Source organism: Novosphingobium sp. FKTRR1, assembly GCF_020404405.1.
Taxonomy (GTDB): domain Bacteria; phylum Pseudomonadota; class Alphaproteobacteria; order Sphingomonadales; family Sphingomonadaceae; genus Novosphingobium.
This window is the reverse complement of record NZ_JAIZDA010000016.1, coordinates 57023-110740: the sequence shown is the minus strand read 5'-3', so window position 1 is coordinate 110740 and position 53718 is coordinate 57023. Positions and strand designations below refer to the sequence as shown.

64 protein-coding genes and 3 tRNA genes (2 of these 67 only partly in view) are annotated in these 53718 nt (G+C 64.6%); 33 read left to right on the top strand and 34 right to left on the bottom strand.

The window, feature by feature from the left end:
* On the bottom strand, positions 1-479 hold the beginning of the coding sequence (carA, locus tag LDN95_RS15515) for a glutamine-hydrolyzing carbamoyl-phosphate synthase small subunit (RefSeq protein ID WP_226018504.1). 703 nt of this gene lie to the left of the window's left edge; 479 of the gene's 1182 nt are visible here — the first part of the coding sequence; the start codon lies at positions 477-479; its stop codon lies beyond the left edge, outside the window.
* A gap of 156 nt (positions 480-635) precedes the next feature.
* Here carA and LDN95_RS15510 point away from each other — a divergent pair, with 156 nt between their 5' ends.
* The 4 genes from LDN95_RS15510 (at position 636) to LDN95_RS15495 (ending at position 5798) form a co-directional block, all read left to right on the top strand.
* Entirely contained in the window at positions 636-1091 is a 456-nt protein-coding gene (locus tag LDN95_RS15510; RefSeq protein WP_226018503.1) for a GatB/YqeY domain-containing protein, read from the top strand.
* 131 nt (positions 1092-1222) lie between these two features.
* Positions 1223-3127 (top strand): DNA primase, encoded by a 1905-nt coding sequence (gene dnaG / locus LDN95_RS15505; protein ID WP_226018502.1) that lies wholly within the window; start codon positions 1223-1225, stop codon positions 3125-3127.
* A 53-nt stretch (positions 3128-3180) separates the two neighbouring features.
* Positions 3181-5190 carry an RNA polymerase sigma factor RpoD gene (rpoD, locus tag LDN95_RS15500; protein ID WP_226018501.1) on the top strand — a complete coding sequence of 670 codons (2010 nt, stop codon included), beginning with the start codon at positions 3181-3183 and terminating at the stop codon, positions 5188-5190.
* Positions 5191-5255: 65 nt separating this feature from the next.
* The gene (locus LDN95_RS15495; RefSeq protein WP_226018500.1) at positions 5256-5798 is read left to right on the top strand and encodes a hypothetical protein; all 543 of its coding nucleotides are present in this window, start codon (positions 5256-5258) and stop codon (positions 5796-5798) included.
* Positions 5799-5822: 24 nt separating this feature from the next.
* On the opposite strand, the gene LDN95_RS15490 is transcribed toward LDN95_RS15495, so the two are convergent.
* Positions 5823-7577 (bottom strand): M28 family peptidase, encoded by a 1755-nt coding sequence (locus LDN95_RS15490; RefSeq protein ID WP_226018499.1) that lies wholly within the window; start codon positions 7575-7577, stop codon positions 5823-5825.
* Between the two features lie 264 nt (positions 7578-7841).
* On the opposite strand from LDN95_RS15490, the gene rpiB reads away from it, so the two are divergent.
* From rpiB to rpsD, 6 genes are all read left to right on the top strand, one after another.
* Entirely contained in the window at positions 7842-8279 is a 438-nt protein-coding gene (rpiB, locus tag LDN95_RS15485) for a ribose 5-phosphate isomerase B (RefSeq protein WP_226018498.1), read from the top strand.
* A 16-nt stretch (positions 8280-8295) separates the two neighbouring features.
* Positions 8296-9609, top strand: a complete 1314-nt coding sequence (gene glyA / locus LDN95_RS15480; protein WP_226018497.1) for a serine hydroxymethyltransferase — start codon at positions 8296-8298, stop codon at positions 9607-9609.
* Between the two features lie 5 nt (positions 9610-9614).
* Positions 9615-9824 carry a hypothetical protein gene (locus LDN95_RS15475; RefSeq protein WP_226018496.1) on the top strand — a complete coding sequence of 70 codons (210 nt, stop codon included), beginning with the start codon at positions 9615-9617 and terminating at the stop codon, positions 9822-9824.
* 4 nt (positions 9825-9828) lie between these two features.
* Positions 9829-10305 (top strand): transcriptional regulator NrdR, encoded by a 477-nt coding sequence (nrdR, locus tag LDN95_RS15470; protein ID WP_226018495.1) that lies wholly within the window; start codon positions 9829-9831, stop codon positions 10303-10305.
* Positions 10302-11135: an RNA methyltransferase gene (locus LDN95_RS15465; RefSeq protein WP_226018494.1), complete on the top strand. Its 834-nt coding sequence runs from the start codon at positions 10302-10304 to the stop codon at positions 11133-11135. The genes nrdR and LDN95_RS15465 overlap by 4 nt, the downstream gene beginning before the upstream one ends.
* 212 nt (positions 11136-11347) lie before the next feature.
* Positions 11348-11962 carry a 30S ribosomal protein S4 gene (gene rpsD, locus LDN95_RS15460; RefSeq protein ID WP_226018493.1) on the top strand — a complete coding sequence of 205 codons (615 nt, stop codon included), beginning with the start codon at positions 11348-11350 and terminating at the stop codon, positions 11960-11962.
* A 90-nt stretch (positions 11963-12052) separates the two neighbouring features.
* Here rpsD and LDN95_RS15455 read toward each other — a convergent pair whose 3' ends face one another.
* Both LDN95_RS15455 and tgt read right to left on the bottom strand, forming a co-directional pair.
* Positions 12053-14062, bottom strand: coding sequence for a S9 family peptidase (locus tag LDN95_RS15455; protein WP_226018492.1), 2010 nt, complete (start codon positions 14060-14062; stop codon positions 12053-12055).
* Positions 14063-14156: 94 nt separating this feature from the next.
* On the bottom strand, positions 14157-15281 hold the full coding sequence (tgt, locus tag LDN95_RS15450) for a tRNA guanosine(34) transglycosylase Tgt (protein WP_226018491.1): 1125 nt from the start codon (positions 15279-15281) through the stop codon (positions 14157-14159).
* A 56-nt stretch (positions 15282-15337) separates the two neighbouring features.
* Between tgt and LDN95_RS15445 the strand changes: the two genes are divergently transcribed.
* A complete protein-coding gene (locus LDN95_RS15445; RefSeq protein ID WP_226018490.1) occupies positions 15338-16168 on the top strand; it encodes a TSUP family transporter in 831 nt (276 codons plus the stop codon).
* Position 16169: 1 nt separating this feature from the next.
* Here LDN95_RS15445 and queA read toward each other — a convergent pair whose 3' ends face one another.
* The 5 genes from queA to LDN95_RS15420 all read right to left on the bottom strand — a co-directional run bounded on the left by queA (position 16170) and on the right by LDN95_RS15420 (position 19788).
* Positions 16170-17207, bottom strand: a complete 1038-nt coding sequence (queA, locus tag LDN95_RS15440) for a tRNA preQ1(34) S-adenosylmethionine ribosyltransferase-isomerase QueA (protein WP_226018489.1) — start codon at positions 17205-17207, stop codon at positions 16170-16172.
* A 93-nt stretch (positions 17208-17300) separates the two neighbouring features.
* Complete coding sequence (locus tag LDN95_RS15435; protein WP_226018488.1) at positions 17301-18005, bottom strand: peptidylprolyl isomerase; 705 nt, start codon at positions 18003-18005, stop codon at positions 17301-17303.
* 103 nt (positions 18006-18108) lie between these two features.
* Positions 18109-18621: a pantetheine-phosphate adenylyltransferase gene (coaD, locus tag LDN95_RS15430; RefSeq protein ID WP_226018487.1), complete on the bottom strand. Its 513-nt coding sequence runs from the start codon at positions 18619-18621 to the stop codon at positions 18109-18111.
* 1 nt (position 18622) lies between these two features.
* Positions 18623-19531 carry a polyprenyl synthetase family protein gene (locus LDN95_RS15425; RefSeq protein ID WP_226018486.1) on the bottom strand — a complete coding sequence of 303 codons (909 nt, stop codon included), beginning with the start codon at positions 19529-19531 and terminating at the stop codon, positions 18623-18625.
* Between the two features lie 5 nt (positions 19532-19536).
* A complete protein-coding gene (locus LDN95_RS15420) occupies positions 19537-19788 on the bottom strand; it encodes an exodeoxyribonuclease VII small subunit (RefSeq protein WP_226018485.1) in 252 nt (83 codons plus the stop codon).
* A 181-nt stretch (positions 19789-19969) separates the two neighbouring features.
* Here LDN95_RS15420 and purL point away from each other — a divergent pair, with 181 nt between their 5' ends.
* On the top strand, positions 19970-22153 hold the full coding sequence (purL, locus tag LDN95_RS15415) for a phosphoribosylformylglycinamidine synthase subunit PurL (protein WP_226018484.1): 2184 nt from the start codon (positions 19970-19972) through the stop codon (positions 22151-22153).
* 134 nt (positions 22154-22287) lie between these two features.
* Here the strand turns inward: purL and LDN95_RS15410 are convergent, their stop codons facing one another.
* Both LDN95_RS15410 and serB read right to left on the bottom strand, forming a co-directional pair.
* Complete coding sequence (locus LDN95_RS15410; RefSeq protein ID WP_226018483.1) at positions 22288-23124, bottom strand: Coq4 family protein; 837 nt, start codon at positions 23122-23124, stop codon at positions 22288-22290.
* A gap of 97 nt (positions 23125-23221) precedes the next feature.
* The gene (gene serB / locus LDN95_RS15405) at positions 23222-24106 is read right to left on the bottom strand and encodes a phosphoserine phosphatase SerB (protein WP_226018507.1); all 885 of its coding nucleotides are present in this window, start codon (positions 24104-24106) and stop codon (positions 23222-23224) included.
* 16 nt (positions 24107-24122) lie between these two features.
* On the opposite strand from serB, the gene miaA reads away from it, so the two are divergent.
* From miaA to LDN95_RS15380, 5 genes are all read left to right on the top strand, one after another.
* Positions 24123-25049 carry a tRNA (adenosine(37)-N6)-dimethylallyltransferase MiaA gene (miaA, locus tag LDN95_RS15400; protein ID WP_226018482.1) on the top strand — a complete coding sequence of 309 codons (927 nt, stop codon included), beginning with the start codon at positions 24123-24125 and terminating at the stop codon, positions 25047-25049.
* A 279-nt stretch (positions 25050-25328) separates the two neighbouring features.
* The gene (gene ilvB, locus LDN95_RS15395) at positions 25329-27077 is read left to right on the top strand and encodes a biosynthetic-type acetolactate synthase large subunit (RefSeq protein WP_226018481.1); all 1749 of its coding nucleotides are present in this window, start codon (positions 25329-25331) and stop codon (positions 27075-27077) included.
* Positions 27078-27088: 11 nt separating this feature from the next.
* Positions 27089-27610, top strand: a complete 522-nt coding sequence (ilvN, locus tag LDN95_RS15390) for an acetolactate synthase small subunit (RefSeq protein WP_226018480.1) — start codon at positions 27089-27091, stop codon at positions 27608-27610.
* 178 nt (positions 27611-27788) lie between these two features.
* Positions 27789-28808, top strand: coding sequence for a ketol-acid reductoisomerase (ilvC, locus tag LDN95_RS15385; protein WP_226018479.1), 1020 nt, complete (start codon positions 27789-27791; stop codon positions 28806-28808).
* A 217-nt stretch (positions 28809-29025) separates the two neighbouring features.
* Positions 29026-29694 carry a YceI family protein gene (locus LDN95_RS15380; RefSeq protein WP_226018478.1) on the top strand — a complete coding sequence of 223 codons (669 nt, stop codon included), beginning with the start codon at positions 29026-29028 and terminating at the stop codon, positions 29692-29694.
* Positions 29695-29744: 50 nt separating this feature from the next.
* On the opposite strand, the gene LDN95_RS15375 is transcribed toward LDN95_RS15380, so the two are convergent.
* Positions 29745-30884 (bottom strand): epoxide hydrolase family protein, encoded by a 1140-nt coding sequence (locus tag LDN95_RS15375; RefSeq protein WP_226018477.1) that lies wholly within the window; start codon positions 30882-30884, stop codon positions 29745-29747.
* 305 nt (positions 30885-31189) lie between these two features.
* Here LDN95_RS15375 and leuA point away from each other — a divergent pair, with 305 nt between their 5' ends.
* From leuA to LDN95_RS15360, 3 genes are all read left to right on the top strand, one after another.
* The gene (leuA, locus tag LDN95_RS15370; protein ID WP_226018476.1) at positions 31190-32863 is read left to right on the top strand and encodes a 2-isopropylmalate synthase; all 1674 of its coding nucleotides are present in this window, start codon (positions 31190-31192) and stop codon (positions 32861-32863) included.
* Between the two features lie 148 nt (positions 32864-33011).
* Positions 33012-34061 (top strand): amidohydrolase, encoded by a 1050-nt coding sequence (locus tag LDN95_RS15365; RefSeq protein ID WP_226018475.1) that lies wholly within the window; start codon positions 33012-33014, stop codon positions 34059-34061.
* 130 nt (positions 34062-34191) lie between these two features.
* Positions 34192-35172: a nitronate monooxygenase family protein gene (locus LDN95_RS15360; protein ID WP_226018474.1), complete on the top strand. Its 981-nt coding sequence runs from the start codon at positions 34192-34194 to the stop codon at positions 35170-35172.
* 34 nt (positions 35173-35206) lie between these two features.
* On the opposite strand, the gene LDN95_RS15355 is transcribed toward LDN95_RS15360, so the two are convergent.
* The 3 genes from LDN95_RS15355 to LDN95_RS15345 all read right to left on the bottom strand — a co-directional run bounded on the left by LDN95_RS15355 (position 35207) and on the right by LDN95_RS15345 (position 37309).
* Positions 35207-35731 carry an AHH domain-containing protein gene (locus tag LDN95_RS15355; RefSeq protein ID WP_226018473.1) on the bottom strand — a complete coding sequence of 175 codons (525 nt, stop codon included), beginning with the start codon at positions 35729-35731 and terminating at the stop codon, positions 35207-35209.
* Between the two features lie 135 nt (positions 35732-35866).
* Positions 35867-36673, bottom strand: coding sequence for a hypothetical protein (locus LDN95_RS15350; RefSeq protein ID WP_226018472.1), 807 nt, complete (start codon positions 36671-36673; stop codon positions 35867-35869).
* Between the two features lie 102 nt (positions 36674-36775).
* Positions 36776-37309, bottom strand: coding sequence for a flavodoxin family protein (locus tag LDN95_RS15345; RefSeq protein WP_226018471.1), 534 nt, complete (start codon positions 37307-37309; stop codon positions 36776-36778).
* 143 nt (positions 37310-37452) lie between these two features.
* On the opposite strand from LDN95_RS15345, the gene recJ reads away from it, so the two are divergent.
* The 4 genes from recJ to LDN95_RS15325 all read left to right on the top strand — a co-directional run bounded on the left by recJ (position 37453) and on the right by LDN95_RS15325 (position 40016).
* Complete coding sequence (recJ, locus tag LDN95_RS15340; RefSeq protein ID WP_370631696.1) at positions 37453-39267, top strand: single-stranded-DNA-specific exonuclease RecJ; 1815 nt, start codon at positions 37453-37455, stop codon at positions 39265-39267.
* Between the two features lie 79 nt (positions 39268-39346).
* Positions 39347-39421 (top strand) — tRNA-Glu (locus LDN95_RS15335).
* 60 nt (positions 39422-39481) lie between these two features.
* Positions 39482-39556 (top strand) — tRNA-Glu (locus tag LDN95_RS15330).
* Positions 39557-39939: 383 nt separating this feature from the next.
* Positions 39940-40016: transfer RNA gene (locus tag LDN95_RS15325), tRNA-Pro, on the top strand.
* A 38-nt stretch (positions 40017-40054) separates the two neighbouring features.
* On the opposite strand, the gene LDN95_RS15320 is transcribed toward LDN95_RS15325, so the two are convergent.
* The 19 genes from LDN95_RS15320 to LDN95_RS15230 form a co-directional block, all read right to left on the bottom strand.
* Entirely contained in the window at positions 40055-41140 is a 1086-nt protein-coding gene (locus LDN95_RS15320) for a site-specific integrase (RefSeq protein WP_226018470.1), read from the bottom strand.
* Positions 41140-41331: a hypothetical protein gene (locus LDN95_RS15315; RefSeq protein WP_226018469.1), complete on the bottom strand. Its 192-nt coding sequence runs from the start codon at positions 41329-41331 to the stop codon at positions 41140-41142. Before LDN95_RS15315 ends, LDN95_RS15320 begins: the two co-directional genes overlap by 1 nt.
* Positions 41331-41708, bottom strand: coding sequence for a hypothetical protein (locus tag LDN95_RS15310; protein ID WP_226018468.1), 378 nt, complete (start codon positions 41706-41708; stop codon positions 41331-41333). Before LDN95_RS15310 ends, LDN95_RS15315 begins: the two co-directional genes overlap by 1 nt.
* Complete coding sequence (locus LDN95_RS15305; RefSeq protein WP_226018467.1) at positions 41705-41887, bottom strand: hypothetical protein; 183 nt, start codon at positions 41885-41887, stop codon at positions 41705-41707. Before LDN95_RS15305 ends, LDN95_RS15310 begins: the two co-directional genes overlap by 4 nt.
* Positions 41880-42200 carry a hypothetical protein gene (locus LDN95_RS15300; RefSeq protein ID WP_226018466.1) on the bottom strand — a complete coding sequence of 107 codons (321 nt, stop codon included), beginning with the start codon at positions 42198-42200 and terminating at the stop codon, positions 41880-41882. Before LDN95_RS15300 ends, LDN95_RS15305 begins: the two co-directional genes overlap by 8 nt.
* On the bottom strand, positions 42190-42705 hold the full coding sequence (locus tag LDN95_RS15295; protein ID WP_226018465.1) for a hypothetical protein: 516 nt from the start codon (positions 42703-42705) through the stop codon (positions 42190-42192). Before LDN95_RS15295 ends, LDN95_RS15300 begins: the two co-directional genes overlap by 11 nt.
* 163 nt (positions 42706-42868) lie before the next feature.
* On the bottom strand, positions 42869-43885 hold the full coding sequence (locus LDN95_RS15290) for a phage Gp37/Gp68 family protein (protein WP_226018464.1): 1017 nt from the start codon (positions 43883-43885) through the stop codon (positions 42869-42871).
* A complete protein-coding gene (locus LDN95_RS15285; protein ID WP_226018463.1) occupies positions 43878-44123 on the bottom strand; it encodes a hypothetical protein in 246 nt (81 codons plus the stop codon). The genes LDN95_RS15290 and LDN95_RS15285 overlap by 8 nt, the downstream gene beginning before the upstream one ends.
* Positions 44120-44485, bottom strand: coding sequence for a hypothetical protein (locus LDN95_RS15280; RefSeq protein WP_226018462.1), 366 nt, complete (start codon positions 44483-44485; stop codon positions 44120-44122). Before LDN95_RS15280 ends, LDN95_RS15285 begins: the two co-directional genes overlap by 4 nt.
* A 103-nt stretch (positions 44486-44588) precedes the next feature.
* Positions 44589-45128: a hypothetical protein gene (locus LDN95_RS15275; protein WP_226018461.1), complete on the bottom strand. Its 540-nt coding sequence runs from the start codon at positions 45126-45128 to the stop codon at positions 44589-44591.
* A gap of 12 nt (positions 45129-45140) precedes the next feature.
* Positions 45141-46388: a recombinase RecT gene (locus LDN95_RS15270; protein ID WP_226018460.1), complete on the bottom strand. Its 1248-nt coding sequence runs from the start codon at positions 46386-46388 to the stop codon at positions 45141-45143.
* Positions 46389-46409: 21 nt separating this feature from the next.
* Positions 46410-47195: a hypothetical protein gene (locus LDN95_RS15265; protein ID WP_226018459.1), complete on the bottom strand. Its 786-nt coding sequence runs from the start codon at positions 47193-47195 to the stop codon at positions 46410-46412.
* A gap of 16 nt (positions 47196-47211) precedes the next feature.
* A complete protein-coding gene (locus LDN95_RS15260; RefSeq protein ID WP_226018458.1) occupies positions 47212-47604 on the bottom strand; it encodes a hypothetical protein in 393 nt (130 codons plus the stop codon).
* Positions 47601-47810 carry a hypothetical protein gene (locus LDN95_RS15255; protein WP_226018457.1) on the bottom strand — a complete coding sequence of 70 codons (210 nt, stop codon included), beginning with the start codon at positions 47808-47810 and terminating at the stop codon, positions 47601-47603. The genes LDN95_RS15260 and LDN95_RS15255 overlap by 4 nt, the downstream gene beginning before the upstream one ends.
* Entirely contained in the window at positions 47810-47968 is a 159-nt protein-coding gene (locus LDN95_RS15250; RefSeq protein ID WP_226018456.1) for a hypothetical protein, read from the bottom strand. The genes LDN95_RS15255 and LDN95_RS15250 overlap by 1 nt, the downstream gene beginning before the upstream one ends.
* 2 nt (positions 47969-47970) lie before the next feature.
* Positions 47971-48114 carry a hypothetical protein gene (locus tag LDN95_RS15245; RefSeq protein ID WP_226018455.1) on the bottom strand — a complete coding sequence of 48 codons (144 nt, stop codon included), beginning with the start codon at positions 48112-48114 and terminating at the stop codon, positions 47971-47973.
* Positions 48111-48521 carry a hypothetical protein gene (locus LDN95_RS15240; RefSeq protein WP_226018454.1) on the bottom strand — a complete coding sequence of 137 codons (411 nt, stop codon included), beginning with the start codon at positions 48519-48521 and terminating at the stop codon, positions 48111-48113. Before LDN95_RS15240 ends, LDN95_RS15245 begins: the two co-directional genes overlap by 4 nt.
* Before the next feature lie 83 nt (positions 48522-48604).
* Complete coding sequence (locus LDN95_RS15235; RefSeq protein ID WP_226018453.1) at positions 48605-48832, bottom strand: hypothetical protein; 228 nt, start codon at positions 48830-48832, stop codon at positions 48605-48607.
* A gap of 2 nt (positions 48833-48834) precedes the next feature.
* Complete coding sequence (locus LDN95_RS15230; RefSeq protein WP_226018452.1) at positions 48835-49434, bottom strand: LexA family transcriptional regulator; 600 nt, start codon at positions 49432-49434, stop codon at positions 48835-48837.
* Positions 49435-49532: 98 nt separating this feature from the next.
* Between LDN95_RS15230 and LDN95_RS15225 the strand changes: the two genes are divergently transcribed.
* The 9 genes from LDN95_RS15225 to LDN95_RS15190 form a co-directional block, all read left to right on the top strand.
* Complete coding sequence (locus LDN95_RS15225; RefSeq protein ID WP_226018451.1) at positions 49533-49790, top strand: helix-turn-helix transcriptional regulator; 258 nt, start codon at positions 49533-49535, stop codon at positions 49788-49790.
* Entirely contained in the window at positions 49777-50193 is a 417-nt protein-coding gene (locus LDN95_RS15220) for a hypothetical protein (RefSeq protein WP_226018450.1), read from the top strand. The genes LDN95_RS15225 and LDN95_RS15220 overlap by 14 nt, the downstream gene beginning before the upstream one ends.
* A 27-nt stretch (positions 50194-50220) precedes the next feature.
* Positions 50221-51333, top strand: coding sequence for a DUF2303 family protein (locus LDN95_RS15215; RefSeq protein WP_226018449.1), 1113 nt, complete (start codon positions 50221-50223; stop codon positions 51331-51333).
* Between the two features lie 179 nt (positions 51334-51512).
* A complete protein-coding gene (locus LDN95_RS15210) occupies positions 51513-51833 on the top strand; it encodes a hypothetical protein (RefSeq protein ID WP_226018448.1) in 321 nt (106 codons plus the stop codon).
* A complete protein-coding gene (locus tag LDN95_RS15205) occupies positions 51833-52252 on the top strand; it encodes a hypothetical protein (protein ID WP_226018447.1) in 420 nt (139 codons plus the stop codon). Before LDN95_RS15210 ends, LDN95_RS15205 begins: the two co-directional genes overlap by 1 nt.
* Positions 52249-52533, top strand: a complete 285-nt coding sequence (locus LDN95_RS15200) for a hypothetical protein (RefSeq protein ID WP_226018446.1) — start codon at positions 52249-52251, stop codon at positions 52531-52533. Before LDN95_RS15205 ends, LDN95_RS15200 begins: the two co-directional genes overlap by 4 nt.
* Positions 52530-52652 carry a hypothetical protein gene (locus tag LDN95_RS23185; protein WP_255630925.1) on the top strand — a complete coding sequence of 41 codons (123 nt, stop codon included), beginning with the start codon at positions 52530-52532 and terminating at the stop codon, positions 52650-52652. The genes LDN95_RS15200 and LDN95_RS23185 overlap by 4 nt, the downstream gene beginning before the upstream one ends.
* Positions 52652-53338: a DNA methyltransferase gene (locus tag LDN95_RS15195; protein ID WP_226018445.1), complete on the top strand. Its 687-nt coding sequence runs from the start codon at positions 52652-52654 to the stop codon at positions 53336-53338. Before LDN95_RS23185 ends, LDN95_RS15195 begins: the two co-directional genes overlap by 1 nt.
* Positions 53335-53718, top strand: partial view of a Nin-like protein gene (locus tag LDN95_RS15190; RefSeq protein WP_226018444.1) — the 5' portion only. 468 nt of this gene lie beyond the right edge of the window; only the first 384 of its 852 coding nucleotides appear in the window; it begins with the start codon at positions 53335-53337; its stop codon lies beyond the right edge, outside the window. Before LDN95_RS15195 ends, LDN95_RS15190 begins: the two co-directional genes overlap by 4 nt.

Genomic DNA, 53718 nt, shown 5'->3' with positions numbered 1-53718 from the left:
TCCAGCAGCGCCGGGATATCGAATTCGCCGGTAGGGCTGTGCGCGATGACCGCGTTGGGCGCGCCCGACAGGCGGATGCGGCGAGTCAGCGCGCGGGTGTCGATCCCGGCGATGCCGATCTTGCCCTTACTCGCCAGCCAGTGGCCGAACGTGTCTTCGGCGCGGAAGCTGGCGGGCGCGGTCACGTCCTCGCGCACAACGCAACCCACAGCGCCGGGCACGTCGTGGCTTTCGTCGTCCTCATGATTGGTGCCGACGTTGCCGATGTGCGGGAACGTGAAGGTGACGATCTGCCCGGCATAGCTGGGGTCGGTCATCACTTCCTGATATCCGGTCATCGCGGTGTTGAAGCAGACCTCGCCCACCGCATCGCCGATGGCGCCGAAGCCCTTGCCCCACGCCACCGCGCCATCCGACAGTACCAGGACTCCCGTTGCACCCTGCGGTTTGGGCGCGTGCGAAAGTGCGGGGTCGGCCATGATTGGGGGCGCTCCGTTGGCAGGGGTTTTGACGATGTTGCTAAGGTTCGGCCGCTAGACCTCGCCGGGCGCAGCGTCAACCTAGCGCAGCGAGAAAGTTTTCCCTAAGGCCCGGTTCACGAGGCCCGGAAAGGGTCGAACCACAGGAAAAAGTACATGATCCGCGATACGATCAAGGCCGCACAAGTGGCCGCCATGAAGGCCGGCGACAAAAGCCGCCTTGCCGCCGTCCGCCTGATTCTGGCCAAACTCAAGGACAAGGACATCGAACTGCGCACCGCAGCCACGGTTCCCGACGATGACACGCTGGTGGTCGACGTGCTGCAGAAAATGGTCAAGCAGCGCCGCGAGTCGATTACGCTCTACGAACAGGGTGGCCGTCAGGAACTGGCAGACATCGAACGCGCCGAAGTGGCCGTGATCGAGGAATTCCTGCCCGCCCAGCTTTCCGATGAAGACGTTTCGGCCGCCATCGCCGCGATCATCGCCGAAACCGGCGCTGCCGGCATGAAGGACATGGGCAAAGTGGTCGCCGCGCTGAAGGCGAAGCACGGCAGCCAGTTGGACATGGGTAAAGCCAGCGGACTGGTGAAAGCCGCGCTGGCGGGGTGAAGGTGTGCGTTCGACCGGCGCTCGACACGAACCGTGTGTGGGATAGAGTGGACCGCCCCGCCAACCCGTTCGTGTCGAGCGCAGTCGAGACTTCGCAAGCCACGCCAGAACCGCAAAGATCCTAAGACCGCATGGCTCTTACCCCGCAATGGCTGGATGAACTGCGCACCCGGATTTCGCTGTCCGGGCTGATCGGTCGCAGCGTGCGCGTGCAGAAGGCGGGGCGCGAGTTCAAGGCGTGCTGTCCGTTCCACAACGAGAAGTCGCCCAGCTTCACCATCAACGACGAAAAGGGCTTCTACCACTGCTTCGGCTGCGGCGCGCATGGCGATGCGATCCGCTGGATGACCGAGCATCAGGGCCTGCCGTTCATGGACGCGGTCAAGGAACTGGCGGCGATGGCGAGCATGGAAGTGCCCGCCCCCGATCCACGCGCGGCCAAGCGGGCCGAACAGCAAAAGTCGCTGCACGACGTGATGGCCGCCGCGCAGGCGTTCTTCGTATCAAGCTTGCAAGGGACCAGTGGAGAGGCCGCGCGCGCCTATCTCGCCACGCGCGGCTTCCCTGCCGCCATCGTGCGCGAATTCGGTTTCGGCTATGCCCCCGACAGCCGCACCGCGCTGAAAGAGGCGCTGTCCGATTTCCCCGAAGCCATGCTGATCGAGGCGGGCCTGCGCATCGTGGTCGAAGGGCGCGATCCCTATGACCGCTTCCGGGGGCGGCTGATGCTGCCGATCTGCGATCCGCGCGGGCGCCCGATCGCATTCGGGGGACGCATCCTGACTGCAGCCAAGACCGATGCTCCAAAATACCTCAATTCGCCCGACACGCCGTTGTTCGACAAAGGCCGCACGGTCTACAACCTGCATCGCGCGGCACCTGCGGCACGCTCGGCAGGGCGAATCGTGGTGGTTGAAGGCTACATGGACGTGGTCGCCCTCGCCGCCGCAGGAATTGCCGAGGCGGTTGCCCCGCTAGGCACTGCGCTGACCGAGGAGCAGATCGAGCGGCTATGGCGCGTCGACGAAATGCCGCTGCTTTGTTTTGACGGCGACTCTGCCGGACAGCGCGCGGCGATGCGCGCAATCACCCGCGCCCTGCCCCTACTGCGCCCCGGGCACAGTTTGCGGATCGTCACTCTTCCCCAAGGGCAGGATCCCGACGACGTGATCAAGCGCGAAGGGCCTGGCGCGATGCAGGAATTGCTGGCTTCCCCGCGCAGTCTGGTCGACGTCTTGTGGCAGGCCGAACGCGATGCCGCCCCGCTCGACACGCCTGAGGCCAAGGCCGGGTTGAAGCAGCGTTTGATGGACCACGTCGACACCATCGGCCATCCCGATATCAAGGCGCTGTACCGGCGCGAACTGAACGACCGGTTTGGCGAACTGGCCTATGCCCGCCGCGAACGGCCACCGTTCCAGCCGGGTGCGCGATCGGGCAACGGAGCGCCTTCGGGCGGAGGCTCGCGTCAACCGGGCAGGCGGGGCCAGCCATGGCTACCACCAGCCGCACCGATGACCGAAGATACCCGCAACCGGCTGCAACGACGCGAACCGCGCGACGGATTGCTGGCAGGCATTCTGGCCGGGCTGGTGCAGCATCCGACCGAAATCGCGCGCCATGCCGAAGCGCTCGGGCGCCTGTCCTCCGACGTCCTGTCTCCTGCCGAATCGGTGCTGGCGGAATTGCTCGATGCGCTGCTGGCGCTCGCTGATTCGCCGGCACCGCTTGAACCAGACGCGGTCCGCACCATATTGGCCGCAAGGCAGGTTCCCCTGCCCACGGCGGAAGACTTCGCCGGCATGCGATTCGGCTTTCTGACCGGCACCGGCGCCAACGCGACCGGCGAACTGGCCGAGGCCATCGACCTGCTGATCGATCTTCCGGCGGTGGAAGCGGCGCTTGCCCAAGCCACGCAACGGCACGAAACGGAGTTTTCCGATGAAAGCTTCGCCGAACAGCAACGATTGTTGCAACGAAGGCTGGCCTTGCTTGCCCGTTTAGGGCAGATGGGTCGTGTCAGGGCGGCGTTATAATATTACTCGCCAGCCATGAGGGTCTGGCCAGAACTGGTGGCACACGGGGTTCAATGGCTTCGAACGAAAAGACTGATGGCGGTGACGCACCGCTGATCGACCTCAATGACGCTTCGGTCAAGAAGCTGATCGCCCGCGCCAAGCGTCGCGGCATCATCACCTATGACGAACTGAACGAGGCCCTTCCCCAAGATCAGATGTCCTCCGAGCAGATCGAGGACATCATGGCCGCGATCAGCGAAATGGGCGTCAACATCGTCGAGAGCGACGAGGATGCGGTCGATCCCGAAGAGCGCGAGCCCGAGGAAGCCGAAGACGCCGACACCGGCATGGACGACCGTCCGGTCGTTGAAAAGCGCAAGGAAACCATTGAGCGTACCGATGACCCGGTGCGGATGTACTTGCGCGAAATGGGTGCGGTCGAACTGCTCAGCCGCGAGGGCGAAATCGCCATCGCCAAGCGGATCGAAGCCGGACGCGACACCATGATCATGGGTCTGTGCGAAAGCCCGATCACCTTTCACGCGATCATCCAGTGGTCAGAAGCGCTGAACGCTGGCGAAATGCAGCTGCGCGAGATCCTTGATCTCGATGCGATGCTTTCCAAGGAGCCGCAGCCCGAGAACCTGTCCGAGGATGGTGAGGACGAGGAAGCCGAGATCACCGAGGCGACCGCCGGCCCCACCTTCAAGGAAGAAGAGGACGTCGAGGAAGAAGAGACGGCCGAAGGCGACGAGGACGACGAACTGCGCGAACGCCGTGCCCAGCGTCCTGCCGAAGAGGAAGAAGAGGACAACACCCTCAGCCTCGCCCAGATGGAGGCCGCGCTCAAGCCGGCCGCGCTGGAACGCTTCGCCGAAATTACCAGCCTGTTCCGCACGTTCGAAAAGTTGCAGGCCGAGCGGCTCGATTCGCTTGGCCTTGGCATCGACTTCCCGCAAAGCAAGGAAGCGACGTATCACAAGCTGCGCGAGGAACTTACCGCGCAAGTCGAAAGCGTGCAGTTCCACGCGACCAAGATCGAGTATCTGGTCGACAACCTGTATGCCTTCAACCGCCGCCTGACCACGCTGGGCGGGCAGATGCTGCGCCTGGCCGAACGCCACAAGGTACCCCGCAAGGACTTCCTTGACCGCTATGTCGGCAACGAACTCGACGATGCCTGGCTGCAGAGTGTGGCAGGTCGCGACAAGAAGTGGGCCGCATTCGCCAGCAACGAAGCGGTCGCCGTCGAACGTATCCGCAGCGAGATTTCCGACATCGCGGCCGCTACCGGCATGTCGCTCGGCGAATTCCGCCGCATCGTCAACATGGTCCAGAAGGGTGAGCGCGAGGCGCGTATCGCCAAGAAGGAAATGGTTGAGGCGAACCTGCGGCTGGTGATCTCGATTGCCAAGAAGTACACCAATCGCGGCCTGCAATTCCTTGATCTCATTCAGGAAGGCAACATCGGGCTGATGAAGGCGGTCGACAAGTTCGAATACCGCCGTGGTTACAAGTTCAGCACGTATGCCACCTGGTGGATCAGGCAGGCAATCACCCGCTCGATCGCCGATCAGGCGCGCACCATCCGTATCCCGGTGCACATGATCGAAACGATCAACAAGCTGGTGCGGACCAGCCGCCAGTTCCTGCACGAACAGGGCCGCGAACCCACGCCCGAGGAAATGGCCGAACGCCTCTCCATGCCATTGGAGAAGGTGCGCAAGGTGATGAAGATCGCCAAGGAGCCGATCAGCCTTGAAACGCCGATCGGTGACGAGGAAGATTCGCATCTGGGCGATTTCATCGAGGACAAGAACGCGATCATCCCGGTAGATGCTGCGATCCAGTCCAACCTGAAGGAAACTGTCACCCGCGTGCTGGCCTCGCTCACCCCGCGTGAAGAACGCGTGCTGCGCATGCGCTTTGGCATCGGCATGAACACCGACCACACGCTGGAAGAAGTCGGCCAGCAGTTCTCGGTTACCCGCGAACGTATCCGTCAGATCGAAGCGAAGGCGCTGCGCAAGCTCAAGCACCCGAGCCGCAGCCGCAAGATGCGCAGCTTCCTCGACCAGTGAACGGTCGGCGCTTTACCGCGCTGGCGTTGCTTCTGTCGGCCATGGCGTGCACTCCGGTGCCGGCCATGGCCGCAGAACCTGCAACTGTGCCGGCCGCATCCGATCCGCCGGCGGCTCCCGATCCAGAGCGCCTTGCCATCGCGACCGAGGTGATCGATCAAGGCTTTCCGGCGGCGGACCGCGAACCGATGTTCTTTGGCGCCATCGACGGGCTTATCGCACAGTTGCGCACGGTCCACCTCGCCCAGATCCAGAACGATCCTGGCGCGGCGGCAATCCTCAACCGCAAGCTCGATCGCTATATCGCGCAAGCCAAAGACGTGCTGCGCACCCATATTCCCGCACTGATGGGCGCCATGGCCCGCGCCTATTCCCGCGAATTCACCAAGGACGAGTTGATCCAGTTGCGCGCCTTTGCCGCAACGTCGGCCGGTCGGCACTTTTTCCTGCGCAGCGCGTCGCTGCTGCGCGACCCGGATTTCGCTGCGGCCAACGTTGCCTATGCACGGGAACTGCAGCCCGGCCTTGTCAGGATGCGCGATGAACTGACGGCCGAACTGAAGGCCTATTTCATGCAGCACCCACCCAAGCCGAGTTCTGATTCCTGACCAAACCCTGACGTCGCGCGTTTGCTATCGGGCGATGCTATAGGTCGGAACCGTATCTGCCAATGCATCGAAGCGCACCCATAATGCGGTGCCGAGCGCAACGATCACGCCGAACGCGACAAGTCCGCGCGTTACACCCACCGGAAGCGTCCGCCACAGCGGCAATAGTGCCAGAACCGCCAAGGCCAGCGGCAGGGCGATCAGGCCCGGCATCACTGGCCCCACGCCCTGCAGCAACTGATGGGCCAGTGCTATCTGGTAACCGGCCACCATAGCGCCGATCAATACCGCAAGTACCCGCCCAGCCCCACCTTGCGGCAGCAGCGCCGCAAGGGTGGCAAATGCGACGGGCAGCACCGCGACATATGCCGCCGTTGGCGCGAACCATTGCAATGCCGCAGCCATCAACCACAGCGGTAGCGCCGCACCGGCAATTCCCGGCGCCGACGGCTTCCACCGCGCAAACACAACCAAAACCGCCGCAAGCGCCACAGCAGCAGTGATCAGTTCCAGGCGCGGGATCGCAGCCAACCGGTCGTAGTAATTGGCCTTTGCCGACGTAAGCGACAACCAATTGGCAAGCGTTGCCAATGCGATGGTCGCCACGATCAGCGCCAACATGCGGCCCGCACCGCCAAAAAACGGCTTGCCCAAAACCGGTTTGCCCAAAACCGGTTTGCCTAAAACCGATTTGAGCGCTGTCGTGCGCCGCACCAGCAGCGCCAGAGCCCCGAGCCCCACGGCCAGCAGCGGCCAACCGGACCATGCAGGCAGCACGATCAGCCGGGTACCGAACAAATCGAAGAACACAACGTCGTCATGGCGAACGGGCAGTTGCGGCGCCGTCAGCAATGCGCGAGCCAGATCGAGCGTCTGCGCACCCATGTCCTGCAGCGCGCCCTGATCAAGGCGTTCAGGCGTGGCCCGTGGCGAATGGTACAACTCGGGTCGCCCGATGAAGGCGAAGTTGAAGGCGGCAAAGTCGGGTCGGGGTGGCTTGGCCAGCGCCTCGGTCAGGTCGGTGTCGTTGGGCAGCACTTTGTACAGAAACACCGCCAACGAGGTGCCGGCAGGATGGCGCAGCGCTCGGGCGGCGAATGCAATGGCCGCACCGTTGGCAGGTGTCGTCTGGAAAAGCGTGGCGCGACCGCCCCCACCGCGCGCTTCAAGATTGATCAGCGCGCCGATGCGGCTGCGCTCCGGGTCCGTGCCGAAAAACCGCTCCGCTCCGAACAAGCCGGGCTCCTCGCCATCGGTCACGATCACCATCAGATCGCGACGTGACTGGCCGGTGACGCGAACCGCTCGCACCGTTTCAAGGATAGCGGCAACCCCAGCGGTATCGTCGGCCGCTCCGGGCGAGCCGCCCACGCTGTCATGGTGCGCCATCATTGCCAGCGCAGGCAATGACCGATCACGCCCCGGCAGAACCGCGACCAGATTGGACATTGTCGGCACTGCCTCACCCGGCTTCGCCCAACTGGCGTTGCGAGCATAGCGCGCGGCGTCGGGAACGAAGCGATCGAGCCGCACAGTCAGCCCCATGCTCCGCAACCGCTCGGCAATATAAGCCTGAACCCGCGCATCCGCAGCCGATCCCGCCGGGTGCGGCGTGGCGGCAATCGCGCGCACATCGCGCATCGCCCGCGCGGCGGAGAAGTTGTCGGTCGGCGCACGCTCAGTCTGCGGAGCGGGGGGCGTGGTGCCGACAATTGCCAGCAGTACTGCCAAAATCATCGCCGCCAGCAACGCAAGCGGCGGCGTCCTAGCCGACTTCATTGCCCCAACCGCCGCACGATTGCGCGTTTGCAAAGCGATTGCACCAAGCCGCACTCCCCCACCGACTCCGGCCATGACAGCAGGGCCTTGGCCCTCATCTTATGCCCGCAGGAACGCGTCGCAAGCCGCAGTTGCACGGAAATGCATCCATTTGCCCGTGGGTGAGCCTCGGGATTAGTCCAAATTATGTGGCCTAGCGCGCGCGATGGGCCTAAAGGCGCGGGGTATCGAATCCCGTTCTATTGCAATTTCAGGTCAGTCCCCTTGCGCATCGCCATCGCTTCAGATCATGCCGCGTTCGACCTAAAGGCCGAGTTGCGCGAATACCTCATCGGCCTTGGTCATGAGGTTGCCGACCTTGGCCCGGAAACCGCCGACCGCGTCGATTATCCCGACTATGGCTACAAGTTGGCCGAAGTCGTGGCTGAGGGCGTGGCCGAACGCGGCATTGCACTGTGCGGGTCGGGCATCGGCATCTCGATCGCGGTCAACCGGCACCCGGCGCTGCGCTGCGCGCTGGTGTCCGAGCCACTGTCGGCCGCACTCGCGCGCGAGCACAACGATGCCAATGCCATCGCCATGGGCGCTCGCCTGACCGGGCCGGACATGGCAAAGGCCTGTATTGACGCGTTTCTCGCCACCGAATTCGGCGGCGGCCGCCATGCCGGCCGCGTTGCCAAGCTTTCCGATCCCACCTTCTGACAAAGGAGCCTTCAAGATGACCGCAGCCACCACCCTTGCGCCGGACATCCGCAAAGCCGGCTTCTTCACCGCAGCGCTGGAAACCGCCGACGCTGAAGTCTTTGCCGCCGTGCGCGGCGAACTGCATCGCCAGCAGACCAAGATCGAACTGATCGCGTCGGAAAACATCACCAGCCTTGCCGTGTTGCAGGCGACCGGCTCGGTGTTCACCAACAAGTACGCCGAAGGTTATCCGGGCAAGCGCTACTACGGCGGCTGCGAATATGCCGACGTGGTCGAAAACCTCGCGATCGAGCGGGCCAAGGCGCTGTTCGGTTGCAATTTCGCCAACGTTCAGCCCAATTCGGGCAGCCAGATGAACCAGGCCGTGTTCCTGGCATTGCTGCAGCCGGGCGACAGCTTCATGGGGCTCGACCTCAATTCGGGCGGCCACCTCACCCACGGCTCGCCCGTGAACATGAGCGGCAAGTGGTTCCACCCGATCCCCTATGGCGTGCGCGCCGACGATCACCTGATCGACATGGACGAGGTTGCGCGCCTTGCCCGCGAGCACAAGCCCAAGCTGATCATCGCGGGCGGCACCGCCTATTCGCGTACGTGGGATTGGGGCGCCTTCCGCGCCATCGCCGACGAGATCGGCGCTTGGTTGCTGGTCGACATGTCGCACATCTCCGGCCTTGTTGCGGGTGGCGCGCACCCCTCGCCGTTCCCCCATGCGCATGTCGTGACGACCACCACGCACAAATCGCTGCGCGGTCCGCGTTCGGGCGTCATCCTCACCAACGATGAGGATCTGGCCAAGAAGTTCAATTCCGCCGTGTTCCCCGGCCTGCAGGGCGGCCCGCTGGTCCACGTGATCGCGGGCAAGGCGGTTGCCTTTGGCGAAGCGCTGCGTCCCGAATTCAAGGCCTATGCCCACCAGATCGTGGCCAACGCCAAGGCGCTGTCGGACAGCCTGCTCGAAGCGGGCTTGGGCATCGTGTCGGGCGGCACCGACAACCACCTGATGCTGGTCGATCTGACCGCCAAGGACGTGACCGGCAAGGCCGCTGAGAAGGGCCTCGACCGCGCCTGGCTCACCTGCAACAAGAACGGCGTGCCGTTCGACAAGCGCTCACCGTTCGTCACCTCGGGCATCCGTCTGGGTACGCCTGCGGGCACCACGCGCGGCTTCCGCGAGGACGAGTTCCGCCTGATCGGCCAGTTGATCGCCGAAGTGGTCGATGGCCTTGCCCGCAATGGCGATGCCGGTGACGGACAAGTGGAACAACGCGTGCGCGACCGCGTTGCCGACTTGTGCAGTGCGTTCCCGATCTATCCGGAGCTTTGACGATCATGGCCGACAACCTCAACGATCTCGCCACCCGTGCGCGTACCGAAATCACCGGCATGGCAAAGGAAGGCTTCGCCAACCCTTCGACCAAGCCGGTGCTGACGGCAGCAGCCATCGGAGCGGTTGCCGGCCTTGTCCTTCCGATCGTGTCGCTGCCGGTCGGCGCGCTGGCCGGAGCGGCATTCGGTCTGTGGCAACGCATCAAGAAATAACCGTATGCGTTGCCCGTTTTGCGCCCATGACAACAGCCAGGTGAAGGACAGCCGACCGAGCGAGGACAACACCTCGATCCGTCGGCGCCGTCAATGCGAGGGCTGTGGCGCACGTTTCACCACGTTCGAGCGCGTCCAATTGCGCGATGTGCTGGTGGTGAAGTCAGGTATCGACGGCACCGAATTGCGCCGCGAACCGTTCGACCGGTTGAAGATCGAACAATCGGTCGCACTCGCCTGTCGCAAGCGGCCCGTGGCGCAGGAACGGCTCGACCAGCTGGTATCGGGTATCCAGCGCCAGATCGAGACGATGGGCGACAGCGAAGTGCCGTCCAAGGCGATCGGCGAGATGGTGATGGAAGGGCTGCGCCAGCTCGACAGCGTGGCCTATATCCGCTTTGCCAGCGTTTATCGCGACTTCACCGAAGCGCGCGACTTCGAGGCTTTTGCCAGCACCGTGCGCGAAGTCGGCGGGCAATGACCTCGCCGCCGGTGCCAAGCGCAACGCCACACCCGATCATCGTCCTTGTCCGCCCGCAACTGGGCGAGAACATTGGCAAGGCTGCGCGTGCCATGCTCAATTTCGGGCTTGCGGAGTTGCGGCTTGTGTCGCCACGCGATGGCTGGCCCAACCCTTCCGCCGGACCCGCCGCCGCAGGGGCCGATATCGTGCTGGAACGCGCACAAGTGTTCGAGACGCTGGCCGATGCCGTGGCCGATTGCGCCCATGTCTATGCCACCACCGTGCGCAAGCGCGGCGTGACCAAGCCGGTGCTGACACCCGAACAGGCGGCTCAGGAGATCGTCGCGGCGCCAGCGCGCGGTGGCGGACACAGCGCGATCGTGTTCGGGCCGGAGCGCTCTGGCCTTGATACCGACGATGTGGCGCTGGCCCGCGCGATCATCACGGTGCCGATCAATCCGGAATTCGCGTCGCTCAATCTGGCGCAGGCGGTGATCCTGTGTGCCTATGAATGGTCGAAGCAGGCCGCTGCTGCCGGGGGTATCAGCGATCTGGCGCAGCCCACGGTCGAGGAATTGCTGCCCCCTGCCCCGCAGGAGGAGTTCGAAGGCATGTTCGGCCAATTGACCGCGATGCTCGACCCGCTCGGCTATTTCGAACCTGCGATTCGCGCGCCGGTAACGCTGCGGACCTTGCGCACGATGTTCACCAAGCCAGGCTGGAATCATCTGGAAGTGCGCACAATGCGCGGTATCCTGACCGCGCTGGCGCGCCATCGCAGGCTGAAACCCGAACTGGATGGACCGGCAAGTCCGGTTTCCGGCCCGGTTTCGTCCTCCGAGGCTTGACTCGCGCGCCATTCGCTGGTCTAGGCCCCGCTTCCACGTGAGCGGCGCCCCTTGGGGTGACCGGACTGCGTTTGCGCAGTTCTCGCTCGATTGGCCCTGCACACCCGGTGAAGCGGCGGCCGCATTGCGCAGATTTCGGCGCAATGGTGCGATTCCGGGTCCATGAACGCCTAGGCATGGTGCCGGGGCAAGCAAATTGAAAGGAGCCGCGCGTGTCGAAGCGTAAGGCATCGAAGCATAAGATTGACCGCCGTCTTGGCGAAAACATCTGGGGTCGTCCCAAGTCGTCGGTGAACCGTCGTTCGTACGGTCCCGGCCAGCACGGCCAGCGCCGCAAGAGCAAGGTATCGGACTTCGGCATCCAGCTGCGCGCCAAGCAGAAGCTCAAGGGCTACTACGGCGACGTCACCGAAAAGCAGTTCAAGGCAACCTATCAGGAAGCCTCGCGTCTGAAGGGCGATACCGGCCAGAACCTGATCGGTCTGCTCGAACGCCGCCTGGACATGATCGTGTACCGCGCCAAGTTCGCGCCGACGATCTTTGCCGCGCGCCAGATCGTCAGCCACGGCCACATCCGCGTCAACGGCGTGAAGTGCAACATCGCATCGCGCCGCGTGTCGGTTGGCGACGTGATCAGCCTGGGCAACAAGGCCAAGGAAATGGCCCTGATCGCCGAAGCACAGACCCTGCCCGAACGTGACGTGCCCGACTATGTCGTGGCCGACGGCGGCGACAAGGTCACCTTCTCGCGCATCCCGACGCTCGACGAAGTGCCCTATCCGGTGAAGATGGAACCGAACCTGGTCGTCGAATTCTATTCGCGCTGACAGGTCCGGCCTTCACGGCAGACAAACAAGAAGGCGGGGCTTTTGCCCCGCCTTTTTTGTTTCAGATCCGATGACGAGGGGGATCGCTGCTCAGGGTTGCAGGCCCATTGCCTTGCGCAGGAAGGCATCGCTCTCGACCAGCAGGCGGGTACGCGCGGCGCTGTCGGCCAACTGGTGATCAAGCCCCGGAAACTCGACGAACGTCACCTGCTTGCCCGCAGCCTTCAGGCGGTTGTTCATCATTCGCGATTCACCGATATCGACGTTGATATCGTGATCGCCGTGGAACAACAGCACCGGCGCCTTGATCGCAGCGGCATTCTGCGCAGGCGATCCTTCCTGCACATGCGGCCCGGTGCCGACGAAATCGCGCGCCATCTTGGTACCCTTTTCCAGCTTGTAGCTGGCAAGGTCGGTGACCGGAGCCACTGCCACGATGGCCTTGAACAGATCGGGATCGAGCACAGCGCTTTGCAGCGCGGCATAGCCGCCATAGGACCAGCCAACGATCGCCAGCTTGCCCGGCGCGGCAATACCCTGCGCGGCCAACCAGCGCCCGGCATCGTTCACGTCACCGATCGCGGTGTGCCACGATTTCCAGCCATTCTGCCTGTACCATTCGGCGCCGAAGCCGGTCGAACCGCGATAGTTGGGTTGCAGCACGGCATATCCCCGCGCCACGTAGAACTGCACCAGCCAGTCAAAACCCCATTCATCGCGCGAAGCAGGGCCGCCATGGGGCATGATGATCGCGGGCAAGCCTTTACCGGTGCTGCCAGGCGGCAGGGTCAGGTAGCCCGGAATCTGCGTGCCATCGGCCGCTGGAAACGTGATCGGCTTCATCGCGCCCAGTGTCATTCCGGCCAGTTCGGCGCGCACCGGCAGTAGCGGCGACAACTGCCGTGCGGCTTTGTCAAAGCGATAGAACGTACCCGGATCCACGTCGCTCGACGCCAGCAGCAGGATCTTGCTTTCATCGGCGCTGGCGCCGAACAGCGTGATGCTCGGCTGCCCCGGCAGCGCTTTGGTCAGTCCCGCCGCAAGCTTCTTGAGGTCTGGGTCGAAGAACTCGGAACGGCGGATGTCGGTGGCAAAGCTTGCCCCGACCACACGCCGGTCGCGCCCCAACCGCACCAGCTCATCCACATCGATGCCGTCCTTGGCCAGCACCAGTTGCCGGGTGTCGGTACCGTCGAGCGCAATCGAATAGAGCGCATCGAAGCCGTTCAGGCTGTCAAAGCCATAGACCACGTTCTTTGCGCCATCCACCGCCACTGGCTGGAAGCCGCTCGCCAGGCCCGACGCATCGATGGTGACCTTGGACAGCCGCTTCCATTCGCGCGAATTGGGCGCGCGATAGGAATAGTTGATCTCGTTGCCCATTTCATCGTCGCCGCGCATCGGACGCACGCCCATCACACGCACGGTGCCGTGGCCATCGGTGATGTAGCGATAGGCTTCGCTGAAGGGATGTTCGACATTGTGCCGCTGCAGGCTGTCGACATCGACCTCTTCAACGCCCAGCCCTTGCTGTTCGTGCGTTACATTGCTGCCGACCGACACCTTGGGCACATAGTAGCGCGTCATCAGCACGTGGTTGGGTTTGCCCGGCAGATCCCAATCGATCACCCCTCCGCCGTAAAGCGCGAAGCCCAATGTATCGCTGCCGGTATCGGCGGACAGGCGCGCCACCTTGCTGCCGTCGGCGTTGAGCGCGAACAACCGCTCGATCGGCATCAGATAGCCGCTGTAATCATAGACCATGCTGTTGACGCAAATGAGCCGTTCATCGGTGGCCCAATCGCAACTTTCGAGCGTCTGCCCCTCGGTCCGCTGCGCCAGGATCGGCTTGGGCACGCCCACGTTGGCCGCCGCTGCGCCAAGGTCGACCACGCTCAACACCGCGCCACCGCCGTTGCGCGTGGCGATGTAGGCCACCTTCTGGCCATCGGGCGAGATGCTGATCTGGCGCACCGATTCGAGCGCACCGAACTTTGCCGCCAGCACGGCAGCATCCTCGGCCAGCGCCACACCTGAGCCACCGAACACACAGATGCCGGCCAGCGCAACGCCAGCCAGAAAACGAAAGGCACCATTCATCGCAGGCAGTCTCCAGTTGCAACACCGTAGACTTTGCCGATGCCGCACGCGCAAGACAATGACTTGGCGGAAGAATTATCCAGCCATTTTGGTGTCAGCGGGAAAGATAGTCCCGCCGGAAATCGCTGGCGAACGCGGCAAAGCGCTGCTCGGCGATCGCGGCGCGCATGCCCGCCATCAACTGCTGGTAAAAGCCGATGTTGTGCTCGGTCAGCAGCATCGCGCCAAGAATCTCGCCCGACTTGTGCAAGTGGTGCAAGTAGGCGCGGCTGTATTTCGCGCAGACCGGGCAGGTGCAGCGTTCATCCAGCGGGCCGGTGTCCTCGGCATGGCGGGCGTTGCGCAAGTTGAGCGGGCCATTCCAGGTGAAGGCCTGCCCGTTGCGGCCCGAGCGGGTCGGCAGCACGCAATCGAACATGTCGATGCCGCGCTCCACTGCGCCGACCAGATCGTCGGGCTTGCCCACGCCCATCAGATAGCGCGGGCGATCGGTGGGCAACTGGTCAGGCGCGAAGTCGAGCGTGGCGAACATCGCCTCCTGCCCCTCGCCCACTGCAAGCCCGCCGACGGCATAGCCATCGAAGCCGATCTGCGCGAGGGCATCGGCGCTTTCCTTGCGCAAGCCTTGGTCCAGTCCGCCCTGCTGGATGCCGAACAGCGCGGAGCGGGCAGCGTGCTCCCCGCCTGCATCGAAGCCATCGCGGCTGCGCTTGGCCCAGCGCATCGACATTTCCATGCTGCGTGCGATGACGTCGCGCGGCTGGTCGATCTTGGGGCATTCGTCAAAGGCCATCACGATGTCGCTGCCCAGCAGCCGCTGGATCTCCATCGACCGTTCGGGGCTGAGCATGTGGCGCGAGCCATCAAGGTGGCTGGCAAAGGTCACGCCGTCCTCGGTGATCTTGCGCAAATCGGACAGGCTCATCACCTGATAGCCGCCGCTGTCGGTCAGGATCGGGCGGTCCCAGCCCATGAACTTGTGCAGCCCGCCGAGCCGCGCCATGCGTTCCGCGCCGGGCCGCAGCATCAGGTGATAGGTATTGCCCAGAATGATGTCGGCGCCGCTGGCGCGCACGTCCTCTACCTTCAACGCCTTGACCGTGGCGGCGGTACCCACCGGCATGAAAGCCGGCGTCCGGATGTCGCCGCGCAGCATCTTGATCGTGCCGGTGCGGGCCTTGCCCTCGGTTGCATGGATGGTGAAGGAAAAGCGCGTCATCGGTTCTGGCCAATTGAGGGATTGCGGGCCTTAGGCGCAAACGCCATGGCGTGCAAATGCCCCTGCTCAACCTGCCTCCACTGGACACCCTCGCCGCCGCCCTGCCCTCGCTGAGCGCGCTTGACCCCGTGGCGCTGCCGTTGTGGCTCTATCCGGTGATGACCGCGATCGCGGTGATAACCGGCTGCGTCGATGCGGTGGCAGGAGGCGGCGGGCTGATCATGATGCCCGCGCTGATCACCACCGGACTGCCACCGCATCTGGTGCTGGGCACCAACAAGGTGCAGTCGATGTGCGGGACGACGATGGCGACATGGCGCTTCTGGCGCGCCGGACTGTTCAGCTTTGCGGCTAGCTGGCCGACCGCTGCGGTCACCTTCATCGGCGCCACGGCGGGATCGCTGCTGATCCAGCGAATCGACGCGCATGTGCTGCGGCTCATCGTGCCGTTGCTGCTGATGGGCGTGGCGCTGTACACGGTGCTGTCGCCGGGAATGAGCGACGAGGACCGCCACGGCCGCCTGTCGGAGCGCGGCTATTTGCCGGTGGCGGGCGGCGTCGGCTTCTACGACGGCTTTTTCGGCCCCGGCGCCGGGCAGTTCTACACGATCACGCTGGTCGCCATGCGCGGGCTTGGCCTGACACGGGCCACCGGCCTGACCAAGCTGCTCAACGTCACCAGCAACATCGCCAGCGTCGCCGTGTTCGCCGCAGGGGGGCAAGTGATGTGGCTGCTGGGCCTGTGCATGGGTGCAGGCGCGATGACCGGCGCCGTCGTCGGAAGCCACTTCGCCACCCGCCATGGCGCCCGCGTGATACGTCCGCTGCTGGTCGTGGTCAGCCTTGGCCTGACGCTGCGACTGGTATGGCAGTGGTTTGCGGGGTGATTCAGCCCGGCAACAACAGCCCCGCATCGCCGTAGCTGTAGAACCGATACCCTTCCGCAATCGCGTGGGCATAGGCGGCCTGCATACGCTCCAGCCCCATCAGGGCGCTGACCAGCATGAACAGCGTCGATTTGGGCAAGTGGAAGTTGGTCATCAGCCCGTCGATGGCGCGGAAGGTGTAACCCGGCGTGATGAAGATGCTGGTGTCGCCTGCGAACGCGCGGATCACGCGGTCCTCTCCCGTGGCGCTTTCGAGCAGGCGCAAGCTGGTGGTTCCGACCGCGATGACCCGGCCACCGGCCGCGCGGGCGGCGTTGAGGCGGTCGGCGGTAGCCTGCTCGATCCGCCCCCACTCGGCGTGCATCGCATGGTCGGCGGTATCATCGGCTTTCACCGGCAGGAACGTGCCTGCACCGACATGGAGCGTCAGCGTCTCGTGCCCGATCCCGGCGGTGGCCAGCGCCTCCATCAGCGCGGGCGTGAAGTGCAACGCTGCAGTCGGAGCGGCAACCGCCCCATCGCGCGCGGCGAACATCGTCTGGTAATCGCTGCGGTCGGCCTCGTCGGTACCGCGCTTGGCGGCGATGTATGGCGGCAGCGGCATCCGCCCCGCCCGTTCGAGCAGCACCTCGACCGGCTCGTCGCCCGGAAACATCAGCGTCCAGCTGCCATCGGCGTGGCGCTCCTCGGCGATTGCGGTAACGTCGGCAGGAAAGGCGATGGCGTCGCCGGTGCGGAGCCGCTTGCCGTTGCGCACGAAGGCCTGCCAGCGGCGCAGATCGATCCGCTTGTGCAGCGTCGCGCCGATCCGCGCCTCGCCTCGCTGGCCTTCCAATTGCGCGGGGATGACACGAGTGTCGTTGAACACCAGCACGTCGCCCGCGCGCAGCAGGCCGGGCAGATCGCGCACGGTGTGGTCGGTCAGCGGTCCCTGCCCTGAACCCGCAACCAGCAGCAGCCGCGCGGAGTCGCGTGGGCGAGCCGGGCGCAGGGCAATACGCTCGGGCGGAAGGTCGAAGTCGAACAGGTCTACACGCATGGCCTGCCGCTAGCGCTGCGGTGGTCCTTCGACAAGCGCGGGATGCGCGTGGTCGGGCTTACCGACGCGCTTCCCTGCTTGTCCTCACCCGGATCAGTGGGGTTGCGAGTTGCTCAGCACGTCGGCGGTGATGGCAGGAGCGGCAGCCGGCGCGGTCGGCGCAGGGCGCGGCTTGCCGTCAGCCGCGATCGAGGCCTGAACCACGCGGGTCGGGTTCTTGGGCGGCTCGCCACGCACGATGGCATCGACCGAATCCATCCCGCCGATCACGCGGGCAAAAACAGTGTACTTGTGATCAAGCGCCATGCGTGGATAGAACACGATGAAGAACTGGCTGTTGGCCGAGTTGGGATCGTCGGTCCGCGCCATCGACACCGTGCCACGCAGATGCGGCACGTCGTTGAATTCGGCCTGCAAGTCGGGCAGCTTGGAGCCACCCTGCCCGGTGCCCGTGGGGTCGCCGGTCTGCGCCATGAAGCCATCGATCACACGGTGGAAGATGATGTTGTTGTAGAACCCTTCGCGCACCAGCGTCTTGATCCGCTCGACATGGTGCGGCGCCCACACCGGCATCAGCCGGATCGCCACGCGTCCGCCGTTCGACAGGTCAAGCAGCAGCACGTTTTCGGGATCGTGGCTCTGGTCCGCATCGACCGCATAAGGGATCGTCGTCGACGCCACCACCCGATCGATCTTGATCGGCTTGACCGGGTCTTTTTCACGCTGCCGCTGGGCCATGGCAGGTGTTGCCAGCAGGGCGGCGCCCAGCGCCAGCGAAGTCAGGAAACGCACGACCATTTTAAGAACCACCTTGGAGCGCTTGGGTTTCCGCCGATAGGCGCGCCGCGCTGTCGCTGCAATGAACAAATGGGTAGCGCGCAATCCTTGCAACGCGGCCCGCTCAATATTCGCCCAGACGCCCCTGCTCCTGCACCCGCGCGACCACTTCGTCGCGAACGGTGGGCGAAACGAAGTGGGTGATATCCCCCCCGAACTGGGCGATTTCCTTGACCAGCTTCGATGCAATCGGCTGCAGGCTGACATCGGCCATCAGGAACACCGTCTCGATCCGGTTGTTCAACTGCTGGTTCATGCCGGCCATCTGGTATTCGTATTCGAAGTCGGCAACGGCGCGCAGGCCACGGATGATCACGCTGGCGCCCTGCTTTTCAGCAAACTTCATCAGCAAAGCGTTGAAACCGACGACACTGACGTTGCCGATGCCCTGCAGGGCCACTTCGCGGGTGACCATGGCCATCCGCTCTTCGGGCGTGAACATGGGGTTCTTCGATGGATTGGTGGTCACGCCGATGATCAGCTTGTCCACCAGCTTGGCCCCGCGCCGGATGATGTCGAGATGCCCGCGCGTGATCGGATCGAACGTGCCGGGATAGACCCCGATCCTCTCTCCCATGTCAACGATCCCTTTCGACAACAAAGCGCGCCAAGGCACGCAGCAGATCGGCTTCCTCTCCATAAGGAGCCAGATGTTCAATGGCCTGATCGACTAGGAACCGCGCCTGTTCGCGCGCCCGCACCACGCCCAGCAGCGAGACGAAGGTTTCCTTGCCCGCCCGCTCGTCCTTGCGTAGCGCCTTGCCCGCAGCGGCCTCGTCACCCTCAACGTCGAGCAGGTCGTCGACGATCTGGAACGCCAGGCCGACATCGCGGGCATAGCCGCGCAAATGGGTGCGCCCTTCGGGTGACAGCTTGCCCAGAATGGCGCCCATCTCGACCGCCGCAGCCAGCAACGCCCCGGTCTTGAGCTGCTGCAACCGGGTTACGGTGGGCAAGTCGAACGAGGACGTTTCGGCGACGATGTCCATCATCTGCCCGCCCGCCATGCCGCCCGAACCGCTGGCCAATGCCAGCGTGCGGACCAGCTCGATACGGGTGAACGGATCGCCGATCAGGCTTGGATCGGACAGCACCTCAAACGCGAAATCGTGCAGCGCATCGCCCGCCAGAACGGCCGTGGCTTCGTCAAAGGCAAGGTGCAGCGTCGGCTTGCCATGGCGCAAGGCATCATCGTCCATGCACGGCAGATCGTCGTGGATCAGCGAATAGACGTGGATCGCCTCGATCGCAGCGCCAACGCGCACCGCCACCGATCGGTCGACCCCGAACATGCCCGCCACCGCGGTGACCAGCAGCGGACGCAGCCGCTTGCCTCCGCCGATCGCGGCATAGCGCATGGCTGCGATCAGCCGCTCGCGCGCATCGCCGGGCAGCGGCAGCAACGCGTCGAACGCGTCATCGACATCGGCCTGAATGCGCGTGAGCGCGTCGGCCAGCAAAGGTGCAGGATTTGCTGCGTCTGCCATGGCCGTCACGCGGCGGTTTCGTCGAACGGACGGGTCGACGCCGCCCGGCCGTCGGGTCCGGCGACGATCGCCTCGATCCGGGCCTGCGCCGCATCGAGGCGCGCCTGACAATGGGCGCGCAAGGCGTCGCCCCTGGCGTAGAGGTCGATCGATTCGTCAAGCGGCGCCTCGCCGCTCTCCAACCTGCGTACAACGTCCTCAAGCGCCTTGAGCGCCTGTTCGAACGATAGCGCGGCAATATCCGGGTTTGTAGCCATCAAACGCAGCTTTGACCGCCCCACGCCCGCCGGTCAAGCGCGCGAAACAGCAACATAGCGCCGCAGCCGCAATTAGTCCGGTACGTCGAGCCTTGCCGCTGCATAGGCATGGTGAGTACGGCCAACGGGCAAAGTGCGACGGGGCTGGTCTTGACGCGTCGGGAAGGCTAAGGGCGCTGTCATGTCCGCTATCACCGCAGAAGTCGTCGCCGCCCATGGGCTGTCCGAGGAAGAATACGCGCGCGTGCTCAAGGCACTCGGCCGCGAACCGAACCTTGTCGAGCTCGGCATCTTTTCGGTCATGTGGTCCGAGCATTGCTCGTACAAATCCAGCCGCATTCACCTGAAGAAGCTGCCGACCGAGGCGCCGTGGGTCATCTGCGGCCCCGGCGAGAACGCGGGCGTGATCGACATCGGCGACGGGCAGGCTGCCATCTTCAAGATGGAGAGCCACAACCACCCCAGCTACATCGAACCCTATCAGGGCGCGGCGACCGGCGTCGGCGGCATCCTGCGCGACGTGTTCACCATGGGCGCAAGGCCGGTAGCCAACATGAACGCGCTGCGGTTCGGTCGCCCCGATCATCCCAAGATGAAGCATCTGGTGCAAGGCGTGGTCGCCGGCATCGGCGGCTATGGCAACTGCGTGGGCGTGCCGACCGTCGGCGGCGAGACCAACTTCCACAAGGCCTATGACGGCAACATTCTGGTCAACGCGATGACCGTGGGCGTGGCCGAGACCGACAAGATCTTCTATTCGGCGGCCACCGGCATCGGCAACCCGATCGTCTATGTCGGGTCGAAAACCGGGCGCGACGGCATCCACGGCGCGACCATGGCCAGCGCCGACTTCGATGAAAAGAGCGAGGAAAAGCGCCCGACCGTGCAGGTTGGCGACCCGTTCACCGAAAAGCTGCTGATCGAGGCCTGCCTTGAACTGATGGCGACCGATGCCATCGTCGCAATTCAGGACATGGGCGCGGCGGGGCTGACGTCCTCGTCGGTCGAGATGGCGAGCAAAGGCGGCGCGGGCATCCGCCTGAACATGAACGCCGTTCCCTGCCGCGAAGAAGCGATGACGCCTTACGAGATGATGCTGAGCGAGAGCCAGGAGCGCATGCTCATGGTGCTCAAGCCCGGCATGGAACCGATGGCCGAAGCGATCTTCAAGAAGTGGGAACTCGATTTCGCGGTGATCGGCGAAGTGACCGATACCGGTCATATGGTGCTGGAATTCGACGGCGAAGTGGTCTGCGACATCCCGCTTGACCCGCTCGCCGACGATGCTCCGCTCTATGATCGCCCACATCTGAGCTTGGCCGATTACAAGGCTTGGGCCAATGTCGCGCCGCTGGGCGACGTGCCCGCCAGCGCCGATCTGGGCGCCGATCTGGTCAAGCTGATCGGGAGCCCCGATCTGGCCAACCGCCGCTGGATCTTCGAACAGTATGACAGCCAGGTCGGCGCAGACACCTTGCAGAAGTCGGGTGGCGATGCGGCGGTGGTGCGCGTGCATGGCACCGACAAGGCGCTGGCGATCAGCACCGACTGCACCCCGCGCTATTGCTATGCCGACCCCTATGAAGGCGGCAAGCAGGCCGTGGTCGAGACATGGCGCAACATCTGCGCGGTGGGCGCGACCCCGCTGGCGATCACCAACTGCCTGAACTTCGCCAACCCGCAGCGGCCCGAGATCATGGCCCAGATCGTCGAAGCGCTGAACGGCATGGGCGATGCCTGCCGCGCGCTCGATTACCCGATCGTGTCGGGCAACGTGTCGCTCTACAACGAATCGAAGGCGACCGGCGGCGGCAGCGCGATCCTGCCCACGCCTGCCATCGGCGGCGTCGGCCTGATGCTCGACCACGAACAGATGGCGACCGTAGCGTTCAAGGCCGCAGGCGAAGCGATCTTCGTGATCGGCCAGTCGAACGGCCATCTGGGCCAGTCGCTGTGGCTGCGCGAACTGCATGGCCGCGAGGACGGTCCGCCCCCGCCGGTCGATCTGAGCGCCGAACGCCGCCATGGCGAATTCGTGCGCGAACTGATCGCCGACGGTAAAGTCACTGCGGTACACGACGTCTCTGACGGCGGCCTGCTGGTCGCTCTGGCCGAAATGGCGCTGGCCAGCGGCATCGGCTGCGAATTGCAGGAAATCGGCGATCACTTCACCGCGTTCGGCGAAGATCAGGCGCGCTATGTCGTGACGAGCGCGGTGGCCGACAGCATTCAGGCCGCCGGCATCCCGATGACCCGCATCGGCACGACCGGCGGATCGGCGGTCAAGGGGCCGGGCTTTGCGGTTGAAATCGCCACGCTGCGCGAAGCCAACGAGGCGTTCTTCCGCGACTGGATGGCAGCGTAAGTCTTTATCGGGTCTGGCGGTAACGCGACCTGCCCCGCCCGACCTGCCCTGCGGACACGAAATGGCGGACACAAAATGAACGGGGCGCGCAGCAATAAGCCGCGCGCCCCGTCTAAAAAGTAGTCAAGGAACGCTCAGGCCGCTGCGGCCAATTGCTCCACACCTGCCGCGGGCAGGTTCTTGCCCAGCAGGTCATAGGGGTCGACGCCCAAGGCTTTCCATTCCGCATGGCACTGCTTGTAATAGCGTGCGGGCGTGATGTTCAGGCGGCGGCGCACTTCGTCCAGCGGCAGAGGCAGCAGGTCGAACAGCGCCGTCTCGATGATGCGCGGGCACGCCTTGCCCAGCTTTTGACCCTCGCGAATCGCATGCAGTACCGGCGCCTTGCTCGGCACCGTCTTGCGCATGTTCAGACCGGCCATATAGCCGATGAACAAGTGCGCCGGGCTTGGCTGCTGGCCATAGGTAAACGCAAGCACGCAAGCCTCGCCCAGCGCATCGCGGCCATAGCCGGTCAGCACGTGGAGCATGTCGTGCGTGTCGCGGGCGCGGTTCATGTACCATTCGAACTGGTCGTGAAACTTGGGCTTGGTCGCCGCGAACAGCGCGAATTCATCGACCAGACCTTGCGCGCTCAGCCCTTCGCGTTCCATGAAGTCGCAATAGGCGTGCGCCAGTGACCCGGCCGGCATGCGGCGCAGCGCGGCATGATCGTCGAGCATCGGCGGCAGATAGGGTTCGGCCGACCGAATCGCCTGCCCCTTCGCGCTGGACAGGAACTTGACGCCAGCCGGGCGCATGCCCTTCCATGGCAGCGCCTCAAAGATGTGGAACACCTCCTCGGTCCGCTCCTTGTCCTTGAGCAACTGTCGGAAATGCCTGAGTGCCTTGCGCGGGCGCCAGTTCAGCACCGGGCGACGTTCATCGTAAAGCGGCAAGTCGGCTTGGATATTTCCATTCAACGCGTTCATGCGATTCGCCTTTTCATCTCTCCCAGAGATGAAGCACTACTAACATTGATGTCAGTTTAACGTCAACCTGTGGCCGTGTCCGTGCGCGGCAGCCTTGTCAGGCAATGACCCATCGTTCGCGCGCGATGCCCAGCAGCGCCAGCACGGCAGTCAGGTCGCCCCGGTCGATGCGGCCGTTGGCAGCATCGCGGGCGCGTGGCTTGGCGCGGAACGCCACGCCATATGTGGCCGCAGCGATCATCGGAATGTCGTTGGCACCGTCGCCCGTGGCAAGGCTGATGGCCCCTTCGCCAAGCCTTGCGGCCTCGTCCTGCAGTACCTGCAGCTTGACCGAGCCGTCGACGATGGGACCGTCAAGGCTGCCGGTCAAACGGCCTTCGGCGACTTCGAGCCGGTTGCCCACGACACGGGCGAATCCCAATTGTTCCGCCACCGGATCGGCAAAAGCATGGAAACCGCCGGTTACCAGCACGGTATGGCAGCCGTGCGCCTTCAGCGTGGCGACAAGCGTGCGCGCGCCGTCCATCGGGCGGATGCGCTCATCCAGGCACTGTGCGATCGTAGCCTCGGGCACGTCGGCGAGCAGCCCGACGCGCTCGCGCAAGGCGGCCTCGAAATCGAGTTCACCTTGCATCGCGCGTTCGGTGATCGCGGCAATCCGCGCCTTCAACCCAGCAAAGTCGGCCAGTTCATCGATGCATTCCTGCCCGATCATGGTCGAATCCATGTCGGAAACGAACAAATGCGGCACGGTAACGGGCTGGTCGGTCAGCAGCAGATCGGCATCGGGGAACAGTTCGTCCAGAATGGCGCGTACCAGTGCCGGATCGCCCTCGGTCAGTTCGAGTTCGAGCACATCGTCGTTGGTGTCGAGCATGCCCGCCCCGGCGACCTCGCCGCCCGCCTCCTCGATCCGCTCCATCGCAAGAGCAAGATTGTCTCCAAGCGTGTCGGGGTCTGCTATCAGCCGGGCAATGAGCACCGAGAACATCCTTGTCATGAAACCGAAGGTCGCGCTCATCGCAGGGCCGACCGCCAGCGGCAAGAGCGATCTTGCCGTGCGCCTTGCGCTGATGGTCCGCGCGCGCGGACAGGACGCTGTCGTGATCAATGCTGACAGCGCGCAAGTCTATGCCGATCTGGCGGTGCTATCGGCACGCCCAGACGCGGCCGAGATGCAGGGCGTGCCGCATCGGCTGTTCGGTACGTGGGACGGCGCGCAAGCCTGTTCGGCCGCGGATTGGGCTGCAGCGGCAAAGGCCGAGGTCGCCGCCGCCCATGCCACAGGTGCGCTGCCGATCCTCGTCGGCGGCACCGGGCTCTATATCCGCACACTGCTCGACGGCATCGCGCCCGTTCCGCCGATAGACCCTGCCATCCGCGCCGCCGTCCGCGCGCTGCCCGTGGACGAGGCCTATCGCGCGTTGCTGATCGAAGACCCCGCGCGCGGCGCCAGGCTTGCGTGGACCGATTCAGCGCGCATCGCCCGCGCGCTGGAGGTCGTGCGGTCGACGGGACAGCCGCTGGCGGCATGGCAGAGGCAGTTGAGTGGCGGGATCGGCGATGCGATCGATCTGCACGCGGCCATCCTGATGCCCGACCGTGACTGGCTTTATGAACGCTGCGACCGCCGCTTTGCGCTGATGTGGCAGAACGGCGCCTGCGCCGAAGTACGCGCGCTGCTGGACCGGGAACTTGACCCCGATTTGCCGGTGATGCGCGCCATCGGCGTCCCCGAAATCCGCGACTTTCTGCAAGGCCGGGCGAACGAGGCCGATTCGCAAGCGGCGGGCCAGCAGGCGACCCGGCGCTATGCCAAACGCCAATACACCTGGTTGCGGCACCAGCCGCCGGCCGCCTGGCCGCGCGTCACGTACGAAAATTCCATTGACAGCGAAAAGATAGCAATGTTATTTCAAGTTTAGCAAGTTGACATGAGCGATTATGTCACGTAGCAACGCCGTCAATTGTCGGTCATTCCGTTTCTTGCGGATTGCCCGATGCCCGGAAAGGGAGAGACGGCCCGGCGCAGCAACCACTGCGCCGGGCCGATAATTTTTTACCGGTCCAGCGGTCATTCCGCCGGAAATATTGATGGTTTTCGCCTTGTCGCCGCGTTCTGCGCGCTGCGAACGGGCTTTTTTTGTTTTTCTCGTGCACAGGCGGGGCTATCGGCGCTGCCAGCACAATCAAGGACGCTAGTCGTGAAAGCAGAGCGCAGCGGCGCCGAAATATTGGTCGAAAGCCTGATCGCCAAGGGCGTCGAATTCGTGTTCGGCTATCCCGGCGGCGCGGTACTGCCGATCTATGACGCTTTGTTCGGCGATGAGCGCATCCGCCACATCCTTGTCCGGCATGAAGCCGGCGCGGCCCATGCGGCCGAGGGCTATGCCCGCGCCACCGGCAAACCCGGCGTCGTGCTGGTCACCAGCGGTCCGGGCGCGACCAATGCGGTCACCGGCATCGCCGATGCGTGGATGGATTCGATCCCGCTGGTCGTCATCACCGGACAGGTTCCTACCGCGTTGATCGGATCGGACGCGTTCCAGGAATGCGACACCGTCGGCATCACGCGCCACTGCACCAAGCACAATTACCTGGTGAAGGACGCCGCCGACCTTGCCGCCACCATCGACGAGGCGTTCCGCATCGCCACCGAAGGCCGCCCCGGCCCGGTTGTCATCGACATTCCCAAGGACGTGCAGATCGCCCGCAGCGCGCCGCGTCCGCGCAAGGAAGGTCAGCGCAACCGCTATACCCCGCAGACCATCGGCGGGGCGAGCGAGATCGCGCAAGCCGTCGAACTGATCGCCAACGCCAAGGCGCCGGTGTTCTATACCGGTGGCGGCGTGATCAATTCGGGCCCAGAGGCGACGCGCCTGCTCAACGAGTTGCAGCGGCTGACCGGTGCGCCGGTCACATCGACGCTGATGGGTCTGGGCGCCTTCCCGGCGGATCATCCGGCGTGGCTGGGCATGCTGGGCATGCACGGCACTTATGAAGCCAACCTGACGATGAATCAGGCCGATCTGATCATCGCGGTCGGCGCGCGCTTTGACGACCGCGTCACCGGGCGGCTCGATGCCTTTGCGCCCAACGCCAAGAAGATCCACATCGACATCGACCGCGCCTCGATCAACAAGACCGTGCGCGTCGATCTGCCGATCATCGGCGATTGCGCCACGGTGCTGGGCCAGATCATCTCGGGCTGGTTGGAAGCGGGCCATGGCGCGCAGGATCTGACCGGCTGGTTCGCCCGGATCGACGGTTGGCGCGCGCGCAAGAGCCTGAGCTATCCGCGTCGCAGCAAGGACATCATGCCGCAGTACGCGATCGAGCGGCTGTATGAGCTGACCCGTGCGCGCGATCCGATCATCACCACCGAAGTCGGCCAGCACCAGATGTGGGCGGCGCAGTACTTTCACTTCATGAAGCCGAACAAGTGGCTGACCTCGGGCGGGCTTGGCACGATGGGCTATGGCCTGCCCGCCGCGATCGGTGCGCAAGCCGGGTTCCCCGATGCGCTGGTCATCGACATCGCGGGCGATGCCTCGATCCAGATGAACATTCAGGAACTGGGCACCGCCACGCAATACCGCCTGCCGGTCAAGGTGTTCGTGCTCAACAACGAATGGATGGGCATGGTCCGCCAGTGGCAGGAACTGACGTACGAAAGCCGCTATTCCAACTCGTACTCAGACAGCCTGCCCGACTTCGTCAAGCTGGCCGAAGCCTATGGCTGGAAGGGCATCCGCATCGAGGATGAAAGCCAGCTCGACGCCGGGATTCAAGCGATGATCGACCACCCCGGCCCGGTGTTCGTCGATTGTCTGGTGGCCAAGGAAGCCAACTGCTTCCCGATGATCCCCAGCGGCGCGGCGCATACCGACATGATCCTGTACGGCGACGAGGTCACCTCGATCGTCGACGACGAAGCGCGCGCGCTGGTCTGAGGAGGCACACGATGACCATCGACACCCTTGACGAGCTGCAGGAACGCCACGTCCTGACCATCACCGTCGACAACGAGGCCGGCATTCTGGCCAAGATCGCCGGGCTGTTCACCGCGCGCGGCTACAACATCGACAGCCTGACCGTGGCCGACATCACCGATGGCCACGATGTCAGCCGCATCACCATCGTGACGCACGGCCCGCCCTCGATCATCGACCAGATCCGCGCCCAGCTTGAACGGCTGGTGCCGGTGCACAAGGTCATCGACCTGACCGAAGTCGGCCCTTACGTGCAGCGCGAACTGGCGCTGGTGAAGGTGGCAGGAACCGGCGATGCGCGGGTCGAGGCGCTGCGCGTGGCCGAAATCTTTCGCGCCCGGCCGGTCGACACCACCACCGGCAGCTTCATCTTCGAACTGACCGGGGCGCCCGAAAAGATCGACACCTTCGTCGCGCTGATGAAGCAACTGGGGCTGGTCGAAGTCGGCCGCACCGGCATCGTCGGCATGATCCGGGGAGCCGAAGAGGCCTGACATCACGGAAATTCAAGACCAGACAGCAACCGAACCACCACACACCCCGTCACCCTGAACCTGGTTCAGGGTCCATGTTGCCACAAGCACGGCCCTCTTCCGGAGGCCAACGTGGGCGCGGCAAGATGGATGCCGAAACAGGTTCAGCATGACGCCCAGGACACGAGGAAGTCATACCATGAAGGTTTATTACGACGCAGATGCCGATCTGAACCTGATCACCGGCAAGAAGATCGCCATCCTTGGCTATGGCTCGCAAGGCCATGCCCATGCGCAGAACCTGCGCGATTCGGGCGTTTCCGAAGTCGCCATTGCGCTGCGTCCCGGTTCGGCCAGCGCCAAGAAGGCCGAAGCTGCCGGCTTCAAGGTGCTTGCGAATGCCGAAGCCGCCGCATGGGCCGACGTGCTCATGATCCTGGCGCCCGACGAACATCAGGCCGCGATCTATGCCGACGACCTGCACGCCAACCTCAAGCCCGGCGCGGCACTGGCCTTCGCCCACGGCCTGAACATCCATTTCGGCCTGATCGAGCCGCGCACCGACATCGACGTGATCATGATCGCGCCCAAGGGCCCCGGCCACACCGTGCGCAGCGAATACCAGCGTGGCGGCGGCGTGCCTTGCCTCGTCGCGATCCATCAGGACGTGACCGGCAACGCGCATGACGTGGCGCTGGCCTATGCCTCGGGCGTCGGCGGTGGCCGTTCGGGCATCATCGAAACCAACTTCCGCGAAGAGTGCGAAACCGATCTGTTCGGCGAACAGGCCGTGCTGTGCGGCGGCGCCACCCATCTTGTGCAGGCCGGGTTCGAAACGCTGGTCGAAGCCGGTTACGCACCGGAAATGGCCTATTTCGAATGCCTCCACGAACTGAAGCTGATCGTCGACCTGATGTATGAAGGCGGCATCGCCAACATGCGCTACTCGATCTCGAACACCGCCGAATACGGCGACATCAAGACCGGCCCGCGCATCATCACCGACGAAACGAAGAAGGAAATGAAGCGCGTGCTGGCTGACATCCAGTCGGGCCGCTTCGTCAAGGACTTCGTGCTCGACAACCGCGCCGGTCAGCCCGAGCTGAAGGCCAGCCGCATCGCCGCCAAGCGCCACCCGATCGAGGAAACCGGCGCCAAGCTGCGCGCCATGATGCCCTGGATCGGCGCCAACAAGCTGGTCGACCAGACCAAGAACTGAGCGCATCGGGCGGGCCAGCGCGACCCTGCCCTTCGCCCATGCAAAGGCCCGTCCGGTCAGGCGACCGGGCGGGCTTTTGCATGGGCGGCATGAACGGCGATCCTTCGTTCAAGTTTATCGAACAATATGTATCAGATGTTCCCGATTGGCACTCATCGCGCGCTCCGGTAGGCTCAAGCCGCACCAGGACAACAACGTCCCCAGGAGGCCTGATCCCATGACCCGATTCTCGCGCACGCTGAAGCTGTCGCTTGCCCTCGCCGCCGCTGCCACCCTGACGGCCGTGGCCACCGTTCCCACCATCGCAGGCTCGCCGGGTCAGCCGGGTCAGGCCGACAAGGCCGCCGTCGTTGCAGGCACTTATGCCGTCGATGCCGGCCACGCCCAGATCGGCTGGGGACTCAGCCACATGGGCTTCAACGACACGCTCGGCCTGATCGGTGGCGAAACCGGCACGCTGGTGATCGATCCGGCCAATCTGGCGGCGTCGAAGGTGTCCATCGTGATCCCGGTTTCCAAGATCTTTGCAGCCGATGCCGGCCTGACCGCGCACTTGCTCAAAGCGGCCCCTGCTGGCGGCAAGGCCGATTTCTTCGGCGCCGCCCCGGCTGACGCCACGTTCGAATCGACCGGCGTTGCGGTCAATGCCGATGGCGTCAGCGCCAAGATCACCGGCAACCTCACGCTCAACGGCGTGACCAAGCCGGTCACGGTCGACGCCACCTTTGTCGGTGCTGGCATCAACCCGATGAAGAAGGTTGCCACCGTGGGCTTCCACGGCACCGCCTCGATCAAGCGCAGCGAATTCAACCTTGGCACATATGTGCCGGTGGTGGCTGACGAGGTGCACCTGTCGATCTCGATTGCCTTTGAGAAGAAGGCCTGATGGTGCATGGCGGGCCGGACAGCGTTCCCGGCCCGCCACACTCCCGCGAATCAATCCATCGCGGCAAAAGTCTTGCGCAGTTCGTTCACGAACACCTCGGGCTGTTCCCACGCGGCGAAGTGACCGCCCTTGTCCAGCACGCCCCAATGCACCAACTTTGTGTAATGGCGCTCGGCCCACTTGCGCGGCGCGGGCAGGATTTCCTTGGGAAACACACTCGCCCCGACCGGCATCGTGATCTCGGCCGGAGCGAAGCTGGCAAAGCTTTCCCAATAGAGCCGGGCTGACGAGGCACCGGCAGCGGTCAGCCAATAGAGCATCAGGTTGTCACACATCGAATCGCGGCTGAGCGCGTCTTCCGCCCGCCCCTGATTGTCGGTCCACGCCCACATCTTTTCATAGATCCAGCCCGCCAGACCGACCGGCGAATCGACCAGCGAATAGCCGATGGTCTGCGGCCGCGTCTGTTGCTGCTTGGAATAGCCCGCGTCCCATTCCTGATAGTGCTGCAATGCCGCCAGTGCCTTCAGCTCATCGGGGCCCGGCGCGGCCAGATCCTCGGGCAAGGGCCGCGCGATCGGCATGTTGAGGTGGATGCCGGCGCATCCCGCCACGTTCTGGCGGCCGATCTGCGTGGTCACCGCCGCGCCCCAGTCGCCGCCTTGCGCGTACCACTTGGCATAGCCCAGCCGCGCCATCAGCACGCCCCAGGCTTGCGCGATCTTCTCGACCTTCCAGCCGTGACGGGTCGGCTTGCCCGACAGGCCATAGCCCGGCAGCGAGGGGATCACGACGTGGAAGGCATCGGCGGCGGTTCCGCCATGCGCTTCGGGATCGACCAGCCGGGGTATAGCCGCGCGAAATTCAAGGATCGAACCCGGCCAGCCATGGGTCAGCAGCAAGGGCCGTGCATTCTCGTGCGCCGAGCGGACATGGAGGAAGCGGATGTCCACTCCGTCGATGGTCGTGGTCGAAAGCCCCTGCGCGTTGATCCAGGCCTCGGTCGAACGCCAGTCGTAGTGGTTGCGCCAGTGGTCGACAAAATCGCGCAAGGCATCGAGCGGCACCCCTTGCGACCAGTCGTCGACTGTTTCGCGCTCGGGCCAGCGGGTGGCATCGATCCGGCGGTGCAGATCATCGATGGCGTCTTGCGCGACATGCCAGGTGAACGGTTCGACGGTCTCGGTCATCGCAACTCCCACGGATTTGAATGGCGCGCCTTGTTGCGGCAGCGCTTCGATCTTGCCATTCATTCTGGACAAGCCCGCCGCGATTGACCATAGGCAAAGTCATGAGCTTCGATCGTCTCCTTACCCTGCGACTTATCCGCCCCTGGGCGTAAGCTGACGCGTCGGTCCTGCGGCGCGCACGGCGCCCAGGGGAACAATCGCTTTCGTCCTAAAAATATCGAAGGCCGATCCGCAACTGTCCCTGTCACGCAGTCACAGCAACAGTCATGCCGACGCAACCTTCCGCAGCGAGAGACGCATTTACGATGTCGATGCTCAAGAATCCTTCGGTCAAATACCGCCCGTTTCCGCAAGTGCCGCTGGCCGACCGCCAGTGGCCCAACCGCACGATCACCAAGGCACCGCGCTGGTTGTCCACCGACATGCGCGATGGCAACCAGTCGCTGATCGACCCGATGGACGCCGAGAAAAAGGCGCGCTTCTTCGACCTGCTGGTCAAGGTCGGCTTGAAGGAAATCGAGGTCGGCTTCCCCAGTGCGGGCGCGACCGAGTACGACTTCATCCGCGGGTTGGTCGACAATGACCGCATCCCCGACGATGTGTTCGTGCAAGTGCTCACCCAGTCGCGCGAAGATCTGATCAAGACCTCGTTCGAAAGCCTCGCCGGGGCCAAGCAGGCGATCGTCCATGTCTACAACGCCGTCTCGCCGCTGTGGCGCACGGTGGTGTTCGGCATGGAGCAGGCCGAAATCCGCGAGATCGCGCGCAGCGGCGCCACGTTCCTGCGCGATCAGGCAGCCCGCTTTCCGCAGACCGACTGGCATTTCGAATATAGCCCGGAAACCTTCTCCACCGCCGAACTCGATTTCAGCATTTCGTGCTGCGAGGCGGTGATGGACGTGCTGCAGCCGACCGTGGAAAAGCCGATCATCCTCAACCTGCCCGCAACGGTTGAGGCGGCGACCGCCAACATCTATGCCGACCAGATCGAGTATTTCTGCCGCAACCTGCCGGGCCGCGACCGCGCGGTGATCTCGCTGCACACCCACAACGACCGGGGCACCGGCGTGGCGGCGGCCGAACTGGGGCTGATGGCCGGGGCCGACCGCGTCGAAGGCTGCCTGTTCGGCAATGGCGAGCGCACCGGCAATTGCTGCCTCGTCACCGTGGGGCTGAACCTCTACACGCAGGGCGTCGATCCCGAACTCGACTTTTCCGACATCGACGACGTGATCCAGACGGTTGAGTACTGCAACCAGTTGCCGGTCCACCCGCGCCATCCCTATGGCGGCGAGCTGGTCTTCACCGCCTTTTCCGGAAGCCATCAGGACGCGATCAAGAAGGGCTTTGCCGCGCAGGAAAAGCGCAACGACGAACTGTGGGCGGTGCCCTATCTGCCGATCGATCCGGCCGACCTTGGCCGTAGCTATGAAGCGGTGATCCGCGTGAACTCGCAAAGCGGCAAGGGCGGCTTTGCCTGGGTGCTCGAACAGGATCAGGGGCTGAAGCTGCCCAAGAAGATGCAGGCGCACTTTTCGCGCCACGTGCAGGAACTGGCCGACGAACTTGGCCGCGAACTGCAGGCTGCCGATATCTGGGCGGTGTTCCGCAAGGCCTATCGCCTTGATGTGCCGCAGACCTTCCAACTGGTCGATTATGAGGAAGTGCGCGCCGCAGATGGCAGCCGCGTGTTCGCCGGAAAGATCGCGGTCGATGGGCAAGTGCGCAGCGTCAGCGGGCGCGGCAACGGCCTGATCTCATCGGTTGTCGCCACGTTGAAGGACGGCTTCGGCATCGACATCGACGTGCGCGACTATTCCGAACACGCGCTGGGTGGCGGCAGCGATGCCCGCGCAGCCGCCTATGTCGAGTGCGTCACCGCAGATGGCCGCGTGGTCTGGGGCGTGGGCATTGACGAGGACGTGGCGACCGCCAGCGTCCGCGCGGTGCTCTCGGCCGCCAATACCGCCGGAATCTGACGCATTGGCCGGGGGCCTTCGCGCTCCCGGCCGAACGCCGCAGTCGGACAACTTCACCGCTCGGTTAAACTGCCCCTTGCAGGCCCGGCGCGTTCGGGCATAGTCGGTACTCGCGGCCCGTCAGAGGCCGGTCCGGAGTGGAGCCGACATGCCCGAAGCCATCCTCGATCCCGATCTGCCGATCATCGATCCGCACCACCACTTGTGGGACTTGCGCCCCCTGATCGCGGCGTTTCCCGAGCCGCGCCATCCGTTCATTCAGGCGCTTGAGCTGAACGCCTATTACACGTTCGACCAGCTGCGCACCGACACCACCAGCGGCCACAACATCGTCGGCACCGTCTACATGGAGTGCGGCGCGTTCTACCGCGCCGGGGCCGAGCCTGCGTTCAAGAGCGTGGGCGAGGTCGAATTTGTCAACGGCGTGGCGGCGCAAGGGGCCAGCGGCCTCTATGGCGATTACCGCCCGTGCGCCGCGATCGTCGGCCATGCCGACCTGACGCTGGGCGATGGCGTGCGACCGGTGCTCGATGCGCTGGGGCTTGCCAGCGAACGGTTCTGCGGCATCCGCCATCAGGGCGCATGGGATGCCGATCCCGAGGTGCTGGGCCCCCCGTTCCATGCGCCCGCCGGGCTTTATGGCAGCGACGCCTTCCGCGCGGGCTTCCGCCATCTGGGCGAACTGGGGCTTACCTTTGACGCATGGGTGCTCGAACCGCAGTTGCAGGACGTGATCGACCTCGCCCGCGCCTTCCCCGACCAACCCATCGTGCTCGACCACTGCGGCACCCCGCTGGGCGTCGCCAGCTACAAGGGCAAGCTGCACGATCGGTTCGATGGCTGGCGCACCGCGATCCGTACGCTGGCCGAACTGCCCAACGTGTCGGTCAAGCTGGGTGGTCTTGCCATGGCATTCTGCGCGATGCCCGAACAAGGTCCGGCAGCAGGCGTGCCTTCGGAGACGCTGGCAGGCATGTGGCGCCCCTACATCGAGACCTGCATCGACGCTTTCGGCGCCGATCGCGCCATGTTCGAGAGCAACTTCCCGGTCGACCGCTGGGGCGCGGACTATCGAACGCTGTGGAACGCGTTCAAGCGCCTGTCCGCCGGGGCTTCCGCCGCCGAAAAACGAGCGCTGTTCGCAGGCACCGCAGCGCGCTTCTATGGCATCGAGGATGTGCTGCCGGGCAGCGCTTGAGGGCAATTCCGGCAGGCCGTGCCGCCCAGCCTTTGACAGCGGCGGCGCGCTCGGCCAAAAGACCTTAACCAACCGCTTAAACGCGCCGCCACCACCGTGGCGGCGCACCCGTCGACAAGGAATGCTGCCAATGGCCCTGCCGCCGCTTTTTGCCAATCTGCGCCTGCCGGTGATCGGATCGCCGCTGTTCATCATCTCCGGTCCCGAACTGGTCATCGCGCAGTGCAAGGCAGGGATCGTCGGCAGCTTCCCCTCGCTCAATGCGCGCCCGATCAGCCAGTTGGACGAATGGTTGCACCAGATCACCGAGGAACTGGCCACGTACAACCGCGCCAATCCCGACCGACCGGCCGCGCCTTATGCGGTCAACCAGATCGTCCACAAGACCAACAACCGCCTGGAAGAAGACATCGCGCTGTGCGCCAAGTGGCAGGTGCCGTTGATGATCACCTCGCTCGGCGCGCGTGAGGATGTCTATCAGGCGGCGCATAGCTGGGGCGGCATCGTGCTGCACGACGTGATCAACGATTTCTTCGCGCGCAAGGCGATCGAAAAGGGCGCCGACGGTCTGATCCCCGTCGCTGCCGGAGCCGGTGGCCACGCCGGGGCGCAATCGCCCTTCGCGCTGATGCGTGAAATCCGCCAGTGGTTCGACGGGCTGGTGGCGCTGTCGGGCGCGATCTCGCACGGCGCCTCGATCCTGTCGGCGCAGGCGCTCGGCGCCGACTTCGCCTACATCGGATCGGCCTGGATCGCGACGACCGAGGCCCGCGCGGTCGAAGCCTACAAGCAGTCGATCGTCGATGGCCGCGCCGCCGACATCGTCTATTCCAACTTGTTCACCGGGGTCCACGGCAACTATCTGCGCCAGTCGATCGTTGCCGCCGGGCTCGATCCCGACAACCTGCCGGTCAGCGATCCGTCGGCGATGAACTTCGGCTCGGGCGGCAACACCGATGCCAAGGCGTGGAAGGACATCTGGGGTTCGGGCCAAGGCATCGGCACGATTGCCGCGGTCGAAAGCGTCGAACAGCGCGTCGCCACGTTCGAGGCACAGTACCGCGCGGCGGCAGCGGCACTGGCAACCGACAGCGCGCCGTTCCTGCGCTAGGACAGGCTTGCGGCGGGGGCGGCGTGGGCGGGCGTCAACCCGCCACCCCCTCGCCCACCGGGGCCTGCGTACCCTGCCACAGCATGTCGGCCATCGCATCGAGATGGCTGAAATCGAGTGCCGGATCGCGCGAATTGAGCGGCGATCCGGCCCAGCGCCGGGGATCGAGCAACCGTCGCCGCAGCGCCTTTTGCAACAGGTCGACCCGGAACAGCGCCTCGACGCAAGCCGCATCCTGACACCGCTTGCGACGGTGTTGCCACCCCGCCTCGATCTGGCCGACGCGGTCTTGCACCATCTCGTTGTAGCGACCGTGTGGCCCTCGGTGCAGCGGCAGTCCCAACCGCAAGACGCCTTGTTCGGTGGCTGGCAACAACAAACCGTTTCGGCGAAAATCGTGGTAGCCGACGCGCTCGGGCCCAATCGCGGCGAACATGCCCCCCAGCGATGCCTTGCCCAGCACCGCGCGCGGCAGGATATGGTGCCGCTGCAAGTCGGCCACATACCCCGGCTTGCCCTGCACATTCACGGCACGAAACGGAAGTTCCGTGCGCCGCACCGCCTCCATCCGACTACCTCTCGCAGCTCACTTGTCGCTACGGAAGGTTGTGTCGGTATGGTTAATTTGCGGTTGACCATGATTTGCCAGATATGACCATTTTGCAGCAATTGTTTGCCTGAGCGGCACGAAGGCTCAAGCGATCCGCGCCGCGATGCGATGCTGGCCGAGCGGTTCCAGCCGGACCGCGCCGACGCCTGCCAGTTCCACTTCGCGCGGGGCGACCAGCCGCCCATGCGCCACCAGCCAGTCGACCAGCCGCAGCACGATGCGGGTATCGCGCTCACCGACCATCCCATCGCGTGCGGTATAGGTGAACTCCTGCCCGGTCAGGAAGCCAAGGCCGGTCGAGGTGAACGTAGCGTCATCGCGGTTGATCGCCGCCAGCGCCAGAGCCGGAAACGGTCCGCCGTCAAGCCATGCGCGGATCGCCCGTGCGAACCAATCCGGTCCGCTCACCAGCTGCGCCGGCAGCCAGGCCACGCCGATCAGACCCGGCAGCTCCATCAGTTCGAGCAACAATGCGCCGATCACGCGGATCACCGGCAGCAGGTTGGCCGCCCCGGCCAGATGCGGCCCCGGCGCCAACGTGATGACCGCCGCATCGTGCAGCGCGACCGTCGGTGCAATGCCGGAGCGGTTGGCCAGCGCCGCTTCGGACACGCTGCGCCCCCCGGCAAACCCGGCGAGATCGAAAGTCAGCCCATCGCGCAGCAGTTCGACCCAGTCCGCGCCATCCGAGCCGTCGCCACAGGTGCCGCCCGCAGGGGTGCCGTCGATGGTTTCACCGCCCAGCGGCCGGAATACCGAGAACCGGCCGCTACGCTGCGCCAGCGCCTCGACGTCATCGATCGCGGGTGCGGTACCCGGATCAAATAACAGCGCGGCAACCGGGGCGCGATGATTGTACCCCTCCATTGCCACCTCATCGGATCGTTGCATTGCCGGTTTGCTTGGCACCAAGTCCGGTTCCGCGTCGAGTCCCGATTTCCCGGCTGGGGTGAAAACACACAGGCCAGCCAGCGACAGTGGCCGCAAATCCGCTCAAAACAGGCCGAGGTCCAGCCCGGTGGCAAAGGCCTGTCCCAATTCGTGACACTGGGCGAGATCGCCCGGCGGCACCGTCTTGCGCGCCGCGATCCGTTCGGGCGTCAGTGCGTCGAGGTTGACGATCATCGGCGGCGCAATGCGGCGCAAACGCCATCCGGTGACGATGCGATCAAGCTGCGCCTGCGCGCCCTGCCCCGCCGATCCCGCCGCAATCACGCTGGCATAGGAGCGCCCCTCGATCCGGCCCAGCAGCGGATAGTAGCAGCGATCCAGGAACTCCTTCATCGCGCCTGACAGCGTGCCGAGGTTTTCCGGCGCAGCAAAGACAAACCCGGCAGCGTCAAGCAGGTCGGCGGGGTCGGCCCGGTCGGCGGCAAGCAACCGCACCGCGACCGCCTCGCTGCTTCTGCTGCTGCTGCTGCGCTCGCTGGCGACGGCTTCAGCCGCCCCCGCCGCAACCGCTTCAGCCAGTGCCTGCGCGGCCCCGGTGCGGCTGTGCCAGACGATCAGCAGGGTCCGCTTCGGCATCCGTTTCTCCCGCGCTCAGCGTTGCCCCCGCCGCCCGCGCTGTCAACCGGCAGGGCGCCATTTGCGCCACTCTTGCGGCATCGGCCGGGTTATCGGTCGCGCTGGCCTTCCCGCCGATGCCGCGATGGTCTAGCGCTGGTCGCATGATCCCGGTGACAGCAATCGACCACTCGCTCTCCGGCCTCGCCTGGCGTTGGCGCGGCGGCAATATGGATATGGGCGAAATCGCCGACGGCGCGGCGGCGGCCGGCGGCCTGGGCGACGGCGGCGCGCGGCTGACCGACGGGCTGGTCGATCAATTGCTGCTGTCGCGCGGGATCGACCGGCTTGACCTTGACCGCCACCGCCGCCCGACCTTGCGCGATTTCCTGCCCGACCCTTCGCTGTTCCGTGACATGGACCGCGCCGCCGCCCGGCTGGCCGACGCGGTGCAAAGTGGCGAGGCCATCGCGGTCTATGGCGACTACGACGTCGATGGCGCGACCAGCGCGGCGCTGATGATCCGGCTGCTGCGCCTGCTGGGGCGCGATGCGCGGCCCTATATCCCCGACCGCCTGCTCGAAGGCTATGGCCCCTCGGGCGAGGCGCTGGTGCGGCTGGGGGCTGAGGGCGCGCGGCTGATCGTCACCGTCGATTGCGGCGCGATGGCGCATCAGGCGCTGGGCATGGCACGCGATGCCGGGGTCGACGTGATCGTGGTCGACCACCACAAATGCGCAGCCGAGCTGCCCCCGGCGCTGGCCATGGTCAATCCCAACCGGCTCGACGAAAGCGATGCTGCCGCCGCGCACGGCAATCTGGCGGCGGTGGGCGTTGCCTTTCTGCTGGCCATCGCCACCGTGCGCACCTTGCGCGAACGGGGCTTTTTCGCCAGCGGCCGCGCGCCCGACCTGATGGGCCTGCTCGATCTGGTCGCACTGGGCACCGTCGCCGACATGGCGCAGCTCAAGGGGCTCAACCGCGCGCTGGTGGCGCAAGGGCTGAAGATCATGGCCCGGCGCGAAAACGTCGGGCTGGCCGCGCTGATCGACGCCAGCCGCATCGCCCGCGCGCCCACCGCCAGCGACCTTGGCTTTGCGCTGGGACCGCGCATCAACGCCGCCGGACGCATCGGCGATTCATCGTTGGGCGTCGCGCTGCTGACCACCACCGACCCGCAAGAAGCGCGCACGATCGCCGAGCGGCTCTCAGCGCTCAACGAAGAGCGCCGCGCGGTCGAACAGGCGGTGCAGGAAGCCGCCGAGGCCCAATTGCCCGGTCAGGGCAACCGCGCGGTCGTGGTCCTGTCCGGTGGCGGCTGGCACCCCGGCGTGATCGGCATCGTCGCCGGGCGGATCAAGGAAAAGACCGGCAAGCCCACGCTGGTCATCGCCGAAGACGCTGACGAGGCGGGCAATGGCAAGGGATCTGGCCGCTCGATCTCCGGGGTCGATCTGGGCGCCGCGGTCATCGCCGCGCGTGAGGCTGGCCTGCTGCTTGCTGGCGGCGGCCACGCCATGGCCTGCGGGCTGACCATCGCGCCGGGCAAGGTCGGCGAACTGGCCGACTGGCTCGACGACCGGCTGGCGCGCGACGTGGCGGGTGCCCGCTCGGCCAAGGCGCTGCTGCTCGATCTGTCGCTGACGCCCGGCGGGCTTACCCCCGATCTGGTCGAACAGCTTGAGGCTGCCGGGCCTTATGGCATCGGCTGGCCCGGCCCGCGCGTGGCGGTTGGGCCGGTACGGCTGGTCAAGTGCGATCTGGTCGGCGCCGACCACGTCCGCATGGTTGCGGCGGGCAACGATGGCCGCTCGTTCAAGGCGATCGCTTTTCGCGCGGCGCAGAGCGAACTTGGCCAGACCTTGCTGCACGGCTCGCGCGGGCGGCAGCTATGGCTGGTCGGGCGCGCGCGGATCGATGACTGGGCCAGCCGACCGGCTGCGGAACTGCACCTTGAGGACGCCGCCTTCGCAGACTGAAAAAAGTCCGCATGCCGGGGTTGACGACCCGGGCAGATGCCAATAGAGGCGCCCTCCTGCACAGCGGCGCTAGCCCAGTGGCCCCTTCGTCTAGCGGTTAGGACGCGGCCCTTTCACGGCTGAAACACGGGTTCGATTCCCGTAGGGGTCACCATCTGCTACGTCGCCGCCTGCCCTTCGGGGCATGGCGACGGCGGGCACGCCCGGCCATACCGGCCCCTTCGTCTAGCGGTTAGGACGCGGCCCTCTCACGGCTGAAACACGGGTTCGATTCCCGTAGGGGTCACCATTCCAAAGCCAGCGCAACGAACCCGTGCCCCTTTGGGCAGACGGGCCGGCCAGGGCCGTCCCTTGGGGTTCGATTCCCGCAAGCGTCACCATTCCAAAGCCAGCGCAATGAACCCGTGCCCCTTTGGGCAGACGGGCCGGCCAGGGCCGTCCCTTGGGGGTTCGATTCCCGCAAGCGTCACCATTCCAAGGCCAGCGCAACGAACCCGTGCCCCTTTGGGCAGACGGGCAGACCAAGCTCCCGCTGATCGGTCGGCCATGGCCAGCACCCCATCCCGGCTCACCATCAATTCGTGATTCGCTCGCAGGACGGCGTGCAAGTTGGCGGTGGTCGCGTTTCCCCCTTGCGCCTACCCTGACGTGAACCTAAGGGCAGACGCCAGTCGGGGAGTAGCGCAGCCTGGTAGCGCATCTGCTTTGGGAGCAGAGGGTCGCAAGTTCGAATCTTGTCTCCCCGACCATTAAATCAAACACTTAGCGTCCATCAAAAATGGGAAGTTTACAGCCGGTTTACACTGGTCCTGGCGATCCGCTTGCCCAAGTCCACCACGACTCGCGCTTGGTCTACGTATCGGATACGAATGGCGGCTACGTCTTTGGTCCCCCATCCGACAATATCAGCAACCTGCTGATCGGTTAGTCCCGCCATGATGCAGCGCGTGACGAATGTGCCGCGCAGGTCATGGAGGTTTACCTCAATCTTGCTGTCCACCTTGGCGTCGTTGAACCGGCTGCCAAATCCCATGGGAGTCCAGGGCTGCCACCGGCTGTTAGACAGGATTGTCTTGGGCATCGGCTTGCGGCGGTGTGGCCGCTGCGCTTGCATTTCGGCGGCATGGCGCGCTTTGATTCGCTCAAGCAGCGCCAGAGTCTCGGGAATTAGCGGCACATATATGCGGTTCCTGCCCCGGCTCTTGCTGGTCTGCCAAAGGATCGCGTGATCGCCCACCGCATCCCAAGGCAGCCCGACCAGATCGCCTCGACGCAGGCCGGTGCAGGCTGCCAGTTCAACACCCTCTCGGACTTCGATCGCAGCCTTGGCAAAAAAGGCATCAAAGTGATGTTGCTCCCAAATGATGTCCGAGCGGTCGCTTTCGTACAGTTTGGCCATGCCGTCGCAGATGTTGACGCTGACCCGGCCGCGAGCCTGTGCCCATGACAGCAGGCGCGAAAGGTGGCTCACTGCCATGTCCGCCGTGCGGGGCTTGTCGGCCCATTGATCGCGCCAATCAAGAATGTCACCCTTCATGCGCCGGTCCTCGAACGCAGCGATAGGTGCTTGGCCAAATTTGTCCTTAATGCGCTGCAACCACATTTGCATCGTTGGCAATGTACTCTTGGCCAGCTTCTTGAACTCCGGGCTGGTCTGGTATGCGTCGATGAGTCCCGCGATCTTGGAAGTATCGCCACTCATGTGGCGCTCCCGGCGCGCTTCTGCGATCTTGTCGATCAGGGAAGGTGTGAGTGCAGGCTTAGTTCCGCCCACCACCGAATGCACCATCGGTCCACCTCGCCAGGCGTAAACATACCAGCGCACCGGTAGGCTGGGGTGCGTTTTCTTGACGATGTGCGGGCCGCTGCCCATCAGGAACCATTACCCTTCCATGAGTCATATGAGTTGGCTGGTGTAGCCGGTGCAGATGATGCAGTGAATACGCGGATGGTGCCATCGTCGGTGATCTCGAACCCGCCGATGCGCTCACCGGTCGCCTGCATCGCCGCAATGGCGCGCTGCAACCGGCTCTCGGTGACGTGCGCTCTGCGAGCCTTGGTCATCACTCGCTCCTCAGGCTGGCGGGGTCGATAGCGCGGATGGCGCTCAGGCAGTCATAGCCAATCACTCGCATAGAATTGGTGTGGCTTGTTGCGTATCCAGCGGGTTTAGGGATGCAGTGTTCGACGGCACCTTCTCCCGCATCCCGCATAGCCAAAGCCCCGGCATTATAGCCCTCGTTCCAGGCGGCTTGGTCGCGGGTGTTCCATTGTTCGATTTGCATACCGTCATCGATCGGTACGATGATCTTCCGGTCATGCATCCAGCATCCGTCGGTATTGCATCGCCCGTATGGATTCACGCTGCGGCGAATGCCCAAGGCGCTCCCGCAAAACGGGCACGGCTTCAAGGTTGCCTCGGTATGTTCTTCAATGGTCATGACCAGAGCACTCTGATGACGGTCTGCACTTCCTCGACAGGCGTGTCGCAGGTCGGCGTTCCGTGGTTGAGCATGATGGCGATGGCGCGGGCGAGATCGGGCGTAGCCGCCTGGGCGACGTCCTGCTTGCCGCGCAGCACCTGCTTGCCGCATGTGCTGTAGCGAGGGCGGTCAGGCATTGGATGCCTCCGTCGCCGCCAGCGCTGCGACAGCAGCCCGTACCTCACCCATAGTTGCGTCGATGGGGACCAATGCATCATCGGCCACATTCGCATTGCTGGTGCAGAGGTTCGTCGGCACTAGGCCGCGCAGTGCCGCCGCCAGTTGTGCGGTCTGTGCATCGCGCGGGTCAGGCTGGCCGTGGCTGTCCCAATGCGCGTTGAGAATTTCGGCAACGCGCTGCGCGATCTTGTCCTGATCCTGCAGGTAGCCGGTCACCAGTAGCGTGGGCAGGATCAATGAGAACGTGGTGCTTCCGTTATCATTGCGCATTGGATGCCTCCGTATCGATGTTGCCGTTCCGCACGTCGAACGAGATGGCCACGACCCATGGGTTATCTTCCCACCGCGCACCGGGGTCGGTGTGCAGGGTGTTCCAGAGCAGCGAATAGCATTCGATCGCGGTCGCGCCGTGACGTGGCATTTGCGCGCCGGGCACATACCAAACGTCGAAACCATCCGCGCTATCCCAGACGCAGCCCTCAGCGACCGCATCCGCCTCGCTGATGTCCTGCAGCCGCTCGACGCGTACCTCGGTGACGGTCAGGGTCAGGCGGCTGGCCCAGCGGGGCATGTGGATCGAGGGGCGCAATCGAGTATGGCGCTTCTCCCATTCCGCCGACAGACCAGCCTTGTGGCGGAAATCCTTGATGGCCGTGATATGATCCTCGGCTCCATCTGCCGCATAGACGGCGCGCTCATTGTGGCCGTCATCGGTCAGGTAGTGCGCCTCACGCACGTAGAGCCGGTCGCCGGGGGCATAACGAGTATCGCTCACGGTCAACGCCCCCATGGCGGCATTGCACTCAGCCTGCGTCTGATGCGGACAATCTCCGGTCGGGCACCCAAAGTATTCCGGGTTCCGCAGAAGCCGTCGCGTCTGCGTCTTCCGGCCAGCCAGCAGGGCGCGCACCATCGGCGCGCTGAAAATGATTCCCCGATCACCCACGGCGCACCTCCGGCATCGCGTTGTGCTCGATGCCATCAAGCAAGCGGCCAGCGGCCTTCTTGCCGACGGGATCGACGTAGACGACGCGCTCGCCGTGGAAGCCGGTGCCGCCAGCAAGGTTGTGCCAGCGCCCCTTGGGCCGCTCGTGCTGCCACCGGCCGCAATCGCGCCAGTCAGGGTCTTCGACGTCGCGATCAAACACCGTGGCGTATGTGCCCCACTGCTTGAAATGGAACGGCACTCCGCCAGCTACGGCGCACTGGTCGCGCAGCGAGCGCGCCCAATCAGGGTGCATTGGGCGGGGGCCATTTTCGCCGCCGACGACGAGCCAGTCGAGGCTGGCCAAGTCGCACGGATCAAACGCCAGCGGACCGAGAAGCGGCTCGGCGCTGATCCAGCGAAAGGCTGCAGGCGTAGCCCGCAGGATGGGTGTACGCTCATCAAGGCGCTTCTGGTCCTCGACGCTCACGCCCATCCACACGTTAGGGAGCGGCCATGTGACGTGCTCGGGGTCTGATTCCTCGGCGCGGTTGGCGAGCGGTGCCAGAATGCGCTTACCGGGCAGGTCATGGTAGTCGTCGCAAATGATGCGCGCGATCCGCCGCGGCGTTTCGGGATCGGTCATGTAGCCCTGCATGATGTCGGCGCGCTTGGTCAGCACCTGGAAGGTGTGATGCGGCGAGAGCGCCATGACCGCGAAAATGCGATCCACCCATTCGCGCGACACAGCCACATGGAACAGGTCGGCATGGGCGCACACAAAGATCATGCGCGGCCTGCCCCATTCGATCGGCTGGCGAAGCCATGCCTCGTTGAACCGCACTTCGCCGGTCCACACGTCTTGGCCGTTGACCTGCTTGGTCAAGCCCTTGCGCGAAGGGTGATCGCGCAGCCGCGCGCCAGCCAGCTTCATCGCGTAGCAGTTCGTGCAACCGGGCGAGATAACCGAGCAACCGGTGATCGGGTTCCACGTCGCCTCGGTCCAGCTTATGTTGGTGCCATCAGCCATTGCCGTTCTCCCAGCCTATCGGCGCGCGCTCGCAGGCGAGGTACAGCGCGCGCCTCGCGCGCTCGCGCAGCACGTCGGGCAGGAGCGCGGCCTGATTGTCGATGCAGGTGATGGAGCCGGGACCGCGCCGGGAGCGATGCCCCGGCGCGATAGCGGTACTCTGGCACACGCGGGGACGACCAGCACCCTGATAGGTGCCGTTGCCCCAGCGGCGCGCGGTGACGGTCGCGATGCTCATTCGTCAACCTCGGCGTAGGCCGGATCGAACTCATCGAGCGGGTCGCTCGACCGGCGCTGGAAGGGGTTGGTTTCATCGTCGCCGTCGTCCCAGCCCGTCACCGTCAATTCGGCGGTGGACGGGGTGGGCTGCGGCGTTTCACCGGTATCGCTGGCCTGCTCGGCCTCGGGCGCGGCAACGGCTTCGATGAACACGACGCCAGCACGCATGTGGCGCAGGGCTTCGCCCGCATCGAGGCCAGCGGACACGCCGAACCGGTTGGCGATCAGCGCCGCCAGCGCGTTCTGCGGTCGGCCAGCCTCGACCATGGTTTCGACCCCGGTGATCCGGTCGGTTACGAGATAGATGGGCATGATGGTCATTTCCTTGGTTTGGGGGTCAGGCCGGGATCGGCCAGCCCTGCGACTTGCAGATGGTCGAAAGTTTGGAAGTGAGGGCATCAAGGCGCTTAGAGAGATCCTCGTGTTAGAGGGACGCCTCGGTGCGAACATCGGAGAGACCATTCCTGATCTCGGTCAGTTCCTGCGGCTCGTGCAGCTTGCCGAATGCGTTCTCGCGAAACTGCTTCACGTAGACTTCGCTGCACCCGGCCTCCTTCGCGATCGTCGCGTCGGTATGCCCGGCGCGGTAGGCCCCGGCCTTCTCATCGAAGTGTTCTTCAAGCGCAGTGCAGACCACCCGTTGTGCCTTGAACATGGTGGGAGACGGCTGCATCGGTGCCTGTGCGGATTTGGTGGATACTGCGGGCATAGGCCCCTCCTCCTTGGGTCTTCTGGTTTTGCTGCAGGCTGGGCAGGTGGGCTTGGAACCGACGGTCCATCCCATGGCCAGCATTCGCTTGACCACGGCATCGGGATTAACCCCCGGCTCCATCCGCACATCGACGGTGTGCTGACCTTTCTCGCACGGGACGTGAATAGTCAGCCCAACCCGCGTTGGCGTGAAGTCGATGGCGCCGGAAAGCCCGACCCTTCGAGCAACCGCAGCGGGCCACGTCGGTTTCATCGACCTGCTCCGTTACGCCTTGGGGCGCGAAAGGCGCTTGCGGGTGGCAAGCAGAACCTGTTCGATTTCAGCCTTGACGGCGTCGGGGAACGCAACGCCATGCCGCACAAATTCGGCATCGGCTGCCTTGAAGTCGCCAACGGTTGCAGCGTCGGCCGCCAGATCAAGGATTTCCCGGCGCTTCTCCGCCCAAGGCTGACCCCGGTGAGGATCAAGCGGTGCCGGATCGTCAGCCGGTTGGCGTTCGGATGCTCCCTGCGCCGACGTGTCGCCTGCATCGAGCCTGCGCGCCGTCTGTTCGTCGACATCGGTCATCCCGCGTGAATCGACCTGCAATGCTGCACCGCTTTCTGTGCCGCTCTGATCGGTCAATTCGCCGGTTGCAGGATCGTGCGACGGCAGAACGATCGGACCGTCGGCCTGCGCTGTCAGCAACGTGGCCGCACTTTCAGCAGCAGCTTCACGTTCCATGTCGCCCCGGAAGTCGCGCTCGATCGCATCGATCAAGTCGCCGCTCATCGGCAGCACCTTGGAATGCCGACGCAACGCCGACTTTTTCCACATTTCCGGTTCCCAATCGACCCATGGGCCGGAAGGTTTGCGCGGCTTGCCATACCGATCGACCGTCGATCCGGTCTGGCTCATGTTCCTGATCTTGAGCACTTCGGCGCGGCGCAGCACTTCGACGGACCAGAATGGCTCGCCTTCGCCATTCTTGATACGCGCGATCGAATAGGCGGCGACCAACTGGTCATCGGCCATTTCGACCTCGGTCATGTCCAACTTGGGACGGTGGCGGATCGGCGGATCGATGCCAATTTCATAGAGAAAGTGGCCGCTCTCGATCTCGGCCAGATAGACCACGCCGACCTGCAGCGAGAGGACTTCGCCGCTCTGCAGGATTTTCTTGCGCAGCCCGTAGGCCATGGGCATCGGTTGCACGAGCCACTTGTCGCGCCACTGCCCGCCTTCATCCTTGTAGCTGGACTTGAACGGCACCAGTGCGGCTTCGCGCCCATCCGGCAGCAACCCATCCTGCGCCAGCTTGATGGCCGACATGAGGAAGCTTTGCCGATCGCATTCGAGCAGCTTGGGATTCGACAAGGTCGCCGTCACCACGACGCGCTGAAACTGCTCGACCTTGATGTGCGATGGCAGAACGGCGCGAAAGTCATCGGTGCGCTTGGTTAGATTGGCCTTGAGCACGTCGACTGGTGTTGCCCGCCTCTCAGCAGGCAGATTATTGGGGGGAGCATTCATTGTGTTCTCCTGCGGTGAAAATTAGCGGAAGTTGGCTTTCTGGACCGGCCAGATGCGGACGCCCTCGATGGTGCGCTTGCCCGCGCGGACCAGACCAGCGACAGCCTTGTCGATGGCTTCACGGACCTTGGGATTGTCCTCGACCGCCATGAAGGCGAGCGTGTAGTCGGTGACTTGGCTCTCCCACGCCTGCTTGCCAGACACGACGGACCCGGCATCGGAGCGCACCGGCTCAATGCGTTCGCGGGCAACTGCCAGCGGCACGACCGGAGCAGACACGATCGCCTCGATGTCGTCGGCGGCAGCAGCGGCTTGGCGCTCGCGCTCGGCCGCTGCATATTCTTCCGCCTGGGCGCGCTCGATCGCCGCGATCCGCTCACGCTCGGCGCGCTGTTCGGCTTCGCGCTGCGCCACGAAGGTGTTGGCAATGCGCTCGACGCGCACCTTGGCATCATCAAGGCGGGCCAAAAGCGCCTTCTTTTCGGCATCAACGAGCCGCCCGCCCAGCAGGTATGGTGCCTTCACCGCCTCGTGCGTGGTGTTGATGTGCGAGGCGCACTTGCGGTAGGCGACGACAAGATCGCCACACCGGCCAAGCGTTTCCTCATCTTCCGCGCGCGCGCGTTTCGAAGCCGCAACCAGATCATCGAAGCGGGTGAGGAAGTCGGGTCGTTCGGCGAGCAACGCGGCACGAAACTCGACGGGGATCAGTTCTTCCAGCGGGGGCTTGTTCCCGCCCATCACTGCGCGCGGGTTCTGTTCAGGCCATGGGGCCACGTTATCGAAAATGGGTTTGGTCGCGGACATTACGGATTCTCCTCAGTCAAAAAGGCAGGGGTGTGCTGGTGGAAAGGGGGTCATGCTTGCGCCCGACCTTGGCGTAGGCGCTGTCAGGCGCGGCGCTCTGCGCCCACTCGTGGCGCGACACGTAGCGGTCGTATTCCGCCTCCGTGATCGGATCGTCCGCGCACTTGGGCCAGACGCGGTCGAAGTCGATGAAGCGGCCATTGGCTTCGGCCTGCCATCGCCAGGAGCGATCGAGCACCTCGCCGGTCACGGGATCGTGCGGCGGGCCATTCCAGAGGCGGATACCGACACGGATGGTGCCTTGCCCGAGCCGTGTCCGGTAAAAGCCGGCGCGCGGCGTGCTGACGTCGATCCCGCCTGTGGCAGTAGCCGGCCCGCCCTGGCCGTAGATGAGGCTGGCGCGGGTCACTTCCGGCGCTCCCGTTCCGCAAGCATGGCGTCGGCTATGTCGTAGGCCCAATAGGCGTCAACGAACTCGGCGTCCTCGGTAGGGCCGTTTTTGGCCATGATCCCAGCCAACGCCTGCCCAGCGAACCAATCGCGCAGGGTCATGCCGTCGCAATCTTGTGCGCCGGACGGATGCGGGAACGCCGCCGGGTTCTCGGGTTCGGCCATCACACGATCTTCCGGTACGCGCTGCGCATGGGCGCGGGCTGGTCGTGATCGAGGATGCGGCGCTGGCGCGGCGCGGCGCTGGGGCTACGGCGCGCCAGCGCGCCAAGCACGAAGCCCGCAGTGCCGCCCGACAGCAGAAAAATCAGGTTGATGAGCATGGTCACCCCTTGGTCAGAGCGAAGATGATGATGAGCAGGTGCAGCCCGGCCGACAGGGCCAGTGCGACCACGAACAGCCCGAGCCAGAAGCGGTAGACGCCTGTGGCGCGCACGAGCGCGACCGCGATGCGCAGTTCGCGGATCACGATGCGATCCCGTCGGCGCGCGCGAAGATGCGGCGGCAGGCCTCATGGCTGCGCAACCACTTGTCGATGTCGGCATCGACAATGGGGCCGGGGAAGCCGGAGATTGTGGGCGGGAAGCCCAACGCGACCAGCGCATTGAAGCGCGCCTGCGTCGGATTGAAGCGGAACCGGCTGTGATGGATGACCTGATCGCCATCGGCACCGCGCGCGAAATACAGCGCGGTCACGAACCCTTCGCCGTCGTCCTCGTCGGTCACCATCAAGGTGAAGCCGTTTACCGGATCGATACCGGATACTGGAATGCCGTCGAAGCGGTTGCCGCGCCCGCCCGCAACATCAGCGGGCGCGGTATTGAGAGCCGGATTGGGGGGCGTGGGTGTTGCGGCGGCTCGGGGAAACTGACGCATGGAATGAACTCTCCGCTAGTTCGAAGCGAAAAGTATCGTAATGAGTCGTTTTTGCAAGCCTAAAAATGTCGTAAAACGACACTCTAGGGGATCGGGTGGTCCTCGCCGTAACCGGGATCGCTGTCAGCGCCCGGCGCGAATCGCAGAAACTCGCCGGTCAGGATGGACCAGGCGAGTGTCAGAAGGATGATGATGGCAGCACCTGCGCCGAGCATCTTGCCCAGGCGCGGGTGCTGCTGAGTGCGGTGCGCCAGCCACCCGACCGCAGGCGCGGCCAGCAGGACAATGCCCATCTGCGCGAGCGCCGACACGGCTACAGCGGTTGCAATGCGTAGATTGCGCGGCCGATGGTCTGGAACGCCTCACGTCCGATCTCAATCGGCTTGTGCGAGGGGTTGTTCGATACCGGGATGAGCGAGGCCGGCGATGCGCGGTAACGCTTCATCGTCGTCTCGTGCGAACTGTTGCACACGACGTAGATGCGCCCGTCAATCAGGCTCAAATCGTCAGGATCAATAACCGCCAAACCGCCGTCGGGTACTACTCGGTCCATCGAGTCGCCATCTACCCGCAGGGCAAACAGATTAGGCCCGCGCAGCGAATCGGGGATGGTAATGGTCTCATCAGAGAACCCTATGGCCTCACGCCAATTACCTGCCGCCACTGCGCCAAGCACCGGAACCTTGCGGCCATTACTGCCCGCGCTGCCATCAATGATTTCGGCCGGGTGAGCGCCCAAGGCCTGCGCAATGCCGAGGATATAGTCGAGCGAGAGCGCCATCGCCCGGTTCTCCAGCTTGGCGATGGTGCCCTTGGTGGTTTCCCATCCGAGAGCATCAGCAACCTCCTGCTGGGTCATCCCGCGCGCCTTGCGAAGATCGCGGATGCGGTTCGGAGCATATATCCTGGACATGACGCCTTATACCGCAATCGGCCATTTCGGGGAATTTCGTCTGGCGACATTTTTGCGCCTTGCGATTTAATATCCTAATAGGATACACATGCGGGGCTATGGACCCGAGACGATACCGCAAGAGCCGCAACATGCGGCTGCAAGAGGTCGCCGATTTGATCGGCGTCCGCAGCAAATCGACGGTTTCCAAGCACGAACGCGGTCACATCTTCCCCAGCCCCGAACTGATCGATGCCTATCGCCGGTACTCCGGCGGGAAAATCCAGTTTGAGGATTTCGAGGAACTGCGGCGGCGCGCGGGCGCGGAGGCCACCATCCCCATCAGTGCGCAGGACCATGCCAATGTCCCAACCTGACGATACCGACCAGCCTTCCGGCCCGGTCGCTGCCGATGGCCGACGGCTTTACCCCACGGCCAATACCCTCGCCGACTTTGTCCGCATGATCGAGAACGGCCAGTTCGATGCCGATGTCTCGACGGCGCTGCGCGATCTGGCTGCCGACATGGAAGACCAGTTCGCCATGAACGGCACCAAGCTGAAAGCCGACGTCACCCTCAAGATCGGCATCGTGCGCGATCCGGACGGTTTCTACCGGATCAGCGGCGACTTCACGGTGAAGAAGCCGAAGCTGCCGCGCAAGTCGAGCCTCGCGTGGCTCACCCCCGACAACCTGTTCACGCCCAACATGCCGCGCCAGGGCGCGCTGTTCGGCACCGTGCGCGACGTGACCAGCGTGCCTCGCAACGTCCGCAACTGACCCCCAAGCTGAAAGGAGTACCGTCCTGTGACGGAAGAAACCATGCATGACTTGCAGGCCCAACAAGGCCTCTCCAGCGCAGCAGCGCGTGGTGCGCCCAACGAAAGCGAGACGTTCGCCGAGATTGGCCGGACCTTGGTCACCACCAGCGCATATCGCGCCACGGTGGCCGATCGCACGGCTGAACTGTTCGAGAAGACGACCGAATGGGCGCTCCTCAGAGGGCAAGCCTCCGTCGGAGATGTGACCGAGCCGGGGACCGGCGTGACCGCCCCCGTCATCGCCAAGCCCGGCGGCGGCATGGAGCCGTTCCCCGAAAAATGGTTCGACGCTTTCCGCGAGGCACCGAAGCGTCGCCAGGGCACCGCCATCCTGACGCGGGTCGACAGCCTGATCGACCACGTCAACCGCTTCCGCACCGCCGATACCGCGTTGTTCGCCGCCGACAGCAAGGATCGCCCGTCGCTGGTGGCGGTTATCGACTATCATCCGGCGCTCAACTGGGAGAGCGTCACGCCTGATGGCGACATCGGCACGATGAGCGTGCCGCAGGCCCGGCCCGGTTGGCAGGGGCACAAGGCCCGCTTTGACTTTCCGCTGTCCGAGGAATGGAAGGCGTGGGTCAAGTTCAACGGCAAGCTGTTGAACAACGTGGAATTTTCCGAGTTCCTCGAAGACCGGTTCATCGACGTGCTGCACGTCAACGATCCGGCCGAACTGAACGACGACATCCGCAAACTGCTCGGCACGGTCGGCTTCTCGGGCCTGGCCACGCCCACGTCGCTCTATGACCTGTCCGGTGGTCTGACGATTGCCGAAAACGTGGTCGTCGGTGGTCATCACAAGCTGCAGAACGGCGCGACTGAAATCCAGTTGCGCACCGAGCAATCGGGTGCAGTGAACGCGCGCGGTGAAAACATCACCGTGCCCAGCCTGTTCATCATCGAAATCCCGGTCTTCGCCAACAGCCAGGACGTTTACCGCATCGCCGTGCGCCTGCGCACGCGCACGGCCGGCGGCCTGCACTTCAAGTACGAACTGTGGGGGCTGGATCGCGTGCTGACGCACGCCTTCGAGGATGGCTGCAACACGGTGGCCGAGGCGACCAACTGCCCGCTGTTCTACGGCACCCCCGAATAACACCAGATAGTCCGCCAGGGCATCCGGCCTCCTGAGCAGCGGCAGGAGGTGTTAAGCATGGTAGATGCGGAGCCGCCCTTCGGGGCAGGCACGTCAACGCGGGGCCTGGCAGGGCTTAGTCATTACACCCCGCGAATCCACCAACCCGCTGCACCCTCATCCCCAACGAGAGGTGCAGAATGCACATTGGTTCGTGCTCGACCGGAGAGGTCGAAAGTTTCGTCAGAGCCGCCGTACCGGGGAACCGGCTGGTCTATTTCGTCTGCCGGTTCGGCCAGACGTTCTCGGCCGTGCTGGAGGATACCCACGGCGCGGGGTACACGCTGATGCAGCGCGTCACCAACCGCCTGCGCGCGCTGGCGAACGCTGGCCTTGTCGACCTTGTGCAGGATCGGCTGCACGACCAGCAGTTGATCGCCTACGAAGCTGTCTGGCGCGAGTACGAGGCCGAGCCGCTAACCGACTGGCTGGCGCTTCCCATGATCGAGAGCCGCAAGTGATGCGGGTGCCGATCTATCTGGCGCGCGTCCTCGCCTATGTTAAACTGTCGCCGCGCACGCGGGTGCAGCCCGAGGATGCGATGTGCGTGCGGTTCGCCAACGAACTGCGCGCGGCCACGCTGGATGGTCGCCTGCGCGGGGTCTGGTTCCACCCGGCCAACGAACTCTGCTACGGCCACCGCACCGGCGTGCGCGCGGCGATCTCGCGCGCCATGGGGATGCACATCGGCGTGGCCGACTTCGTGTTCCAGTGGGCCGATGGTTCCGCCGCGCTGGAGGCCAAGTACGGCAAGAACGGACTGACGGCCGGGCAGGATGATTTCCGTGCCTGGTGCGAACGCGAGGGCGTGCGGCACCGCGTATTCCGCTCGGTCGAGGAAGGCCTCGATGCCCTGCGTGAGTGGGGGGTGCTCGTATGAGCCACCCCTCACGCACCCTGCGCGACAGCCGCAATCTGCACAAGGCGATGGTGGAAGCCCTGCACCGAGGCGAGACCCGCGTCTCGGTGGCGCGGCGCTTCGGTGTGACCCCGGCTGCCGTGACCTACGCGGCCCGGCGTTTCGGCCTGCCGCCCGCGCTGCCCGGCCAGAAACCCAAGCACTGGCCCCGCTGCCCCGATCATTTGCGGTCTGACTACGCGACACTCTCAGCCTGTATCGGACCGACCGAGGCACGCGCGATGCTGGAGGTTCAGCCATGATCTCCACCGTCGTTCAAGCAGCCGGTGCGCTGGCCTGTACCGCCATCATCATCGTCCATGCCCACGACTGGCTCGTGTCGCGGGTCTGCGCGTGGATCGACACGCGCGAGGGCGAGTGATGTCCCGCACCATCGTCAATATCGGCCCGGCCAGACTCTACCTGGGCGATTCCTACGCGATCCGGCCCACGCTGGGCTGGATGGACGCCGACGTGATGGACCCGCCCTATGTATTCCGCGCTGCTGGCGGTGGGCACTACCGCAAAAGCCGCACGGGCATGGACGAGATCATGGAGCAGGGGCTCGATCAGGGATTTGACCACAGCATCATCAATCCGCTGATGTGCGGCGCGGTGGTGGTGTTCTGCCACAATGACCAATTGCCGAAGCTGCTCCCATACCTAGACGGCTCATTTAAACGGCAGGCAGTTTGCATCTGGCGTAAATTGAACCCGCAGCCTGTCGCCAACAAGCATTACCGACCGGTGATGGAATTCTATGTTCACGCGTGGAACGACGGCTTCCATCCACAAGGCGAATTGGCCGACCTCGATCGCCAGATCGTCGCGATGTCGCCGCGCGGTGCCGACAAGTTCGGCCACCCGACGGTGAAGCCAGATGCAGTGATGGACAAGATCGTGCGCAACGTGGCTGGCGAAACCGTGTGCGACCCCTTCATGGGGACCGGATCGACCGGGGTAGCCGCGGTGCGCGCGGGCAAGCGCTTCGTCGGCATCGAGCACAATCCCGCCCATTTCGAGACGGCTGTGCGCCGGATCACCGAGGCGGTGGAAGCGCTGGGATGAGCGATCCATTCCTCATCTCCGGTCCCGCGCTGATCTCGTTCAGCGGCGGCAGGACCAGCGCCTACATGCTGTTCCGCATCCTGCAGGCGCACGGCGGGGTTCTGCCCATCGACGTGCATGTGGCGTTCGCGAATACCGGCCGCGAGCGTGAGGAGACCCTCCGCTTTGTCCACGAGTGCAGCGTGCGATGGGCAGTGCAGGTGCAATGGTTGGAGTTCGTCACCGACCTTCGGAGCGTTGGCCCCGGTGGTCGCATCGACCTCGTTGGCTACAACAGTGCAGCCCGAAATGGCGAACCACTCGACCGCTTGATCAAGCGAAAGCAGTCGATCTTTTCAACGCTGCGTGGGCGCTGGTGTACCCAGCTATGCAAGGTCGAA

What these genes read in the sequence shown, in the direction of transcription:
- LDN95_RS23185 (WP_255630925.1), top strand. Translation starts at nt 52,530, where the DNA reads ATGATCTCCACCGTCGTTCAAGCAGCCGGTGCGCTGGCCTGTACCGCC.
- LDN95_RS15380 (WP_226018478.1), top strand. Translation starts at nt 29,026, where the DNA reads ATGACCCGATTCTCGCGCACGCTGAAGCTGTCGCTTGCCCTCGCCGCC.
- dnaG (WP_226018502.1), top strand. Translation starts at nt 1,223, where the DNA reads ATGGCTCTTACCCCGCAATGGCTGGATGAACTGCGCACCCGGATTTCG.
- LDN95_RS15310 (WP_226018468.1), bottom strand. Translation starts at nt 41,708, where the DNA reads ATGACCATTGAAGAACATACCGAGGCAACCTTGAAGCCGTGCCCGTTT.
- glyA (WP_226018497.1), top strand. Translation starts at nt 8,296, where the DNA reads ATGACCGCAGCCACCACCCTTGCGCCGGACATCCGCAAAGCCGGCTTC.
- LDN95_RS15455 (WP_226018492.1), bottom strand. Translation starts at nt 14,062, where the DNA reads ATGAATGGTGCCTTTCGTTTTCTGGCTGGCGTTGCGCTGGCCGGCATC.
- LDN95_RS15275 (WP_226018461.1), bottom strand. Translation starts at nt 45,128, where the DNA reads ATGAAACCGACGTGGCCCGCTGCGGTTGCTCGAAGGGTCGGGCTTTCC.
- coaD (WP_226018487.1), bottom strand. Translation starts at nt 18,621, where the DNA reads ATGGGAGAGAGGATCGGGGTCTATCCCGGCACGTTCGATCCGATCACG.
- LDN95_RS15300 (WP_226018466.1), bottom strand. Translation starts at nt 42,200, where the DNA reads ATGCGCAATGATAACGGAAGCACCACGTTCTCATTGATCCTGCCCACG.
- tgt (WP_226018491.1), bottom strand. Translation starts at nt 15,281, where the DNA reads ATGACGCGCTTTTCCTTCACCATCCATGCAACCGAGGGCAAGGCCCGC.
- LDN95_RS15465 (WP_226018494.1), top strand. Translation starts at nt 10,302, where the DNA reads ATGACCTCGCCGCCGGTGCCAAGCGCAACGCCACACCCGATCATCGTC.
- LDN95_RS15510 (WP_226018503.1), top strand. Translation starts at nt 636, where the DNA reads ATGATCCGCGATACGATCAAGGCCGCACAAGTGGCCGCCATGAAGGCC.
- LDN95_RS15495 (WP_226018500.1), top strand. Translation starts at nt 5,256, where the DNA reads ATGGCCGCAGAACCTGCAACTGTGCCGGCCGCATCCGATCCGCCGGCG.
- LDN95_RS15475 (WP_226018496.1), top strand. Translation starts at nt 9,615, where the DNA reads ATGGCCGACAACCTCAACGATCTCGCCACCCGTGCGCGTACCGAAATC.
- LDN95_RS15365 (WP_226018475.1), top strand. Translation starts at nt 33,012, where the DNA reads ATGCCCGAAGCCATCCTCGATCCCGATCTGCCGATCATCGATCCGCAC.
- leuA (WP_226018476.1), top strand. Translation starts at nt 31,190, where the DNA reads ATGTCGATGCTCAAGAATCCTTCGGTCAAATACCGCCCGTTTCCGCAA.
- LDN95_RS15280 (WP_226018462.1), bottom strand. Translation starts at nt 44,485, where the DNA reads ATGACCATCATGCCCATCTATCTCGTAACCGACCGGATCACCGGGGTC.
- LDN95_RS15195 (WP_226018445.1), top strand. Translation starts at nt 52,652, where the DNA reads ATGTCCCGCACCATCGTCAATATCGGCCCGGCCAGACTCTACCTGGGC.
- LDN95_RS15210 (WP_226018448.1), top strand. Translation starts at nt 51,513, where the DNA reads ATGCACATTGGTTCGTGCTCGACCGGAGAGGTCGAAAGTTTCGTCAGA.
- miaA (WP_226018482.1), top strand. Translation starts at nt 24,123, where the DNA reads ATGAAACCGAAGGTCGCGCTCATCGCAGGGCCGACCGCCAGCGGCAAG.
- LDN95_RS15410 (WP_226018483.1), bottom strand. Translation starts at nt 23,124, where the DNA reads ATGAACGCGTTGAATGGAAATATCCAAGCCGACTTGCCGCTTTACGAT.
- LDN95_RS15425 (WP_226018486.1), bottom strand. Translation starts at nt 19,531, where the DNA reads ATGGCAGACGCAGCAAATCCTGCACCTTTGCTGGCCGACGCGCTCACG.
- rpoD (WP_226018501.1), top strand. Translation starts at nt 3,181, where the DNA reads ATGGCTTCGAACGAAAAGACTGATGGCGGTGACGCACCGCTGATCGAC.
- LDN95_RS15445 (WP_226018490.1), top strand. Translation starts at nt 15,338, where the DNA reads ATGCCCCTGCTCAACCTGCCTCCACTGGACACCCTCGCCGCCGCCCTG.
- LDN95_RS15220 (WP_226018450.1), top strand. Translation starts at nt 49,777, where the DNA reads ATGTCCCAACCTGACGATACCGACCAGCCTTCCGGCCCGGTCGCTGCC.
- LDN95_RS15315 (WP_226018469.1), bottom strand. Translation starts at nt 41,331, where the DNA reads ATGACCAAGGCTCGCAGAGCGCACGTCACCGAGAGCCGGTTGCAGCGC.
- recJ (WP_370631696.1), top strand. Translation starts at nt 37,453, where the DNA reads ATGATCCCGGTGACAGCAATCGACCACTCGCTCTCCGGCCTCGCCTGG.
- LDN95_RS15240 (WP_226018454.1), bottom strand. Translation starts at nt 48,521, where the DNA reads ATGCGTCAGTTTCCCCGAGCCGCCGCAACACCCACGCCCCCCAATCCG.
- ilvN (WP_226018480.1), top strand. Translation starts at nt 27,089, where the DNA reads ATGACCATCGACACCCTTGACGAGCTGCAGGAACGCCACGTCCTGACC.
- LDN95_RS15225 (WP_226018451.1), top strand. Translation starts at nt 49,533, where the DNA reads ATGGACCCGAGACGATACCGCAAGAGCCGCAACATGCGGCTGCAAGAG.
- LDN95_RS15420 (WP_226018485.1), bottom strand. Translation starts at nt 19,788, where the DNA reads ATGGCTACAAACCCGGATATTGCCGCGCTATCGTTCGAACAGGCGCTC.
- LDN95_RS15375 (WP_226018477.1), bottom strand. Translation starts at nt 30,884, where the DNA reads ATGACCGAGACCGTCGAACCGTTCACCTGGCATGTCGCGCAAGACGCC.
- nrdR (WP_226018495.1), top strand. Translation starts at nt 9,829, where the DNA reads ATGCGTTGCCCGTTTTGCGCCCATGACAACAGCCAGGTGAAGGACAGC.
- LDN95_RS15285 (WP_226018463.1), bottom strand. Translation starts at nt 44,123, where the DNA reads ATGAGCATCGCGACCGTCACCGCGCGCCGCTGGGGCAACGGCACCTAT.
- queA (WP_226018489.1), bottom strand. Translation starts at nt 17,207, where the DNA reads ATGCGTGTAGACCTGTTCGACTTCGACCTTCCGCCCGAGCGTATTGCC.
- LDN95_RS15250 (WP_226018456.1), bottom strand. Translation starts at nt 47,968, where the DNA reads ATGCTCATCAACCTGATTTTTCTGCTGTCGGGCGGCACTGCGGGCTTC.
- LDN95_RS15350 (WP_226018472.1), bottom strand. Translation starts at nt 36,673, where the DNA reads ATGCAACGATCCGATGAGGTGGCAATGGAGGGGTACAATCATCGCGCC.
- LDN95_RS15265 (WP_226018459.1), bottom strand. Translation starts at nt 47,195, where the DNA reads ATGTCCGCGACCAAACCCATTTTCGATAACGTGGCCCCATGGCCTGAA.
- LDN95_RS15305 (WP_226018467.1), bottom strand. Translation starts at nt 41,887, where the DNA reads ATGCCTGACCGCCCTCGCTACAGCACATGCGGCAAGCAGGTGCTGCGC.
- LDN95_RS15320 (WP_226018470.1), bottom strand. Translation starts at nt 41,140, where the DNA reads ATGGGCAGCGGCCCGCACATCGTCAAGAAAACGCACCCCAGCCTACCG.
- LDN95_RS15270 (WP_226018460.1), bottom strand. Translation starts at nt 46,388, where the DNA reads ATGAATGCTCCCCCCAATAATCTGCCTGCTGAGAGGCGGGCAACACCA.
- LDN95_RS15230 (WP_226018452.1), bottom strand. Translation starts at nt 49,434, where the DNA reads ATGTCCAGGATATATGCTCCGAACCGCATCCGCGATCTTCGCAAGGCG.
- LDN95_RS15205 (WP_226018447.1), top strand. Translation starts at nt 51,833, where the DNA reads ATGCGGGTGCCGATCTATCTGGCGCGCGTCCTCGCCTATGTTAAACTG.
- ilvC (WP_226018479.1), top strand. Translation starts at nt 27,789, where the DNA reads ATGAAGGTTTATTACGACGCAGATGCCGATCTGAACCTGATCACCGGC.
- LDN95_RS15290 (WP_226018464.1), bottom strand. Translation starts at nt 43,885, where the DNA reads ATGGCTGATGGCACCAACATAAGCTGGACCGAGGCGACGTGGAACCCG.
- LDN95_RS15200 (WP_226018446.1), top strand. Translation starts at nt 52,249, where the DNA reads ATGAGCCACCCCTCACGCACCCTGCGCGACAGCCGCAATCTGCACAAG.
- purL (WP_226018484.1), top strand. Translation starts at nt 19,970, where the DNA reads ATGTCCGCTATCACCGCAGAAGTCGTCGCCGCCCATGGGCTGTCCGAG.
- LDN95_RS15490 (WP_226018499.1), bottom strand. Translation starts at nt 7,577, where the DNA reads ATGAAGTCGGCTAGGACGCCGCCGCTTGCGTTGCTGGCGGCGATGATT.
- LDN95_RS15255 (WP_226018457.1), bottom strand. Translation starts at nt 47,810, where the DNA reads ATGGCCGAACCCGAGAACCCGGCGGCGTTCCCGCATCCGTCCGGCGCA.
- LDN95_RS15345 (WP_226018471.1), bottom strand. Translation starts at nt 37,309, where the DNA reads ATGCCGAAGCGGACCCTGCTGATCGTCTGGCACAGCCGCACCGGGGCC.
- LDN95_RS15360 (WP_226018474.1), top strand. Translation starts at nt 34,192, where the DNA reads ATGGCCCTGCCGCCGCTTTTTGCCAATCTGCGCCTGCCGGTGATCGGA.
- LDN95_RS15435 (WP_226018488.1), bottom strand. Translation starts at nt 18,005, where the DNA reads ATGGTCGTGCGTTTCCTGACTTCGCTGGCGCTGGGCGCCGCCCTGCTG.